This is a genomic window from Colwellia sp. BRX10-3 (assembly GCF_014077505.1).
Classification (GTDB): domain Bacteria; phylum Pseudomonadota; class Gammaproteobacteria; order Enterobacterales; family Alteromonadaceae; genus Cognaticolwellia.
Genome location: NZ_JACGWA010000003.1, coordinates 115,344 through 173,014, shown reverse-complemented (window position 1 = coordinate 173,014; position 57,671 = coordinate 115,344). Strand labels below are relative to the sequence as shown.

At 37.9% G+C, this 57,671-nt stretch carries 44 protein-coding genes and 5 tRNA genes (1 of these 49 only partly in view); 30 read left to right on the top strand and 19 right to left on the bottom strand.

What is annotated here, in order from left to right; all coding sequences use genetic code 11:
• Positions 1–1,559, bottom strand: the 5' portion of a protein-coding gene (locus H4J38_RS07575; RefSeq protein WP_182131050.1) for an acyl-CoA synthetase. Its footprint begins 295 nt before the window's first position; 1,559 of the gene's 1,854 nt are visible here — the first part of the coding sequence; the start codon lies at positions 1,557–1,559; its stop codon lies off the left edge, out of view.
• A gap of 474 nt (positions 1,560–2,033) precedes the next feature.
• Between H4J38_RS07575 and H4J38_RS07570 the strand changes: the two genes are divergently transcribed.
• Positions 2,034–3,476: a hypothetical protein gene (locus H4J38_RS07570; protein WP_259365438.1), complete on the top strand. Its 1,443-nt coding sequence runs from the start codon at positions 2,034–2,036 to the stop codon at positions 3,474–3,476.
• A gap of 299 nt (positions 3,477–3,775) precedes the next feature.
• On the top strand, positions 3,776–4,771 hold the full coding sequence (locus H4J38_RS07565) for a catalase family peroxidase (RefSeq protein ID WP_182131048.1): 996 nt from the start codon (positions 3,776–3,778) through the stop codon (positions 4,769–4,771).
• A gap of 163 nt (positions 4,772–4,934) precedes the next feature.
• Here the strand turns inward: H4J38_RS07565 and H4J38_RS07560 are convergent, their stop codons facing one another.
• The 5 genes from H4J38_RS07560 to H4J38_RS07540 form a co-directional block, all read right to left on the bottom strand.
• A complete protein-coding gene (locus tag H4J38_RS07560; protein ID WP_182131046.1) occupies positions 4,935–6,344 on the bottom strand; it encodes an aldehyde dehydrogenase family protein in 1,410 nt (469 codons plus the stop codon).
• 59 nt (positions 6,345–6,403) lie between these two features.
• Positions 6,404–8,044, bottom strand: coding sequence for an acetolactate synthase large subunit (locus tag H4J38_RS07555; RefSeq protein ID WP_404842601.1), 1,641 nt, complete (start codon positions 8,042–8,044; stop codon positions 6,404–6,406).
• A gap of 275 nt (positions 8,045–8,319) precedes the next feature.
• Positions 8,320–8,922 carry a flavin reductase family protein gene (locus H4J38_RS07550; RefSeq protein WP_182131042.1) on the bottom strand — a complete coding sequence of 201 codons (603 nt, stop codon included), beginning with the start codon at positions 8,920–8,922 and terminating at the stop codon, positions 8,320–8,322.
• Between the two features lie 154 nt (positions 8,923–9,076).
• Positions 9,077–9,634, bottom strand: coding sequence for a YbhB/YbcL family Raf kinase inhibitor-like protein (locus H4J38_RS07545; RefSeq protein ID WP_182131040.1), 558 nt, complete (start codon positions 9,632–9,634; stop codon positions 9,077–9,079).
• A 216-nt stretch (positions 9,635–9,850) separates the two neighbouring features.
• Complete coding sequence (locus tag H4J38_RS07540; RefSeq protein WP_182131038.1) at positions 9,851–12,664, bottom strand: TonB-dependent receptor domain-containing protein; 2,814 nt, start codon at positions 12,662–12,664, stop codon at positions 9,851–9,853.
• Positions 12,665–13,216: 552 nt separating this feature from the next.
• Here H4J38_RS07540 and H4J38_RS07535 point away from each other — a divergent pair.
• The 3 genes from H4J38_RS07535 to H4J38_RS07525 are packed head-to-tail and all read left to right on the top strand — an operon-like array spanning position 13,217 to position 16,736.
• Entirely contained in the window at positions 13,217–14,368 is a 1,152-nt protein-coding gene (locus H4J38_RS07535; protein WP_182131036.1) for an acyl-CoA dehydrogenase family protein, read from the top strand.
• 26 nt (positions 14,369–14,394) lie between these two features.
• Positions 14,395–15,594: an acyl-CoA dehydrogenase family protein gene (locus tag H4J38_RS07530; protein WP_182131034.1), complete on the top strand. Its 1,200-nt coding sequence runs from the start codon at positions 14,395–14,397 to the stop codon at positions 15,592–15,594.
• 20 nt (positions 15,595–15,614) lie between these two features.
• Positions 15,615–16,736: an acyl-CoA dehydrogenase family protein gene (locus H4J38_RS07525; RefSeq protein WP_182131033.1), complete on the top strand. Its 1,122-nt coding sequence runs from the start codon at positions 15,615–15,617 to the stop codon at positions 16,734–16,736.
• A 299-nt stretch (positions 16,737–17,035) separates the two neighbouring features.
• On the opposite strand, the gene H4J38_RS07520 is transcribed toward H4J38_RS07525, so the two are convergent.
• Positions 17,036–18,634: a cation:proton antiporter gene (locus H4J38_RS07520; RefSeq protein ID WP_182131032.1), complete on the bottom strand. Its 1,599-nt coding sequence runs from the start codon at positions 18,632–18,634 to the stop codon at positions 17,036–17,038.
• A 442-nt stretch (positions 18,635–19,076) separates the two neighbouring features.
• Between H4J38_RS07520 and H4J38_RS07515 the strand changes: the two genes are divergently transcribed.
• Positions 19,077–20,012, top strand: coding sequence for a nuclease-related domain-containing protein (locus H4J38_RS07515; protein WP_182131031.1), 936 nt, complete (start codon positions 19,077–19,079; stop codon positions 20,010–20,012).
• Positions 20,013–20,088: 76 nt separating this feature from the next.
• Complete coding sequence (locus tag H4J38_RS07510) at positions 20,089–23,298, top strand: DUF3427 domain-containing protein (RefSeq protein WP_182131030.1); 3,210 nt, start codon at positions 20,089–20,091, stop codon at positions 23,296–23,298.
• Between the two features lie 46 nt (positions 23,299–23,344).
• Here the strand turns inward: H4J38_RS07510 and H4J38_RS07505 are convergent, their stop codons facing one another.
• The gene (locus H4J38_RS07505) at positions 23,345–25,252 is read right to left on the bottom strand and encodes a methyltransferase domain-containing protein (RefSeq protein ID WP_182131029.1); all 1,908 of its coding nucleotides are present in this window, start codon (positions 25,250–25,252) and stop codon (positions 23,345–23,347) included.
• A 227-nt stretch (positions 25,253–25,479) separates the two neighbouring features.
• Between H4J38_RS07505 and H4J38_RS07500 the strand changes: the two genes are divergently transcribed.
• The 5 genes from H4J38_RS07500 to H4J38_RS07480 all read left to right on the top strand — a co-directional run bounded on the left by H4J38_RS07500 (position 25,480) and on the right by H4J38_RS07480 (position 29,901).
• A complete protein-coding gene (locus H4J38_RS07500; protein ID WP_182131028.1) occupies positions 25,480–25,782 on the top strand; it encodes a hypothetical protein in 303 nt (100 codons plus the stop codon).
• A 183-nt stretch (positions 25,783–25,965) separates the two neighbouring features.
• Complete coding sequence (locus H4J38_RS07495) at positions 25,966–26,526, top strand: excalibur calcium-binding domain-containing protein (protein WP_182131027.1); 561 nt, start codon at positions 25,966–25,968, stop codon at positions 26,524–26,526.
• Positions 26,527–26,653: 127 nt separating this feature from the next.
• On the top strand, positions 26,654–28,129 hold the full coding sequence (gene sbcB / locus H4J38_RS07490) for an exodeoxyribonuclease I (protein WP_404842599.1): 1,476 nt from the start codon (positions 26,654–26,656) through the stop codon (positions 28,127–28,129).
• Positions 28,130–28,302: 173 nt separating this feature from the next.
• Positions 28,303–29,163 (top strand): NAD(P)-dependent oxidoreductase, encoded by an 861-nt coding sequence (locus H4J38_RS07485; protein WP_182131025.1) that lies wholly within the window; start codon positions 28,303–28,305, stop codon positions 29,161–29,163.
• Between the two features lie 255 nt (positions 29,164–29,418).
• Entirely contained in the window at positions 29,419–29,901 is a 483-nt protein-coding gene (locus H4J38_RS07480) for a glutathione peroxidase (RefSeq protein ID WP_182131023.1), read from the top strand.
• Positions 29,902–30,029: 128 nt separating this feature from the next.
• Here H4J38_RS07480 and uvrB read toward each other — a convergent pair whose 3' ends face one another.
• Together uvrB and H4J38_RS07470 are read right to left on the bottom strand one after the other, a co-directional pair.
• Positions 30,030–32,030, bottom strand: a complete 2,001-nt coding sequence (uvrB, locus tag H4J38_RS07475; protein ID WP_404842598.1) for an excinuclease ABC subunit UvrB — start codon at positions 32,028–32,030, stop codon at positions 30,030–30,032.
• Positions 32,030–33,403, bottom strand: a complete 1,374-nt coding sequence (locus tag H4J38_RS07470; protein WP_182131019.1) for an MATE family efflux transporter — start codon at positions 33,401–33,403, stop codon at positions 32,030–32,032. Before H4J38_RS07470 ends, uvrB begins: the two co-directional genes overlap by 1 nt.
• A gap of 558 nt (positions 33,404–33,961) precedes the next feature.
• On the opposite strand from H4J38_RS07470, the gene H4J38_RS07465 reads away from it, so the two are divergent.
• The 5 genes from H4J38_RS07465 (at position 33,962) to H4J38_RS07445 (ending at position 34,612) form a co-directional block, all read left to right on the top strand.
• A tRNA-Asn gene (locus H4J38_RS07465) sits at positions 33,962–34,037 on the top strand.
• A 58-nt stretch (positions 34,038–34,095) separates the two neighbouring features.
• Positions 34,096–34,171, top strand: a tRNA-Asn gene (locus tag H4J38_RS07460).
• 70 nt (positions 34,172–34,241) lie between these two features.
• Positions 34,242–34,317 (top strand) — tRNA-Asn (locus tag H4J38_RS07455).
• Between the two features lie 61 nt (positions 34,318–34,378).
• Positions 34,379–34,465, top strand: a tRNA-OTHER gene (locus tag H4J38_RS07450).
• A gap of 60 nt (positions 34,466–34,525) precedes the next feature.
• A tRNA-OTHER gene (locus tag H4J38_RS07445) sits at positions 34,526–34,612 on the top strand.
• 202 nt (positions 34,613–34,814) lie between these two features.
• Here H4J38_RS07445 and H4J38_RS07440 read toward each other — a convergent pair.
• Entirely contained in the window at positions 34,815–36,464 is a 1,650-nt protein-coding gene (locus H4J38_RS07440; RefSeq protein WP_182131017.1) for a M28 family metallopeptidase, read from the bottom strand.
• A 228-nt stretch (positions 36,465–36,692) separates the two neighbouring features.
• Between H4J38_RS07440 and H4J38_RS07435 the strand changes: the two genes are divergently transcribed.
• Positions 36,693–37,814 carry a DUF3083 family protein gene (locus H4J38_RS07435; protein WP_182131015.1) on the top strand — a complete coding sequence of 374 codons (1,122 nt, stop codon included), beginning with the start codon at positions 36,693–36,695 and terminating at the stop codon, positions 37,812–37,814.
• A gap of 98 nt (positions 37,815–37,912) precedes the next feature.
• On the opposite strand, the gene H4J38_RS07430 is transcribed toward H4J38_RS07435, so the two are convergent.
• From H4J38_RS07430 to H4J38_RS07420, 3 genes are all read right to left on the bottom strand, one after another.
• Positions 37,913–38,815, bottom strand: a complete 903-nt coding sequence (locus H4J38_RS07430; RefSeq protein WP_259365437.1) for an FAD:protein FMN transferase — start codon at positions 38,813–38,815, stop codon at positions 37,913–37,915.
• 66 nt (positions 38,816–38,881) lie between these two features.
• On the bottom strand, positions 38,882–40,225 hold the full coding sequence (locus H4J38_RS07425; RefSeq protein ID WP_182131013.1) for a DUF3570 domain-containing protein: 1,344 nt from the start codon (positions 40,223–40,225) through the stop codon (positions 38,882–38,884).
• Positions 40,216–40,485, bottom strand: a complete 270-nt coding sequence (locus H4J38_RS07420; protein WP_182131011.1) for a DUF4266 domain-containing protein — start codon at positions 40,483–40,485, stop codon at positions 40,216–40,218. Before H4J38_RS07420 ends, H4J38_RS07425 begins: the two co-directional genes overlap by 10 nt.
• Before the next feature lie 266 nt (positions 40,486–40,751).
• Between H4J38_RS07420 and H4J38_RS07415 the strand changes: the two genes are divergently transcribed.
• Positions 40,752–41,372, top strand: coding sequence for a LysE family translocator (locus H4J38_RS07415; protein ID WP_182131010.1), 621 nt, complete (start codon positions 40,752–40,754; stop codon positions 41,370–41,372).
• A 127-nt stretch (positions 41,373–41,499) separates the two neighbouring features.
• On the opposite strand, the gene H4J38_RS07410 is transcribed toward H4J38_RS07415, so the two are convergent.
• On the bottom strand, positions 41,500–42,105 hold the full coding sequence (locus tag H4J38_RS07410; RefSeq protein WP_182131009.1) for a hypothetical protein: 606 nt from the start codon (positions 42,103–42,105) through the stop codon (positions 41,500–41,502).
• A 764-nt stretch (positions 42,106–42,869) separates the two neighbouring features.
• On the opposite strand from H4J38_RS07410, the gene ccoN reads away from it, so the two are divergent.
• From ccoN to H4J38_RS07355, 11 genes are all read left to right on the top strand, one after another.
• Positions 42,870–44,291 (top strand): cytochrome-c oxidase, cbb3-type subunit I, encoded by a 1,422-nt coding sequence (gene ccoN, locus H4J38_RS07405; RefSeq protein ID WP_182131008.1) that lies wholly within the window; start codon positions 42,870–42,872, stop codon positions 44,289–44,291.
• A gap of 9 nt (positions 44,292–44,300) precedes the next feature.
• Positions 44,301–44,945, top strand: coding sequence for a cytochrome-c oxidase, cbb3-type subunit II (gene ccoO / locus H4J38_RS07400; RefSeq protein ID WP_182131007.1), 645 nt, complete (start codon positions 44,301–44,303; stop codon positions 44,943–44,945).
• A gap of 2 nt (positions 44,946–44,947) precedes the next feature.
• On the top strand, positions 44,948–45,148 hold the full coding sequence (locus H4J38_RS07395; RefSeq protein WP_404842597.1) for a cbb3-type cytochrome oxidase subunit 3: 201 nt from the start codon (positions 44,948–44,950) through the stop codon (positions 45,146–45,148).
• On the top strand, positions 45,141–46,124 hold the full coding sequence (ccoP, locus tag H4J38_RS07390; protein WP_182131006.1) for a cytochrome-c oxidase, cbb3-type subunit III: 984 nt from the start codon (positions 45,141–45,143) through the stop codon (positions 46,122–46,124). The genes H4J38_RS07395 and ccoP overlap by 8 nt, the downstream gene beginning before the upstream one ends.
• A 177-nt stretch (positions 46,125–46,301) precedes the next feature.
• Positions 46,302–46,802, top strand: coding sequence for a FixH family protein (locus tag H4J38_RS07385; protein WP_182131005.1), 501 nt, complete (start codon positions 46,302–46,304; stop codon positions 46,800–46,802).
• 42 nt (positions 46,803–46,844) lie between these two features.
• Positions 46,845–49,244, top strand: a complete 2,400-nt coding sequence (locus H4J38_RS07380; RefSeq protein WP_182131003.1) for a heavy metal translocating P-type ATPase — start codon at positions 46,845–46,847, stop codon at positions 49,242–49,244.
• Positions 49,241–49,516, top strand: coding sequence for a cbb3-type cytochrome oxidase assembly protein CcoS (gene ccoS, locus H4J38_RS17160; RefSeq protein WP_259365436.1), 276 nt, complete (start codon positions 49,241–49,243; stop codon positions 49,514–49,516). The genes H4J38_RS07380 and ccoS overlap by 4 nt, the downstream gene beginning before the upstream one ends.
• Positions 49,517–49,520: 4 nt before the next feature.
• Positions 49,521–50,183: a sulfite exporter TauE/SafE family protein gene (locus H4J38_RS07370; protein WP_182131001.1), complete on the top strand. Its 663-nt coding sequence runs from the start codon at positions 49,521–49,523 to the stop codon at positions 50,181–50,183.
• Positions 50,184–50,227: 44 nt separating this feature from the next.
• Entirely contained in the window at positions 50,228–50,947 is a 720-nt protein-coding gene (gene fnr / locus H4J38_RS07365; RefSeq protein WP_182130999.1) for a fumarate/nitrate reduction transcriptional regulator Fnr, read from the top strand.
• 171 nt (positions 50,948–51,118) lie between these two features.
• Entirely contained in the window at positions 51,119–52,051 is a 933-nt protein-coding gene (uspE, locus tag H4J38_RS07360; RefSeq protein ID WP_182130997.1) for a universal stress protein UspE, read from the top strand.
• Between the two features lie 546 nt (positions 52,052–52,597).
• Complete coding sequence (locus tag H4J38_RS07355; protein ID WP_182130995.1) at positions 52,598–53,470, top strand: carboxylate/amino acid/amine transporter; 873 nt, start codon at positions 52,598–52,600, stop codon at positions 53,468–53,470.
• A 395-nt stretch (positions 53,471–53,865) separates the two neighbouring features.
• Here the strand turns inward: H4J38_RS07355 and H4J38_RS07350 are convergent, their stop codons facing one another.
• The 4 genes from H4J38_RS07350 to H4J38_RS07335 all read right to left on the bottom strand — a co-directional run bounded on the left by H4J38_RS07350 (position 53,866) and on the right by H4J38_RS07335 (position 57,181).
• Entirely contained in the window at positions 53,866–54,258 is a 393-nt protein-coding gene (locus H4J38_RS07350) for a hypothetical protein (protein WP_182130993.1), read from the bottom strand.
• A gap of 475 nt (positions 54,259–54,733) precedes the next feature.
• Positions 54,734–55,594 (bottom strand): GGDEF domain-containing protein, encoded by an 861-nt coding sequence (locus H4J38_RS07345; protein ID WP_182130991.1) that lies wholly within the window; start codon positions 55,592–55,594, stop codon positions 54,734–54,736.
• A gap of 47 nt (positions 55,595–55,641) precedes the next feature.
• Positions 55,642–56,448 carry an alpha/beta fold hydrolase gene (locus H4J38_RS07340; RefSeq protein ID WP_182130989.1) on the bottom strand — a complete coding sequence of 269 codons (807 nt, stop codon included), beginning with the start codon at positions 56,446–56,448 and terminating at the stop codon, positions 55,642–55,644.
• A gap of 259 nt (positions 56,449–56,707) precedes the next feature.
• Positions 56,708–57,181 (bottom strand): DUF6174 domain-containing protein, encoded by a 474-nt coding sequence (locus tag H4J38_RS07335; RefSeq protein ID WP_182130987.1) that lies wholly within the window; start codon positions 57,179–57,181, stop codon positions 56,708–56,710.
• Positions 57,182–57,671 lie beyond the last annotated feature (490 nt).

Below are 57,671 nucleotides of genomic sequence, written 5' to 3'. Positions count from 1 at the left end.
TGGCAATGTAGTAATAATTCATCGGCAGTTTTTTGCTGTTTGTCTTTTACCACTACATAGGCAACAGGTATTTCACCTGAATGAGCATCAGGTTGACCAATAGCAACTGATTGAATTACATTTGCATGGGCTAATAATGCGTCTTCAATAATTTGAGGATCAATATTATGACCACCACGAATAATCAAATCTTTTGCTCGACCCGTCAGCTGAATATGTCCTAACGCATTAATCACACCTAAATCACCGGTATTAAACCAATCACCTTCTACCCAGGCACCATCATTATCACTTTCGTTCAAATAGCCTTGAAAAATATTAGGCCCTTTCACCAAAATAATGCCTGGTTCATTAGCTGCACAAATGCGACTGATTTTATTATCAATTATTTCGGCAGCAATCACTCGGCTATAAGGTATGCCATTTCCTACGGCAACTCCTTCAACATCGTAGCCAGGGAGGGTTCTAGCAACAACACAAGAAGATTCGGTCATGCCGTAGCCGTTGGTAACATTGCAATTAAATCTTTTCTGAAATGATAATTTTAATTCAAGAGGTAAAGGTGATGAACCACAGGCTGCATGTTCAAAGCATTTCAGGTCAATTTTTTCATCCGGTTGCTGTAGCAGAACAGAAATGATCGTGGGCACAGTAGGAAACCAACACACTTGATACTTATTAACAAAATACCACCAGTTTTTCACTGTATTTGGGTTTCTAAAACCTTCTGGGGTCATAATAACAACGGTACGGCCCACAAAGAACATAGCTAAACTAGCGGCAATAACACCAAAGACATGAAATAATGGTAATGCATTTAAAACCGCAGATTTCCCATGATAAGCATTAAATCCTGCATAAACTTGCACAACAAAACTGATATTGTCATGAGATAGTTTTGCTATTTTAGGACGGCCAGTTGTTCCCCCAGTATGAAAGTACATCGCAATATCATCACCTTTAGGTTGTGAACTTTGCGACAATCGTGCACTGGATTGAGTAGATATCCCCTGATTAAAATCAGTGATGGTGAGCTTTTCATGACTGATTTCACCATGGTTATTATCGAGTACAAGAATATGTTCAAGCGAAGGCACGCGTGCAATAATTTCATGCACTTTTTTTCCTAATTCTGTTCCTTCATCAAGTGAAACAGTAACTAATACCTTAGTTTTTACTTCATTTAGTATTTCTATAATGTGATCAACTTGCAGAAGATAGTTAATCGGATTGGCAATTCCCACCGCTTGTGCTGCCCACATACTAAGATGAGTTTCTGTCAAATTTGGCAGTAAAATTGAGACAACATCTGTACGCTCAACGCCGAATTTTTTATAGAGGTTTGCTGTTTGATTAAGTTTATTTGCTAAAGTAGTAAACGTTATTTCTTTGGCAACTTCATCTCGAGCTGCAGTAATATGCTCAGCTAATGCTATATCAGCCGGATATTCATCTGCTGCATGGCAAAAAACATCGTAAGTTGTTTTACAATGATATCGGTCTTGGTAACTTATTTTTTCTAAATCAGCAAGTAACTCTAATTCTGTTGGTTTGGACATTAAGCGCTCACTCTAATACAATTTTTATTTATTATTACTACAAGACTAATTACGCAGCAAAACAGTACCAACATTCTGCAATGCGGAACTGTATTTTGCAAGTGTTTTTAAAGAGCTATTCAATGTACTTTATAAAGTCATTAAATAATACCCATTTGGTTTAAGAATTATGAAGCAAATAATTACTAATATCTTGTTTGAACTCATAACATTAATATAAACAGATAAACCTTAGGGTGTAAAATAGAATTCCGCCAAGCGGTATCGTGTGGTATTATTTATTAAATGCAAATGTCTGAAAATTTAATGCCACACAAAATATAATCATAAATGAATAAAATTAAATATATCTAGCAAGCGTAAGCGTTAATTTAAACAATAATTATTGCTGAGGGTATAAAATAGCGCAGTCTTTAAATGAAAGCTTAGCAATACTGCTTTTAGCCTCAACCATTCATGTAAAAGAAAACACTGATGAATAAAACTGATGACATGAAGAGAAATGGCAACATAAATAACGTTTATCCTTGGCTATCGCCATTATGCCTAGTGGTTATTTTTTTCGCGACCTTGATAACAGAATGGACCGGATACCAACCAACGGCACTTTTGGCTGTATTCGTATTGATAATATTTATTCTTGTTGAGTGGCGAGATTTAGACTTATCAACAAAAATCATCGCATTGGTTGCTATTGGCTTAACGCTTTCATTATTATTGTTGTCTCAAATATCATTGCATCAGTTAGGCATATTAAGTCGCAGCGTAGTTTTTTTTGCATTCTTTTTAATTGCCCTTGGTCTATTAAAAGAAGCAGCTTTAAGCTCAAATTCAGTTAATCTCACCGGCCATGTGCTTTTACAGCAACACCCTGTCAGACGTTATGCGCTGCTCAGTTTTGCCAGCCATATTTTGGGTATATTAATGAGTGTTGGCGCTATTAATTTATTAGGCACCATGATCCAGAGAAGTTTACATGAAAACAAAGACACCGTTGACGCACGAATCAACAGTGCAAGGCAGCGCCGTATGATGTTAGCGGTGTTGCGAGGATTTTGCAGCATACCACTGTGGGCACCTACCTCAATCACAATTACGCTTTTAGTAACCACCATCCCAGATCTACAGTGGATAGATATTATTCCCTATGGCTTATACCTAACCCTAGCGCTACTTTTATTTGGCATTTGGCTAGATCATATTCAGGCGCCCAAACATCTTAGACATCTTGTGCCAACAATTTCCAACAATTTATCAGACTTGAAGGTGAGTTACCCCATTATTATGGTTGTCATCACGTTAGCATTAATATCAGGGTTACTAATACTTACCACTCCATTACGACCGATTTCTGCCGTGTTAGTCAGTGCGCCGATAGTTAGCATAGTTTGGATATATTCGCAGTATCGTCGTTCATTTAATCAACTCAGCGCAGTAAGGTTAACGGTTAAACGTTTTGGAACCGACATATTTTTTAGATTACCGTTACAACGCTCAGAAATCGTTTTTTTTGCAGGGTCGGTTCTCATTGGCCGTTTGTTATTGGCGGTGTTAGATCTTGACTGGTTTGCACAACAATTAGCCCATTTGAATATATCTGCTGCGCTGATATTAATTGCGGCTTCATGGTTAATATATTTAGCCGCACTTTTATTTGTCAGTCCGATGATTACTGTCACTTTGATGGCAGGCGCCTTGTCTCAATTACCCAGTGTTGAACATATGCCTGTTACCATAGCGCTAGTAATGATGATGACTTGGGCTGTAGTTGCAGGTAGTTCTCCGTCTACTACCTCTGTTCGTATTAGCGCTAGAATAACTGAAATTTCTCCCTTTGAAATGGGGGTAAAATGGAATGGTTTATATAGCATAATAGTGCTATTGGCCTTAGATGTTTTTCTTATTATATTTGTGTAATTAGCAAGGATATTAAAACCATTGCTCAACAATTAATACAGAAGTTTATTATGGTAGTTAACATTATTAATTCATGTTAACTACCTGAAATTAAATACATTAATCTCCAGTTAATCTAAGCAAAGTGCTGAAATGCTTATATACAATAATTTTACATATGAAGGAAAGTTCAGTCTAGTCGTTCTCTATAAGTAACCGATTCAATGGCTTTTGCTAGTTTTGTAAATAACCTTATGATCTTAGCAGCAAAAATTTTCGTAATTATAACTATCCATGTAACAATAATACTAAGGAATACAATGAAATATAACCTCATCACCTCAAGCATTACTGCTTTTTTTATAATGGCAGGTGCTGCTGCAACTTCCAATGCACTAGCAAATGAAAAAGAAATTCAAGCAAATGATTTAGTCGAAATGTTCGAAAAGCTCGGTGGAAAACACCCTGGTTATAGAAAGGCACATGCTAAAGGTTTATGTGCATCAGGCACTTTTGTGCCAGCGCCTAATAAGCACTTCACAGGAGCAGCCTTGTTATCGAATGGTGAGCTGCCAGTGTCTATGCGCTTTTCAGTAGGTGGTGCTAGCCCAAGTAGTGATGAGAAAGCCCCTGGTACTCGTGGTATGGGCATGCAAATTAAACTACCTAATGGCACTTTACATACTTTTACGGGTAACAACTTCCCCGTATTTGCTGGCAAAAATCCAGAAATTTTTCATGGATTTCTATCGACTTTACTGCCAGATGAAAATGGCAAATCTGACCCAGCTAAAACCATGGCATTTGTCCAGCAGAACCCTAGCTTACAAGCTCACGTTATGTGGAATCAAAACGCTAAAACAGCCGCGTCATTCGCCAATACTGAGTTTTTTGGTTTGCACACCTTTTATTTTGAACAATCGAATGGCCAGAAAACTAAGTTTCGCTGGAATATTGAACCAAGCTTAGGTGTAAAGACACTGGAAAAAGCAGAGGTTGCTAATATGCCAACTGAATTTTTAGCGGATACTTTTGCCCAACAACTTAAAGATGAAACGGTTAGTTTTACCATTATGGCGAGCTTAGGTGAAGCGATAGATAGCGATATTGACCCGTCACAACAGTGGCCGACTGAACGCCCTAAAGTAGCGCTTGGCACAGTAACAGTTAACACCAGCGGCGGCGATGCCTGTAACAATACTAACTTTGATCCTAACATAATGTCGGCAGGTTTTACCCCAAGTGCAGACCCAGTATTAAGAATGCGTTCACCCGCTTACGCTATCTCTTTTGGCAAAAGATTAAGCAATCAATAACTAACAATTTAATCGCAATAACTAGCCGAAAGATAAACTAATGGCTTAATTAATAATAGTGCAAATAAAAAGGAGTCTCTAGCAACTAGAGACTCCTTTATTTTTAAATGATAATTTCTATCAAACCTTACTAAAATTTAATAAAGCTTGGAGCTAATAAAGCTTATAGCTTAATAACCGCCATTTTATCTTGCGACATATCGTGCATAGTATAAGCGATACCTCCGGTATTATAACCCGAGTGTTTACGCCCAGCAAAAGGCATCCAATCAACGCGAAAAGCACTATGGTCATTAACCATAACCGCTGTAGCTTCTAATTCGCTTATTGCCTTCATTGCTATATCTAGATTTTTAGTAAATACCGACGCTTGAAAGGCAAATTCTAAAGCGTTAGCTTGAGCAATAGCTTGGTTAATATCGTCATAGCCATAAACACAAACAACAGGGCCAAAAATTTCCATGTTAGAAACTTTTGCATCTACTGGGGGCTCAAGCAGTACTGTTGGTGCATAAGTCGTTTCGCCTAATCGCTTACCTCCAGTTAGCAGTGTTGCGCCTGCTGATACGGCTTCATCAACCCACGCTTCAACACGATCAACTTCTTTAGGGCGAATAAGTGGCCCACACTCGGTCGATTCATCAATAGCATTGCCTACAATAAGTTTTGCTGCACCGTCAGCCAACATTTGTGCGATAGCCTTGGCTTTAGCTCTCGGCGCAAAAATACGTTGTACAGACACACAAACTTGTCCCGAATGATAAAAGCCACCTTTAAGTAAACTTGGGATCATCGCTGCAATATCGGCACTTTTTTCAATAATAACTGGGGCAACTCCGCCATGTTCTAATGCGCAACGTGTGCCAGGTGCTAATTTAGAGCGCAACATCCAACCTATTTTAGCCGAACCAATAAAACTGAAAAAAGCGACACGAGGATCCGTGATCATTCTTTCAGAGGTTGCAGTTTCACACATAACAAAACGGCACCACTGTGGTGGTAATCCCGCTTCATGCAAAATATCAACGAATACCTTACAAGATAATGGCGTATCTCCAGCAGGCTTAACAAGCACAGGACAACCCGCAGCAATGGCTGGAGCAACCTGATGTACAATCAAGTTTAATGGGTGATTAAACGCTGAAACAGCCACAACAACGCCGATAGGCTCCTTGGTGGTAAACGCAATTCTTCCAGCCCCTGCTTGGGTTAAATCCATTGGGATTTGCGTACCCTTTAAGTTGGCTATTTCTTTAGCGCACAACTCCACACCGTCAATCGCTCTAGTGACTTCTACTCGAGCATCAACCAGCGGTTTACCGCCTTCGCTTGCAATTAAAAGCGCTAATTCATCTGCTCTTTTGGAAATTAGTACCGCTGTTTTTTTGAGAATATTTATCCGCTCAAATGCTGGTAGCCATTGCTGACGGTCTTTAAATAATTGCTGAGAAGTAGTTAAATATTCGTCAATATCATCCCACATTACTGTCGACACAGAGCCTAAATAAGTTTGATCATAAGGGTTAAAAACATCAAGTTTTTCAGCTACCTTACTTTTGTCTAAATCGGCCATAATATGCTCTTTAATAAGTTAAAGTTCGCTTGTAAACAAGCAATATTGAAATAACAGGTTTATATCAAACAAACTTTCGCTGCCAATTCATCAATTAATACTTTTTGATTTTCAGAATAATCAACGGGCAATTCAACAAGATGAACTCCACCAGCTGAAAATGCTTTTTCATAAGTTGCAATAATATCTTCAGCAGACGTAATTCTATGTCCTGTCGCGCCATAGCTTTGAGCATATTTAACAAAATCAGGATTGTTAAACTCTAAACCCCAATCAGCAAAACCAGAGCTAGATTGCTTCCAACGGATCATCCCATAAGAATTGTCATTTAACACGGTAACCACTAAGTTTAAACCTAAACGAATCGCCGTTTCTAACTCTTGTGAATTCATCATAAAACCGCCATCACCACATATTGCCATTACGCGTCGTTCAGGATTTAACATGGCAACCATCATAGCCGATGGCAGGCCTGCCCCCATGGTGGCAAGCGCATTATCAAGTAATACTGTATTAGGTTGATAAGCTTTATAGTTACGCGCAAACCAAAGTTTATACATACCGTTATCTAAAGCGATGATGTCTTTTTCGCCCATAACTTTACGAATATCAGCAACGAAGCGTTGTGGAATAATAGGAAAACGATCGTCATCAGCTCCTTCTTCAATATGTTCATCAATCGCGAGTTTTATTTTATCAAAGTAGCTTCTATCGAACTTAACCTCTCCCGCTAATTTATCTTTTAATGCGTTCACTGAGGTCGCTAGATCGCCAACAATTTCTGATTGTGGAAAATAAACTTGATCAACTTGCGCAGACTTATAATTAACATGAATGACCTTCTTACCCCCTTCTTCCATAAAAAATGGCGGTTTTTCAATAACATCATGACCAATATTAATAATTACATCGGCACGTTCAATGGCACAATGTAAATAGTCACCTGATGATAACGCTGCGGTACCTAAAAACAGACTTGAGCGTTCATCAACAGCACCTTTGCCCATTTGCGTAACAAAAAACGGAATACGGGTTGAATCAACAAAGTCAGACAATGCCGATCGAACATTTTTACGGTTTGCGCCAGCTCCAATCAATATTAAGGGCATTTTAGCGGTTTTTATCAAAGCTACCGCCTCTTCTAACGCTACATCATTAGGGCTAGCATAATGACGTTTATGTGGTGTTATTATCCCTGCGGTACAATCTTCAGCCGCAATATCTTCAGGTAACTCAAGAAGCACGGCACCTGGGCGCTCTTCTTCACTAAGACGGAAAGCTTCGCGCACTAATGAGGGAATAGTATTACCGTGAACAATTTGTTTAGACATCTTACAAATAGGATCAAACAAACCAACCACATCAATAATTTGAAACTGGCCTTGCTTTGAGGTTTTAATTGGTTTTTGGCCCGTGATCATAATTAAGGGCATACCGCCTAAGTGAGCATAAGCTGCTGGTGTTGCTAAATTAGTTGCTCCAGGTCCCAAGGTGGCCATACAAACCCCAGCTTTACCGGTAAGGCGACCATAAGTTGCGGCCATAAATCCAGCACCTTGTTCATGGCGAGTTAACACGAGTTTAATTGATGACTTACGTAAGGATTCGACCATATCCAGGTTCTCTTCGCCTGGTACAGCAAAAATATGATCTACGCCTTCAGCTTCTAATGCTTGCACAAATAAATCAGACGCTTTTATTTTGTTATTCTCACTCATAATTTGTCCTTAATTAGTCATACATAATGGTTTTCGAAATAGTATTCACTCAGTTACTCTATCATTAAATAACCTTAAAATACTTTGCGGTAGGTTTAATAGCAGCAAAAATGTTGTCAACTATGTTTAACGAATAAAAGAAGATTTTTGATTAATTAGCCAATCATTACTTTGATAATAAAGGCTCTGTGACTTGGTTCAATGGCTTATAAGTTTTAACTCACAATGTGTAAACTTGCACTAAAGCATAGAAATTTTTAAGGGCGCTTAAGTTCCACATTTTTAGACGTGAAACTAAAATGGTCCCCGCCCATTTTCCCTACAGAATCTATTAAATTTTGGTTTATATTGCCGTCGTTGTACAAGTCATCTCGGACATAAACATACTTAACATCAAGAAGAATAACTGTGCCGCCTGTCGGTAAGTCACTCACAGGAATTATTTCTCTTAAAGTACACTCGTAACGAATGGGAGCGCCTTTGACTGAGCTAGGCAGCACTTTATAACTTGCACAGCTTTCAACGTCAGCGAAATCGAATTCACTTTCATCAATTTTCAGACTTGCACTGGTCAGATTCATTTTTTCGAGTAGTGCGGAATTAACGATATTGACAACACATTCACCGGTTTCAATTAAATTTTGCAAGGTGTCTTTATCAATGCCACTTCGTTGTGTTACTTGGGTATAAAGCAACACAGGAGGATTACAACTTGCCACGGTAAAAAATGAATAAGGCGCTAAATTATCAATATTATCGCGAGAACGGGTACTAATCCATGCGATCGGTCTTGGGGTTACACCGCCATTTAAGAGGCGATATTTTTCTTGGTTTTCTAATGTTGAAACATCAAAAATCATTTGCTTTTTATCTCATCATACTAAAGTTTGACTGCAACTGCGCCACGTGCGCTACTCACCTAGCGCTCTAGCATACTAAATATACTGAGTTATTAAAATATTTAGTAAATCTAAAACCAGCAAATTTACTGCAGTCACACTTTAAATATTCAGGCTAATCACGCTTATACAAAGACTCAATAGTGCTTGATTCTATGGTGTGACGGTTGATCATGTAACCTGCTAGTGCGCTAGAAGCGTTCTCTGGTAATTCAATTTTTTCGACAGACAGCGCATGAATTGTAAAACGATAATGATGCAAGCCACTGCCTTTAGGTGGGCAAGCGCCACTAAAAGCAGCAATACTAAAATCATTTTCTATTTGAGTACTCCCGATTGGTGTACTATTATTTTTTTTACTCCCCGCTCCGGTTGGTATTTCCATCACGGTTATGGGTATGTTAATTATCTGCCAATGCCACCAACCACTGCCTGAAGTGGTATCGGGATCATAAGCTGTAATTGCATAGCTTTTAGTGCCTTCGGGTGCGTCAGACCATTTAAGGTGGGGCGACAAATCGCCTCCTGAACAGTCATAACCAATTAATTCATGTCTTTTAGACATAAATTCGCCTTGTGTAATATCCTGACTTGTTAATGTTAACGGTGCTGAAAATACCGATACCGAAACACTAAGTGATAAAACTAACAGTAGTTTTAGTTTAAACAGCATAATAACCCTTATTTATTTCTATTTAATTTGATCAACACCACTAAAAGGTACTGGCCAATATTACACACCCCTGTGTGTCACATATACTGTACTTCCTGTACATAAAAAATCCGATGGTTTTTGCCATCGGATTTTGATCTCATTAATCTACAAACTCAGCATTAACACCTTATCTGCATTAGCGTATGGCTTAAGCTTTTTGTTTCATTTTTGTGATTATTCAGCAAATTTATGAACAACACTTATTTTAAATGTACGACCTAAAGGATTATGGGTAAATGGGTCATAATTTAAATCTAAACGAGCAAAAGGAGGCTCTTCATCAGTTAAATTACTCACCGTTAAGTTCACCTTAGTTCGGTCATTATTAAAGAGATAGTTATAACTTAAATCAAGCTGTATCTGGCTATCAATGACTTGACCTCTAGTGTTAGTCGTAAATAACGAATCTCGCTCATCTTTATAATCACTAACATAATAAGCAGATAAACTAACATTGTGATTGTCGAAGTCGAAGCTATTTATCATCGTAGCTTTATACTTGGGTATTGGACGATTAGAGTTGGTATTATTTAGGAAACCAGCCGCATCAAAAGCGTCTGATAAATCATCGCCAGCCACTTTATATTCAGCGGTATACGTTCCATTCATATCCAAGGTCCAATAATCGGTAACATTTAAGCGTAATTGAACATCAATACCACTTGTTTTGACATCAGCGCCATTGATTATTTTAGTTTCAATACGTTCAACTGTGTTTGCGTTACCAGGCTCTGTCCATTGCACTTGATCAACATAAGGTTGTTTACCGGCAACTGCAGCCGATAATACCGCATTATAGTTTTCAACAATGATTGGATCACTTAGATCAAATGACCAAAAATCAACGGTTGCAAATAAACGATCACCCCAAAACTCACCAATAACACCAAAGTTTAGTGCAACGGCAGATTCAGGTGCTAAGGCAGCATTACCTTGAGTATCAACAGCTTTAAAGGCGGCAGGAGCCCCAACATAAGAAAGAGTTGTATTACTACCTTCTAGTTGATTGAGTGTAGGTCCTCTAAAAGTAGTACTTGCTGAGCCTCTTAATGAGAAGTTGTCATTAATGGTATATTGCGCTGATACTTTTGGATCTAAAGTATCGCCTACTTCTCCGCCATAATCTTCATAACGCAAAGCAACCTTCATTTTTAAATCGTCTGATACCGGTAACGCTACTTCACTGAATAAAGCATAAATACTTTGCGATGAATCTTGATTCAGCTCACCGCTACGAAAATGAAAAACACCAGTAGGGTTTGCACAATCTGTTTCGCCAAGCTCTGGACATGGGTTTATCGCTAAATTTCCAAGGTCATTAACTTCATTTGAGAAAGACTCATAACGATACTGAACGCCTACAGCAAGTTCAACAACACCACCATCTAATTCAATATCTAAGTCACCTGAAACTAAGCCATCAAACACAAATAATTCAGTTTCTTTTTGTGATGTTCTTGTTCCCGAAACGTAATCTAACACCTCTTGAGAGTTGGCTAATGCCGGATTGTAGTTCGGGTTAGTCGCGCCATTAGAAGCCGATGTTTCAATGCCATTAGAAAACGGGTTAAAGAATAAACAGCCATTAGCACCTGGCACACCCGCATCCATATCACAATTGTCGCCACCATAACCTAATAAGGCATTCTTCAATGGCACGATTAAGGTATCTGGGTTACTAACATAATCAAGTTTTGAATTTGAATAAGCGAAGCCGGTTTCCCAGTTATAGCCATTATCAAATTTACCCTCTAGTTCTGCTGCAACACGGTAAGTTTTATAGTCTAAACCACCTTCGCTAGAAGGCCCAGCAACACCTACTGTTCGACCAATATAAGCAACACGGTTTAACGAGGGATGAGGCGCACTGGCAAATTCAGGATTGCTCGCCACTAAGGCTTGCCATGCAGGATGATAAGTTGGTACATAGCGGTCTGAAAAATCGACTAATTTTTGTGGTGGATACGAAGGTGAGCCATAAGTGGTTGGTACCTCAGTCTGTGAATACAACACTTCAACATGCAGATTAATATCATTTTTAAAATCATGGTTTAATTCACTAAAAACTTTTAAGTGGGTATCACCATCATTTAACGCTGAGAATGGCGTATATTGGAATCTACATAAACCCGCTTTCGTTCCGCCTAATACTTCACAACCCGGGTCTAATAAATATTTAGGATTTGAGTTATCACCCAACCAAGCCGCATTAAATATCGACGGCGGATTACCTATTGATGACCAACCACCTTGTGGGTTAGTCGCATAATCCTGTACCGCCCAATCTTTGTCTGCTGTGCTGATGGTATTAGTTTTATCATAGCTAACAGAAGTTACCCAATGAGTATCATCATTGCCTAGCCCAAATATGAGGCCTAAGCCGTAGTCGCCATCACTATCTTGTAAATTTTTATAGTCAGCTTTTACTTCTAAGCCTTCAAAATCACTTCTTGTTGAAAAATTAACTACACCTGCGATTGCATCAGAGCCATATATCGCCGCTGCACCTTCTTTTAACATGTCGACACGTTTAACCGCCATCGAAGGAATGTCTTGGGTGTTAACATAAAGCATTTGTTGGTCAACAATAGCGTAAGGATTGAATGTGTGTCTTTTACCATTAATTAACACTAATGTACGACCTGCCCCTAGTCCTCTCAAATTGATATTGGAAGTACCTTCGGTGCCATTAGAGCCGTATTGATTTGAATTACCTTGAATACCAGAACTGATTGACAATTTTTGTGTCATTTCAACAATAGAAGGAGAACCTATTTTTTCTAAATCTGCTCGGCTAATCGTTTGCACAGGCGCTGAGGTTTCAAGTGCTGAACCTTTTAAATGAGAACCAATAATTTGGATTTTCTCAATATCTTTTTCGTCAGTGTCTTTTACTTCTTCAGCATATAAAGCACTACTGCCCATTAACCCAAGCACCGCGCTAATGGCGATTGTTATGGCGTTTCGTTTTAATCTGGTATTTTTCATCTGTTTCCCCTGTTATTCACTTGGTTTTATTATGGTTATAATATTTTCAATTAACGGCTATTTGATAACACCCAATAGCAAAATTAATTATTCTGTTAACTGCGATAAATCTCTGCCAACGTTTTGGTTGCATAGTAATAATAATTCGCACATAAAATATTTATAAAGACCCAGCCAAACAGCACATGCTTTATTGAATCTAGACGCATCTAGAACATATTCCACGTAAAAAAATCACCTATTAATTCAACCGTAACAAGGCTAATACCTCAGTCGATCAAATTAAAAACACAAGAAGAAACCAACACATTAAGAAATAAATTTAACTGATACTAATTCTGCGTAGCGGAATATGCAAGTACTTTATTTAACCAATCATTCCACTGTATTTCATTTAACTTTACATTAACAAAATTTTATATAGTAAAAAATAAATCTAATATTATTAATTTTATAAAGAATATAGTGGTATTAGTCACAATTACATCTTGATATTATTTTACTCTTGTGTTCCACTGTGCGGAATATAAAAGTTTTATGCAGGGGTTGTCCATGATTCGAGATAAAGAAATGTTGGATCAATTTCTCGACAGTATTTCAAAATTCGTTAGAGAACGTTTAGTTCCTGCGGAAAATGAAGTGGCAGAAAATGATGCTATTCCTGATGATATTGTGCAAGAAATGAAAGCTATGGGCTTGTTTGGTATGACAATCCCTGAAGAGTATGATGGCTTAGGCCTGACAATGGAGGAAGAAGCGCTAGTCGCCATTGAGTTAGGTAGAACATCACCTGCTTTTCGCTCCCTCATTGGTACTAACAATGGAATTGGCTCTGCCGCTATTGTATTTGACGGAACAGACGAACAAAAACAAACCTACTTACCTAAATATGCCTCAGGTGAGCTTATTGGAGCTTTTTGTTTAACAGAGCCAGACGTTGGCTCTGACGCCTCAGCAGTAAAAACTACTGCAATAAAACAAGGCAATGAGTATATTATTAATGGCACCAAGCGTTTTATAACTAATGCACCACGAGCCGGCACATTTACCGTGATGGCTCGAACTGATAAATCGATTAAAGGCGCTAAGGGAATATCTGCCTTTATAGTAGATGCATCTTCGCCTGGTATTACACTTGGGCCTAAAGATAAAAAAATGGGACAACAAGGCTCACATACCTGTGACGTTATTTTTGAGAATTGTCATGTCCCTGCCCAAAACATCATTGGTGGTGTTGAAGGTAAAGGCTTTATAACCTCAATGAAAGTATTAGACAGAGGCCGACTGCATATTTCAGCCTTAAGTGTTGGCATTGCCGAACGTTTAATTGACGACGCATTAAGGTACGCAATAAACAGAACACAATTTGGTAAACCCATTGCCGAGCACCAAATGATTCAAGTGATGTTAGCAGACAGTAAAGCTGAAGCTTACGCCGCTAAATGTATGGTACTTGATGCGGCAAGATTAAAAGATTTAGGCAAAAAAATAAGCACCGAAGCATCTTGTTGTAAGTTATTTGCCACAGAAATGGTTGGACGGGTCGCTGACAAAGCCGTTCAAATTCATGGTGGTGCTGGCTACATTTCAGAATACGCCGTAGAAAGACTTTATCGTGACGTTAGATTATTTAGGTTATACGAAGGAACGACACAGATTCAACAAATGATTATTGCCAAAAACATGATCCGAGACATTCAATAAATTATGACCAACGAAGGATTTGCACAATGAATTTAAACTTTACCGCTCAAGAAAAAGACTTTCAACAAGAAGTGCATCAATTTTTGCAAGAGAAGTTGCCAAAAAACATCGCTCAAAAAACTAAAAATTCAATACATCTATCAAAAAAAGAATGTATTGAATGGCAACAAATACTGCATAAACAAGGTTGGTCAGCAATTAATTGGCCAGTTGAGCACGGTGGAACCGGTTGGACACCAACGCAAAAATATATTTTTGCCAATGAATGCGCAAAAGCTGGCGGCCCAGATGTGATCCCTTTTGGTTTAAAAATGGTTGCACCTGTTATTTATACCTTCGGTAATGAAGAACAAAAACAACGTTTTTTACCTGATATATTAGCCAGTAATGTTTGGTGGTGTCAGGGTTATTCAGAACCTGGAGCAGGTTCTGATCTTGCATCGGTTAGAACAACAGCGGTAAAAGAAGGCGATGAATATGTGGTTAACGGCACCAAAACATGGACAACCTTAGGCCAACATGCCGATTGGATATTCTGTTTAGTCAGAACCGGTGAGCCTAGCGCGAAAAACCAAGAAGCGATCAGTTTCCTGTTAATTAACATGAACGACCCTAAAATCACCGTATCACCTATTATAACCATTGATGGTCGACATGAAGTTAATGAAGTTCATTTTGATAATGCGCGTGTACCTACAGAAAACCTTATCGGAGTCGAAGGCAAAGGCTGGACGTACGCTAAAGTACTATTAACACATGAACGAACGGGTATCGCTCGCGTTGCTATCTCTAAAGATCGCCTAGTACAATTAAAAGCATTGGCTCAAATATCTCCTGATGGAGATAACAAACTGATTGATGACGCTATTTTTGCGCAAAAAGTCGCACAAGTAGAAATAGACTTATTAGCCTTAGAATACACTGAATTACGCACACTTTCAGCTATCAGTACCGGCCAAGCTCCGGGGCCAGAATCTTCAATTTTAAAAATTGTTGGCACTCAAGTTATCCAAGCAATTGACGAGTTATATGTTGAAGCGGCTGGGTACTACTCAATGCCATTTGTTCCTGATCAATTCAATGATGACTTTGACGGACAAAGCATTGGTCCTGATATGGCAACGAATAGTTCATTACGATACTTTAATAACCGAAAAGCATCCATTTACGGTGGCAGTAACGAAATTCAAACTAACATCATCAGTAAAGCCGTTTTAGGCCTTTAAATTAGCATTAGGAGTTTACAATGGACTTTTCGTTAAATAACGAACAACAAATGATTCAAGATAGTGTATCGAAGTTTATTCTCAACGATTACGATTTTGAAACACGCAGAAAAATACTCGAATCAACCACAGGTTTTAGTCAAGAAAATTGGACCTTATTTGCTGAGCTTGGCTGGTTAATGCTGCCATTTACCGAAGAAGACGGTGGTTTAGGTGGTTCTATGGTCGACCTTATGCTGGTCATGGAAGAGTTTGGCAAAGGCATGGTAGTTGAACCATTTTTGGCAACTGCCGTTATGTCGGGTGGTTTAATTGCCTTGGCGGGTAATCAAACGCAAAAAGACGATTACTTACCAAGAATAATGGCAGGTGAACTGCAAATGGCTTTTGCCTATGCTGAACCACAAAGCCGTTATCATTTAAACAACGTGAAATGTATCGCAAGCGAAAAAAATGGTGAATTTGTTATTTCAGGTCATAAGTCTGTGGTGTTAAACGGTAATCATGCCGATACATTAATAGTTTCAGCGCGTACTTCAGGTACAACAAATGACAACAATGGCATCAGCTTATTTCTTGTTGATGCTAATCACCCAAGCGTTAAACGTGAAGGTTATGCCAATGTTGACGGACACCAAGCCGCTGACATTTGGTTTGATAACACCCCTACTCTAGAATTGTTAGGTGAGCAAGACAACGCCTTGCCAGCCATTAGTAATATTATCGACAAAGCTACGTTAGCAGTTTGCGCCGAAGCCGTTGGTGCCATGCAAATAGCTAATGAACGCACAGTAGAATATGCAAAAACACGTAAACAGTTTGGTCGCACTATTGGTACTTTCCAAGCACTACAACACCGGCTAGTAAATATGTTTATCGAGCATCAGCAAGCTAAATCTATACTGTTAATGGCCGTATTAAAAATGGATAGCAATAATGGCCATGATGCAAAAGCATTATCAGCGGCGAAAAGTCGAATTGGTAAAGCGGCAAACTTAGTGGGTCGTGAAGCAGTGCAATTGCATGGTGCTATAGGTATGACTGATGAACTTGATGTGGGTCATATCTTTAAACGTTTGACCACCATTCAATTTTTGTTTGGTAGTACTGATGCTCATACCAAACGTTTTGCATCTTTATAACGCGTTAATTACTGGTACCTCATAAAAAATGCCTTGAATTGATAAGTACAATTCGAGGCATTTTTATTTTCAATGTAAATTCAATATAAATATAGCCAAAGCATTATTCTATATCTTTCATCTCAATTCCTATGAAACAGAAAATACTGATCAAATAAAAATTAATGGCCAAAATTAGTTAACCAGTATAACTTCAACTATTTCACTAGCAGCGACAACCCACCTTTTCATTAAAATCAACTCAGCAAATTTAATATTAAAACCAAATAACAGATGTAAAAGTAATTTACCCTTTAAATTTAAGGCATGCTTTGTTTAACTAAAAGCGCTGCGGTTTCTTGCTGCGCATGAACAAAAGAGCTTATTTTAATATCGGCTAATGCAGTTTTTTCTTCCAAAGTGTTAACTTTTACGACTAATTTTGCACCCGGATAATAATTTAGTACGGCTTCACAAATAATTTGTTTATTCATTAAAGAATTAACCGTAACAATAATACTAGTGCTTTGGTCTACCCTTAATGCTTCTAACACCGGTGTTTTATCTAAGTGGCCAAAGTAAGCGTTATAGCCACGTTTTCTAGCCAGTATTACATGTTGTAAATTATCAGAAATAATTAAAAAGCTCACACCTTTATTAGTCAGTTCTTTTGCCACAATACGTCCTAAAATAGCAAAACCACAAACAATGGTGTGATCGCTTGCATTCACGGTTGTTATTTTGTCTGATTCAAAAAACTCAACAACAAAAAGCGCAGCGAGTTTATATATATTGCTCACCATAAATGGCGTTAATATCATAGATAACACGGTGATCAATATTAAAAAGCTGCCTAAACTTTCTGTTAGAAGGTTATGACTTATTGCCATAGCAAATATAGCAAAAGAAAACTCCCCTACTTGGCATAGCGCAACAGCAGATTTTATAGCTTCACTTTTGTTAGACTTCATTATCATTAATAAATAAATAATAATGGCCTTTATCAACATAACTAGCGCTAAAACACCCAGTACCCAATGCAGGTTGCTTATAAAGTATAAAACATCGATTTTTGTGCCAATAGCAAAGAAAAATGCTCCTAATAACAAATCTTTATATGAAGCTATGTCTGATTCTACTTTTATATGAAATTTAGTTTCGGCGATAATCATACCGGCAATAAATGCGCCTAAAGAATAAGTAAAACCCATTTCATGCGCGATCAGTGACGCGCCCAATACAATAGTAAAAACAGAACTTAGAAATAATTCTTCCATGCGCGCATTTGCCGAAAAATGCAGTAACCAAGCGATAATTTTTTTGCCGATAGTAAACATGAAAATAATAATTACGCCGGCATACAAAAAGGTTTTTAATAAAATATCTGTCATAGATAATTCATTATTAGATAAGAAGCCCATAAGTAACAAAATGGGGATAACAGCCAAGTCTTGAAAAAACAGTATTGCCACTGACTTTTTACCATAAGGCGTAACAATATCTTTTGATTTTTTCAGATACGGTAATACGATAGCCGTTGAAGACAGGCTAAATGAAAGTGCAATGATTAAAGACGGAATGGCTTCGACATTAAATAGATAAAATGCCATAACAAAAATTACTAAAGAACTAAACGCTACCTGTACAAAGCCATTAAAAAATATCAGCTCTTTCATTTTACCGAGTTTAGAAAAAGACATTTCTAAACCGATAGTAAACATTAGAAATACAATACCAAACTCGCCAATAAGCTCGAGTGAGTGCGGTGTGGTGCTGCCATTAAAATCGAAAAAATTACTGACGATAGTGCCGGTAATTATATAACCTATGATATGTGAAATTGAGAATTTGGTTAAAATTATATTTATTACGCTAGCAAGTGCTAACGATATAGCAATAATAACAAGTATGGAGTCCATTTGATCCCTTAAAACTAACCTGATATTTACATCAGTAATTAAAAATATACCTGGTTAATTACATGCATATTACAGACCACTAAAAGCGCAAATCAAGCCTTGTAAAAGTAAAATATAATATAATTAATTCAATAAGTTAAAAATAATAAATATAATTTTATTTTTAACCGTTTTACGTGATGCATAATATTGATGCGCCAGCACCGTTATGGTGCAACTGAATAACTTTTAGTATCGTAAAACAACTTAACATTAATCGTTATATTCACCTGAATCAAACGATTAATCACACTTAGATTTAGCAAAGTGATTAGCATGAGTGCCCACTGTTGTTTTCAGCATCCCTCAATTTATCAAAGATTAATGACAAAATACTTAACGTTATAATGGTGTTAGGTTAATATCATACGATTAGATTTATTTGACATGGAAGATCAGCAGTATGATTCTAAAAGACAAAACAATTATAAATGCGGTATCCCCAACCGCTAAAGCTGGACAAAAACAAGAGCAAGATGTTGCCTTTTTTTTAAGACGTGCTTTTAAAGATCATAAAAAAGTATTTGTCATTAACGACTTTAAATTTACCCACAATAATGAAACGGCTCAAATAGATCATCTGATTATTTATCCTTACGGCTTTGTATTAATTGAATCTAAAAGTATCAAAGGTAATGTAAAAGTTAATGATTTTGAAGAATGGTCTCGCAGCTTAGGTAGCCAATGGTCAGGTATGCCTTCACCTATTAAACAAGTCGAATTACAGCAAAAATTACTAAGAGAATTACTTTACGAAAATAGAGAAAGCATCCTCAGTAAGTTATTTGGTATTAAGCAACAATCATTTGGCATGCGTTGTTGGGATAGTGTTTGTGCAATATCAAGCAATGCTATTATTGACCGTGAAAACATGCCGAAAAGTGTTTCTAAATATCTAGTTAAAACAGAATTTTTAGTTGATAAGCTTAAAGAGGTTATGAAATTAAAAGATTCTATTGTGAAAAAGTTAAACCCATTCGAGACTAGGCCAGACTTTAGTGAAGATGAACTCTTATCAATCACGTCATTTTTAATGTCTCAGGTAAAACAAACAACCCCAACCCTTGAAAATATTACAGAACCTTTAAAGCCATATTTGCCAGTAGCTACTTCAGAGCAAACCTCAATAGAGTGTAAAAACTGTCATGAAAAATCAGATTACTTAGTGAAAAGTGGGCGTTATGGCTATTTTATAAAATGCAACAAATGCGACACTAATACGCCATTAAAAACACCATGTTTGAGCTGTACTAGTAAGAGCACTAAGGTTTCAAAAAAACAAACAACTTACACGCTACAATGCTGTGACTGCGAAAGTTCAACAGTATTAATCCAATAAAGATTTACGTTATGATGATTAGCTAAATAGTTATATGAATCGTTATATCAGGTGCTTAACACAATAAGGAATGTTGATGTCTCAAACAGGTATTTATGAGCAGCTAATAACACAGTTGGTAGAGCAAAATTTAGATCGCGATGCCTTCTATGTTGGCGAACGGTCATTGGAAGCTGGCGAGGCCGCAACGCTATTATCGCGATTCCTAACACGTATTATTGAAATTGCTATGGACTCTGTACCCAACGGTGATAGTAGAATTCATCAGCAAATAAAACTCGCCAATACTATCGTGCAATGGCTTAGCCAGCATATTCGCGATGAAGAACTGATCAGTGAAAATCTGTTAGACAGCCAAGGTAAAATACTTACCGCTCTTTTTGATAAATCCAATCCTATTGCAGCAGACTTGCCGAAGTACGTTGAATCAATAATGCCTATTACTGGGCTAAGTCAAAGTGAGCTATTTTGTGGCAGCAACGTCGGTATCTCGCTAGAGACTGAGATAAAAAGAGAGATCCAATCATCTGATAAAATTTATTGGTTAGTGTCATTTATCAAGTGGGCTGGCATTCGAATATTTAAAAACGAGTTAGAAGCTTTTACCCGAAGTGGCAAGCAGCTAAAAATAATCACCACGTCTTACATGGGCGCGACCGATGCCAAAGCCGTTGAGTTTTTAGCCTCACTGCCCAACACCGAAGTAAAACTCAGTTACAATACTAATCGTGAAAGGTTGCATGCTAAGTCTTATTTATTCATGCGAAATACAGGCTTCCACACTGGCTATATTGGCTCTTCTAATTTATCGCATTCAGCTTTAACAAGTGGTTTAGAGTGGAATTTAAAAATCACCTCACAAGAAATTCCACACATTATTGAAAAGTCGCTCAGCACGTTTGAAACGTATTGGGAATCACCAGACTTTGAACACTTTGATGGCAAAGCAGAGAGTAAAGAAAAGCTGCATAACGCCCTGCAAGAAGCGAAAGGCAGTTTTAACAATGCAGCGCCGAGCTTTTATTTCGATATAAAACCTCATTCTCATCAGCAAACTATATTAGAAAAACTACAGGTTGAGCGTGAACTGCATAATCGTTATCGCAACTTAGTTGTTGCCGCCACAGGCACAGGAAAAACCATTATTTCAGCTTTCGACTTTGCCCGTTTTTACGATAAAAACCCAGAAGCAAAGTTCTTATTTATTGCCCATAGAGAAGAGATTTTAAAGCAGGCACAAGGCGCATATCGTGGCGTATTAAAAAATAGTAATTTTGGCGAATTATGGGTCGGCAATAACAAACCAAACAAATATCACCATCTTTTTGCTTCTATTCAAAGTTTAAACTCACAAATGAGCAATCCAATTGACACTTTAGCGTTAAGTGAAGATTACTTTGATTATATTGTTATTGACGAAGTTCATCATATTGCAGCTAAAAGCTACCGAGAAGTATTGAAACACTTTAGTCCGAAAATTTTATTAGGGTTAACCGCGACACCAGAGCGACATGATGGTACTGATATTCTTAGCGACTTTTGTCATGTTATTGCCGCTGAAATACGCTTACCTGAAGCAATTAACCAACGTCATCTTTCTCCCTTTCAATATTTTGCCATAGATGACGATACTGATCTGACCCAAATAAAATGGTCTAAAGGCCGTTATGACATTGCTGAATTAACCAACCTTTATACTTATAACGACCAACGTGTTTTACGAATACTACAAAGCTTAGATGAAATTGTTACTGATATTTCTGAAATGCGCGCGCTGGCATTTTGTGTCAGTAAAGAACACGCAAACTTTATGGCAGCAAAGTTCACTCTGAAAAATATTGCCTGTGGCGTGCTAACTAGCGATAACAGTAAAGATCGTGAAGTCATGCAGCAACGACTTAAATCAAAACAAATAAACGTGCTGTTTGTGGTCGATATTTTTAATGAAGGTGTCGATATTCCAGAGCTAGATACTTTACTGTTTTTACGCCCGACAGAAAGCTTGACGATATTTTTACAACAATTAGGACGTGGACTGCGTTTAACCGATAACAAAGAGTGCTGCACAATATTGGATTTTGTCGGCAATTCGCGACCAGAATACGACTTTTCACATAAGTTTAGAGCATTAGTGGGTAAAACCAATCAAGCAATAGCAAAAGAAATTAAACAAGGTTTTCCTCATTTGCCTTTGGGTTGTCGTATTGAGTTACAAGAAAAAACTCAAACCATGATCTTAAAAAACATCAGCCAAGCAACACTTAATAAAACCCGATTAATTAACTTAATTATTAATTTCCCTCATGTTACTCATTTACCTTTAACATTAAAAAACTTTCTACATATCAACCCTAATATTACCTTGGAAGATATCTACAAAGTTAAAGTTGGTAAGTTTGGCGGTTGGCAAGCCCTACTGTCGATAAGTAAAAATAAAGCCATAGATGAAAGTAAACAGGCACTTTATGCGGCTTACTATCGTGCTATCAACAACCGATTAATGATCTGCACCTCAATATCTTATTTACGCTTTATTAAAGCCCTTTGTGGTAATAATTTTGCGTTGCCATTAACTAACTTTACAGACCAAACTGTAAACTCTGAGCAATTGTTTACCTTAATGTGCCATTACGACTTTTGGGACAAAGCCGGTAAACAAGCAGGCTTTAATAGCCTTGAAGACAGTATCGCAGCGCTTAAAGATAAAAACCTGCAAAATGAACTCAGCGAAGCTATCGAAATACTTATTGAACAACTAGAAGTAAGTGAATTTGCCATGCCAAAAATTGGCAATGCAAAGGTCGATTCTTCGCCATTACAAATGCATGTTCGTTACCCCAAAGAACATATTCTTGTTGCTTTTGGTGATAGTGACTTTACTAAAAAGTCACCGAGCCGAGAAGGTGTTTTAGATATTCCTGCTTCTAATACATCTTTACTTTTTGTCACCTTAAATAAAAATGAAAAACAGTTCTCAGCAACCACCATGTACCATGACTATGCGATGAGCCCAACATTATTTCACTGGCAAACGCAAAATAACTCTAAACCAGAGGCAGGCCGCGGTTTGGGCTATATCAAGCAAAAAGAAAACAACAAAACATTCATATTATTTGTTCGCGAGCAAGCCAAAGACGAAAATGATAAAACCATGGGGTTTGTCAATTTTGGCCCAGTCGATTTTGTAAAATATGAAGGCAGTCAGCCGATGAATATCACATGGAAACTTAAACACCCCATGCCAGCGTATTTGTGGCATGAGACGGCTAAGTTGGCGGTTGGTTAAAGAAAAAGTTAATAAATTGTTACGGTATAATTGACGGGCTATGTTTTCACCACTCTCTCAGCTGTTGCATTGCTTTCAATCGGCCACGTTGCATAACCAGCGCTTCAAACAAATCATCTATCGATGTGTTATCTGAACTTAACCCCGGCAAGGCGATATTGGCTTCAGCAAAAAATCGTTTACTTTGAGCTGACATACTTGCTGTTGTTTGCTCTAGCTTTGTGGATGTTTTAAAAGCCTGAACGTTTATTACATAGCCTGCTGGCATTTCATTAACTTCATGAACATCATTTACATGTGTTCCGCTGAATGTGCTGTTGCTGTCATTCAGCCAAGCGGTTTGCCACCAATGCTGAATTCTTTCTTTCGAGGCTTTTAATTTATGCTCTGTTGGCAAGCGATCACTTTTTTGATTGTTAATTTGACTATCAGTCGGCAACAAATTCCATAAATCGTTATTTGGCCAACGAGCAAATGGCATGCTGTGATCAATATCGTACTTTTTCTGTAATGATTTTGCTGACCACACACATTGAATTTGCTCACTTTTTGGTAACTGCTTTTTAAGCTGTTCAAAACGACTGCGCACTTCGGTTGTTGTTCGCTTAGGCTCTAACCAATTCAGTGCTTGGTATAAATGAAACTGCTTTTCAGGCGATGCATATTGAGCATTACCCGAATAGCTAGCCATGGTTTTAACCCATTCACTCACCAATACAGGCTCAATCCAGCAAGCGTAACGATTAAACGCTAGCCATGTTGATTCAGGTAATGAGAACTCGCCCCATTGCTCAAGCGTTTGCAAATCAAGAAATATACTGTCTTTGGCTTTAACGGTTTTACTGGCAACTTCAAATACCTTGGCACTACTATCAGCCTCTTGATTAGAGAAAGTAATATAACGACAAGGCATAGTTTTAATATTACTAACCGCCGCTGAAATAGTTTTATGCAGTGCTATGGCATCTTCACCCGTGAATAAATTACCAATACGGTAATCTGAAGCACTACGATGCGTTAACTTGTGCCAACCTTCAGGTTTCATAAAGCCCATGTTTGGACTTTTCTTAGGTGATTGAAATAACTGATGCGTATCGATTAAATCTTTGTATTGGTGACACCAATAAAGCGCGACTAAACCCGCTGGTAAAATAACGCGATCGCCAAATGGAGATGACTCTCTTCGCAGAACTGCACCTGGGTGACCATCGGCAATTCTTAGTAAAACTCTTAACAAAGCAATCTTGTGAGTTGCAGCCTTGCCATCATTAATCGCGACATGGCGAATGAACGGGAATGCGCCTGTGCCATCGTCTGGCATTTGCAGCACAAGGGTTTGCCAAAAAACATGGTTTCTGCCGAGTTTGTCTGCTTCTTTTTGTGTTTCTAACTTGGTACATAGGCCAACATCAGCCGCTAAACGTTTTAACTCATCAGCACATACGATATGCATTTTACGCTGTTTAAAATCGTCTTCAGTTTGGCCATGGCGAAGTGATATTACTAATTTTCCGCCGGGCTTTAATAGGTTGGCAAGTTTACGAATTGCGCGAGCGCGAGCACTTTGAGGAATATGCATCCAAACTGCACTTAATAAAATTAAGTCAAAGCTAACTTCTTGTTTAGTGATAACGCTTAATGAAGGTAAAGCATCGTTAAGCCATTTTACCTTTAAGTCTTTGGTGACTTCAGCGCCTAAATTGGCAAGCTCAGTTGCGGGTTCAACCGCATAAACTTGAATATTGTTATCGGTTTTATGCTGTTTTTCGGCTAGTTCGGCTATATGCTTTGCATCGCGACCAGCGCCTGCGCCTAAGTCAAGAATACGGGCATTAGGGTTTGCTATAACAACAGGTAAAAACTGTGACCAGGTTTGATGTACCTCTTCAAATGACTTTGAAAGGTACTGTTTGGCAAGCTCTTGCGCATTTTCATTATAAAACTGAGGTGTCACTGCATCATCCTAATTGCACATCGTCCGTAAACTCAAAATAATAATTTAAAGATATTAATACCAAACTAGGTATTATTAATAAAACACATTATGTAACAGAAAGATTGATTTAAATGCCATAAATTGTCAATTAATATCTTAGTTAAGTAATTAACTTAACTAAGATTAATCAATTTATTAACTTTGGTGTGTAACAATTTGTACGCATTGATAAAAGGGTCTAAACAATGAACAAACAAGAATATTTACAGAGCTGTTATCAACAATTAGTGCAGGTTTTCGAGCTTGCCACCCAGCACAAAAAAGATGATAAACAAAAATTTAGAACTGAGGGCTTTATGCATGCTGGTAAAGCCCTTGGTGTAATATCTCATGACGACGCGGTTGCTGTTATGGAGCAAGCGCATGTTGATGTTTTTGGTGAAACTATTGGCGATCGCCGTAGTAGAAAAGCGAGTTTAAAAGAAGCGATTGCGCGTGGTGATAACGACTTTATAAATATACCAGCTTATGAGCGTTCTAAAAGTTAGTTTATAACCCAAAACGCAAATTTCAGTTATGACAAATAATGCTTCAATAATAATTGTTAGCCCATTATTTTAGAAAACGTATGATAAATAATATTCAAACAAATATAGTTTAAGCCGCTGTTATTATTTAATATTACATAGGTGTAAAATATAGTTAACTATAACATCAACAATGGAGCGGCGATGCACAAGGGGCAATTAAAAAGCTGGTTTGATAATAAAGGATTTGGGTTTATTGAGTCACCCGAGCTGAAACAAGATACCTTTATTCATATTTCGGCCTTAAAAGAAATGAGCAGAAAACCAAAAATTGGTGACTTCATTTATTTTGAGGTAGAACAACAAAGTAATGGCAAAACTAGCGCTATTAACTGCCGCATTGAAGGTGTTGCTGCCAAGGCATTAAAGCAGCAAAAACACCGTGTTTATAAAAATTCATTTTCTCCAAAAAGTAAAACAGTTTTACTATTTGCGATAATCGTTGTTTGTGCTTTTGCGTATCAACGCTTGAACGTAAAGACTCCACATATCCCTGCAGAGCAATTCACAGCACCTAAGGTTAATTCATTTCCACCCCAGCCAGTAATCAATACCCAATCACAATTTTCATGTGATGGTCGCCAGCATTGCAGTGAAATGTCGTCTTATGAAGAAGCGAAGTATTTTCTTCAAAATTGTCCCAATACTAAAATGGATGGTGATGGAGACGGTATCCCCTGTGAAAGGCAATTTAACACCTTTTAACTACCACCCTTTTTGTAGGATTTTATCCCTTGCCTGTGCTAAAGTCAGAGCCATAAAGTGGCTTAGCCTTTTTAGCTTAGCAATAGCTTGAAATCTATAGCGATATTAAAACTACAAGTTGTTTTACATGGATAAAATGAAACCGAACTCTTCTGCTCCAAACACAGATCAGCCAACAATCCTCTGGCACGATTATGAGACCTGGGGAATATCACCAAAGTTCGACAAGCCCTCTCAGTTTGCTGGTATTCGTACCGATCTTGATTTAAATATTATTGGTGAGCCTGAGATGTTTTATTGCCAGCCGCCACAAGATTATTTGCCGCAACCTGAAGCTTGTTTAGTTACCGGTATTACGCCGCAAAAAGCGTTACGTGAAGGTTTAAGTGAAGCTGAGTTTGCTGATCGTATTCATGGGCTATTTTCACAACCTAATACGTGTGTTGCCGGCTATAACAGTATTCGCTTTGATGATGAGGTAACTCGCTACCTACTCTATCGTAACTTTTACGACCCTTATGCTCGCGAATGGCAACATGGTAATAGTCGTTGGGATATTATTGATATGGTGCGCGCTTGCTATGCTTTGCGCCCTGAAGGTATTGAATGGCCAACGGTTGAACGCGATGGTGAACAAGTGGTGAGTTTTCGCTTAGAACTGCTAACAAAAGCTAATGGCATTAGCCATGAAGCCGCGCATGATGCGATGAGTGATGTTTATGCCACTATCGCCATGGCAAAACTTATTAAAGAAAAACAGCCAAAGTTATATGACTTTATTTTTAATTTGAAGAATAAAAAGCAAGTGGCTGAGCTAATTGATGTTTACAACATGACACCTATTGTTCATACCACGAGTAAAGTGTCTTCTGCTCATGGTTGCACCAGTTGGTTTGCGCCAGTTTGTTATCATCCTATTAATAAAAATGCTGTTATTGCGGTCGATTTGGCGCGCGATCCTACGCCTCTATTTGAGCTTTCAAGTGAAGAGATAAAAGCGCGTTTATATACCCGTTATGATGAGCTAGCCGAAGACGAATTACCGATACCCATTAAGTTAATTCACTTAAACAAGTGCCCGATAGTAGCACCTGCAAAAACATTGTTACCTGAAAACGCCGAGCGTTTAGACATTCCTCGAGAGCTTTGCCTTGATAACTTGAAAAGGCTTAAGCAATATACTGAGCTTAGAGATAAATTAACTGATGTTTTTGCCACCAGTGACTTTGGTGATGAACCAGTAGAAGCTGAGTTTGCGCTATACGGCGGAAAGTTTTTCTCGCATAGCGATAAAGCTCAAATGGAAATATTACACCAACTATCGCCAGAGCAATTGGGTACGCATCCTTTTCAATTTCAAGATGAAAGATTAAATACGTTGTTGTTTAGTTATCGCGCGCGTAATTTCCCTTATACCCTTAACGATGGTGAACAACAAAAGTGGCAGGCTCATTGTCAAAATCGTATTCAGCATGGCACTAAAGGCTTATTGAGCGCTGATGAATACATGATGAAATTAGAAAACTTAGCTTTTGAATATGAAAATAACACCGAAAAAATGCAGTTATTAAAAGCGTTATTTGAATATATAAATAATAAATAGCGATTGAATTAATAACTTAAAGGTACCGAATTTAATTGGCATAAAGCCGCTCTTAAAGATGAATTACAAATGTTTTTTTGAGTGGATAGCGGCTAGTGGCTTCAGGTTTTCTAACGCTAACGTATGCCAAAATTAACAAATTTAACAAATTTAAATGTAGTAGGTTGAACAATATGCAAAAAGTAACTTTTATTGGTTTAGGTGTTATGGGTTTTCCTATGGCGGGGCATTTGCAAAAAGCGGGTTACCAAGTAACGGTTTATAATCGCACCTCAACTAAAGCTCAAAGCTGGGTAGAACAATACGGTGGAGCCATGGCTAGCACACCGGCAAAAGCGGCGAAAGATAGCGATATAGTTTTTGTTTGTGTTGGTAATGATGATGACCTACGCCAAGTAGTTTTAGGGCCTAATGGCGCATTTGCAGGTATGAAATCTAAAGCTATTCTTGTTGACCATACTACAGCCTCGGCCAGTGTTGCGCGTGAATTAGCACAAAAAGCATCGGCTATTGATTTAGCGTTTCTAGATGCGCCTGTTTCTGGTGGTGAGGCGGGTGCCGTTAATGGCCAATTATCAATTATGGTAGGTGGTGAACAAGCTAAATACGCAGCTGTTGAAACCGCGATGCAGTCATATGCCAAATTCAGTAAATTACTTGGCGCTGTGGGTAGCGGCCAATTAGCCAAAATGATGAACCAAATTTGTATCGCTGGTGTTATACAAGGTTTAGCTGAAGCGTTACATTTTGGACAAAACGCTGGCTTAGACTGCGAACAGGTTATTGAAGTTATAAGTCAAGGTGCTGCGGGGTCTTGGCAAATGGATAACCGTCATAAAAGCATGATAAAAGGCGAATATGATTTCGGATTTGCGGTTGATTGGATGCGAAAAGATCTTGATATCGCGCTTACTGAAGCCAAAAATAATGGCTCTACTTTGCCGTTAACCGCGTTAGTCGATCAATTTTACGCCGATGTGCAAAAAAATGGCGGTAAGCGTTGGGACACCTCGAGCTTACTTACCCGTTTATAACAGCTCAACTCAACGTATTTAAACACTCAGACGGAACTTTTCGCACTAGTTCGTCTGTTTGTTTTAGCTTTATTTTTATTTTTATTTTTATACTCAAAATTTTATAATCAATTAAACGCCAGCGATAACTAGCCTGAAGATATTTCTAGCCTGCAAATACTTTCTCCTCCAAATTAGTATGTAGCGCGTAAATCTTGTTAATCTCAACCATTTAACTTATTCTACTTTTATCATTGATCCGACCAGTTAAATATTATGACACAAGCTATTTACACCTTTGGTGCTAATAATTATAAAAATGAAGCCGTTGATTTTACTAAATATCAAGGCAAAACCCTGCTAATCGTTAACACGGCTAGTGCCTGTGGTTTTACCCCACAATACGCAGGTTTAGAAAATTTGTACCAAGAATATAAAGATAAAGGTTTAGAAGTGTTAGCGTTTCCATGTAATCAATTTGGTAAACAAGAGAAAGGTGATAACAGTGAAATTAAAAAATTTTGTGATCTTAACTTTAATATTTCATTCGAGCTTTTTAGTAAAATAGAAGTTAATGGCGAAAGCACTCACCCTTTATATCAGCATTTGAAAAACGAAGCGCCAGGTATTTTAGGCAGTAAAAGCATCAAGTGGAATTTCACAAAATTCTTGGTTAATAACCAAGGAAAAGTAATAAAACGTTATAGTCCAAGTACTAAGCCCGCCGATATTGCCAGTGATATTGCAGCAATACTCTAATGAGTTATTTTGTTTGTAATTAACCGCTAGCTTTACACTTATTAGCACTTATATTTTACTTATATATCATTTATATATCCTTTATAAGTAATAGCCGTGCTAATAAGTGTTCTTGTTTTATTTCTCGTCTAAGTTACCAGCTGTAAATCGCGTAAATGTTTAATTTTATCTCGCACTGACGCGGCTAATTCAAATTCTAAGTTTTGCGCATGATTAAACATCATATTTTCCAACTCTTGTACTTTCACGTCAATTTGTTTGGTGGTTAATGTTTCATATTCTGAAGCAGGCTCTGCCGCTTTTAATGCTGCTGCCGCGCGAGTTTTACCACCATCAAGATCCATAACATCTGAAATATTACGCCTAACACCACGCGGGGTAATATTGTTATCAAGATTATATTGATGTTGTTTTTCGCGACGCCTGTCGGTTTCGTCAATCGCTTTACGCATTGAGCCAGTAATGCGCCCAGCATAAAGAATTGCTCGACCATTAATATTACGTGCTGCTCGGCCAATAGTTTGAATAAGTGAGCGTTCTGAGCGTAAAAAGCCCTCTTTATCAGCATCAAGAATCGCTACAAGCGATACTTCTGGCATGTCTAAACCTTCTCGCAGCAAGTTAATGCCTACTAGCACGTCAAACTTTCCTAAACGAAAATCTCGAATAATTTCTACGCGTTCAACGGTATCTACATCGGAATGCAAGTAACGCGCTTTAACTTGATGTTCGTCTAAATAATCGGTTAAATCTTCCGCCATGCGTTTGGTTAGAGTTGTGGCTAATACTCTCTCATCAATTTTTACACGTTTACGTATTTCAGAAAGTAGATCATCAACTTGCGTTTCAACAGGACGCACTTCTATTTGTGGATCAAGTAATCCGGTTGGGCGAACTACTTGTTCAGCAATTTCCCCAGCGGATTTTTCAAGTTCATAATTACTTGGCGTTGCTGATACATAAATAGTTTGCGGCGATAAGGCTTCAAATTCTTCAAACTTCATAGGTCGATTATCAAGTGCAGAAGGTAATCTAAAGCCATATTCAACAAGGTTTTCTTTACGTGAACGGTCACCTTTGTACATAGCGCCAATTTGCGGCACGGTGACGTGTGATTCATCAATAATTAACAAGCCATCGCTAGGTAAATAATCAAATAAAGTTGGAGGCGCTTCTCCTGGCCCACGGCCTGATAAGTAGCGAGAATAGTTTTCTATACCTGAGCAATAACCAAGCTCTGTCATCATTTCAATATCAAATTGTGTACGTTGCACAATTCGTTGCTCTTCCACGAGTTTATTGTTTTCTTTTAGCTGTGCTGCTCGGTCTTTTAATTCAATTTTGATTTTATCTACGGCAGCCAATATTTTTTCACGAGGGGTCGCGTAATGCGTTTTAGGATAAACGGTTACGCGAGCAACTGTGCGTTCAACCGCCCCGGTAAGTGGGTCAAATACGCTAATGCGTTCAATTTCTTCATCAAATAATTCAATGCGCAGAGCCATGCGGTCTGATTCCGCAGGAAATACATCAATTACATCACCGCGCACGCGATAAGTAGCACGTTGAAATGCCACGTCATTTCTGGTGTATTGCAACTCAGCTAGGCGTCTTAAAATATCGCGCTGATTAATAATATCGCCCACACTAATGTGCAACATCATTTTTAAATAAGAGTCGGGGTCACCCAAGCCATAAATAGCCGACACAGAAGCGATTATAATGACGTCTTTACGCTCCAACAGTGACTTGGTAGCCGATAGCCGCATTTGTTCAATGTGCTCATTTATAGAGGCATCTTTCTCGATAAAAGTATCTGTAGTTGGTACATAAGCTTCTGGTTGATAGTAATCGTAATAAGAAACAAAATACTCAACGGCATTATCAGGAAAAAAATCTTTCATTTCACCGTATAGTTGCGCTGCTAAGGTTTTATTTGGCGCTATTATCATGGTAGGACGATTAAGATTTTCAATCACATTAGCGATGGTGTAAGTTTTACCTGAGCCAGTTACTCCTAACAAGGTTTGATGTGCTAAGCCTGATTCAATACCATCAAGCAATTTCGCGATTGCGGTGGGTTGATCACCACTGGGAATATAATCTGAATGTATTTTTAACGCTTTCATCAAGCAATAACCTCTGCCGTGACACGATCTTTTTCACATTGCTTACTAAACAAGTTATATGAAATAGCTGCCATCACTACATTGCCAAGTAAAGCTCCGATAAAAAAGCCTTCTAAACCAAACCATAAGCTGCCCATATAAGATAAAGGCACATAGCAAATAAATAATCGAATAACACTTAACACCAATGCAACCATAGGTTTATGCAGCGCGTTAAATGATGAATTAGTTAGAATTATCACACCTTGTAGACCATAACCTAAAGGTAAAATCCAAATAAAGAGTTTAATAATATCGGCTACAGCTTGCTCTTTAGAAAATATATCAGCAATAAACGGGGCGGCTAATACCAGCACGACATAAATAAATACCTGCCACGCTAAAACAAATTTTATTGAGGTTTTATAACCCTCTTCAACACGCTTCATGTTACCAGCACCAAAGTTTTGGCTAATAAATGGCGGTAAGGTCATTGAAAGTGCTAATACTACTAAACAAGCAATAGATTCAATTCTTGAACCTACCCCAAATGCGGCCACAGCTGACACGCCATATTCAGCAACAATGGCGGTTAATATCGCCGAAGAAACTGGGGTTAACATATTAGCGCCAGCAGCGGGTAAGCCAATATGTAAAATATCGCGTGACGAGCAAATAAAGTCTTTAATTGACATTAAATGGGTATGAATTAAGCCACGCTTAGCCGCTAAAATGTAGAGAACATAGCCTAAACCAAATACCCAAGATACTAATGTCGCTATTGCTGCACCTTGAATGCCCATCGCAGGTACTGGGCCAAAGCCGAAGATAAAAATAGGATCTAATATGGCGTTTATTAAGCCTGCGCTGCCCATAATTATGCTGGGTGTTTTGGTGTCACCATCTGCACGTAAAATTGCGTTGCCGATCATAGGACCAATTAACAAAATACAACCTAAAAACCAAAGATCCATATATTGATGAATTAAGGGGAGCAATGCCTCGCTAGCGCCTAATAGCAAAAAGGTTTCGTCGATAAGCAAGTAACCGATAACCGCAAGAATACCTACTATGATTGCCGCTAAATATAATGAGCTTGTGGCTAAATTCTTTGCCGATGCTTTGTCACCTTTACCCAGCGCTTTTGCAATAACTGCTGACGTTCCTATGCCTAAGCCGATGGTTAAACTGATCACGGTGAAGGTAATAGGAAAAGTAAAACTAATAGCGGCTAAAGGTTGGGTGCCTAACAAACCGACAAAGAAAGTATCCACTAAGTTAAAAGTCATCAACAAAATCATGCCGTAAATCATCGGAATGGTCATAGTTTTTAACGTCGGTGCTACGGGATCTTTAAGTAGGTTTATTTGGTGAATATTTTTAGTTTTTGTCATTAATTTTTTCAAAATAAGTGATAAATCGAATGCATCTGCCATTGTAAAAGATAGTGATAGGACTCGCTACGTATATATTTTATTTCATATAATAAACTACTAATTTGAATAAAAAATAATATAGCTGTCTTAAATTAGCCTACCCTGCTCTTCGTAGAAATACACAGTAAATGTACGAAATATCACGCTTGCACAAAAAACACACGAGCATGAACAAAAACTCAACATATAAACAATAACCAATTGTTATTAAAGAACATTAATGAACAAATCAATAAAAGTCCATTTTACTACAAGCCGCATTCTACCGTTCACTTTACGTAAACTTACACTTTAACTCACATAGTTATCCACAGAATAAGTGGATAACTATGTTAATTAATTACCCAAACTTGTATTGAGTGTTTATTCATCAAAAAGTGAAGAAATGCTGTTAACAATGCCTGCTATTTGAGCAAACGACCAATAAATTGATTTTTTTCTAACTTTTGTGTTGACAGTCTGACATGCGGCCTTTAATATTCGGCCCCGTTAGCCAATAGCGGCTTTCAAAACAATTCCTCAATAGCTCAGTTGGTAGAGCAACGGACTGTTAATCCGTTTGTCCCTGGTTCAAGTCCAGGTTGAGGAGCCAAATTATTAAGTAATGGCTGTCAATTTTATTGCTAGCGGTTATATTAGAAAAGAACAATTCCTCAATAGCTCAGTTGGTAGAGCAACGGACTGTTAATCCGTTTGTCCCTGGTTCAAGTCCAGGTTGAGGAGCCACATTAAGATGTGATGGTTTTTATATTAAAGTAAAAACGGTTACAGTAGTCACAATAGTGAAAAGAACAATTCCTCAATAGCTCAGTTGGTAGAGCAACGGACTGTTAATCCGTTTGTCCCTGGTTCAAGTCCAGGTTGAGGAGCCACATTAAAGAAACCTGCTTATTTAGCAGGTTTTTTTTCGTCTGAAATATGGTGAGGAACAATTCCTCAATAGCTCAGCAGATAGAGCAACGGACTGTGCTGTTATTAAATATGCGTTTGTCCCTGGTTCAAGTCCAGGTTGAGGAGCCACTTTAAGAGACCTGCTTGTTAAGCAGGTTTTTTTTCGTCTAAAATATGGTGAGGAACAATTCCTCAATAACTCAGCAGATAGAGCAACGGACTGTGCTGTTATTAAATATGCGTTTGCCCCTGGTTCAAGTCCAGGTTGATGAGCCAAATTAAGAAACCTGCTTATTTAGCAGGTTTTTTTTCGTCTGAAGTTTGATAAACAAAGACAAGCCTAGAAATCTCAATAGCTCAGTTGGTAGATCAACGGACTGTGCTGTTATTAAATATGCGTTTGTCATCGAAATTTTCGCATAAAAAAAAGGGCTAGATTTTCATCTAGCCCTGTCTTGATATTTTATATCTTAATAACTTACTTCATCATGGCATCGCGTGTAACTTTAAATTCACTACCTTCATGCCAGTTTGGCCAGTCTTTGGTGTTACTTAACATAAAGCCGGTTTCAAAGAAAACTTGTAGCTCAGCCACCATGCCCTGCCAACCCCAGTTTTCGTTATATTCGTCACAGGTTTGGTGATAACACTTAGCCACTAACGCAGACACTTGTTCACCAATGGCTTTTTGTTCAGCATTAAGCCACACAGAGCCACCACCAGCACTTAATGCCGGTACGCCTTTCTTTGCTAAGCTAAAGTGGTCAGAACGATAGTAATAACCACGTTCTGGCGTTTGCTCTGGTGTTAATGTTCGATCTTGGCGTTTAGCGGCTTTTGCTAAGTAGTCTTCCAATTCAGATTTACCAAAACCCACTACGGTTAAGTCTTTTTTCAAGCCAGAAATATCTAGGCTGTCCATGTTAATCAAACCCACTATTTTATTTAACGGCATGGTTGGGTGGTTTGCAAAATAACGAGAGCCTAAACGGCCTTGTTCTTCTGCTGTTGCAGCCATAAAGGTTATTGAACGTTCAGGGGGTTTATCTAATACTTTATAGGCTTTGGCAATATGCATTAAACCTGCGGTACCTGTCGCGTTGTCATGTGCGCCGTTAAAGAAAACTTTCTTGCCGTCAATAACGGTAGAGCCTAAGTGATCCCAATGCCCCATGTAGATAACATGCTCATCAGGGCTAATGCGGCCAGGAATGGTGGCGACTACATTATTAGATACTGAATCTGTGATGCTATTTTTAACTTTGATATCAGCGGTAAGCTTAAGTGGCACGGCTTTAAAGTTTTTCGATAACGCTTGTGCTTTTAAGGTATTAAAATTTAAACCCGCTTTCGCCATTAACTCATGGGCTTTTTCGGTGCTGATCCACATTTCAACATCAACAACTGGCTCATTTACTTCTTTTGCTGGTAAATGATATTGTGCGCCGGTCCAGCTACTTTCAATAACATTCCAGCCGTAACTTGCCGGTTTAGTTTCATGCACTATAATAGCGCCTGCTGCGCCTTGGCGAGCCGCTTCTTCGTATTTATAAGTCCAACGGCCATAATACGTCATAGTATTACCATCGAATAATGCTGGGTCTTGCGAGGCGTAACCTGGGTCATTAACTAGCACGACAACAGTTTTACCTTTTACATCAATATTTTTATAGTCATTCCATTGATACTCAGGGGCGTTGATACCGTAACCGACAAAAACTAACTCAGAATTTTCCAGGCTAATTTGTTCACGAGTTTGGCGCGAGCTGGCAACATAGTTTTTAGGGAAATCAAAGGCTATATCAGCAATTTTCAAGGTACCAACTGGCTCACTTACTATGCTATTCATCGGCACAGCTTGAAGGTAGCTATCACCATTACCAGGCGCTAAACCTAGCTTTTTAAATTGCGAAATTAACATATTGGTTGTTAATGTTTCACCTTCAGTTGATGGTTCACGGCCAGCAAATTTATCTGAAGATAAGGTTTTAACATCAGCTTTTATCGCGTCAATATCAAACGACTGATAAGCTTCAATAAAATTATCATGAGCACAAGCACTCATCGAAAGTAGTAATGCGCCAGCACCAGAAAGTATTTGCTGACGTTTTTCACGAATATAACTCAACTTAATTCTCCTAAAGTTTATTCACCAAATTAATTATTTTTTGGTGAATTTAGACCTCCGTAGATTAACGGTATTAGTGATAAAACGCTAGATATATGGCTTTATCACTTTGTTAGTAATTATTTATGAGTTGCTAAGTAAAGATCATTTAATCTTTGATATAAATCATCTTTGCATATGATTATTACTGCTACTGTACGGACGTTTTTAATCCATAGGTTAATTGTTATGCAAATTTCTCGTACAAGAAGCGTTCAACACAAAGTTTACATTCCATCGTCAGCACGTGAAAACCAATATTTACTTGCTAAATTTAATATTACCGAGAAATTGATAGAAAAAATTTCCGGTCCGATTGATCATAGTAATGAACAACCTTTTTTAGCCTTTTATAAAAAGCTTTCGACACTATTTTTTAACATTAATGACGAGCTTGATATTGAAAGTGGTCAGTTTGTCGCTAATGATAAATTTGCCCGTATCCGCTTTAGTCCTGAAAAACTTACCGCTCAAACAGAGCAACAAATTCTATTTTTATATAACTCTCGTTACCATTACAGCCAAAATGCTTATTTTGATGCTAAGAAGCAAGCCAGTAAGATACATTTAGTATTTTTATCAAATGGTGATGATGTAAGACACAACTCGGCAAAATTTCACCAAAAAGTCGTCCAAGCAATTAGTAAGTTTATCGAACAAACCGGTATGTCGGCGCAAGACGTTCGCATCAGTGATCATCAGCACTTAACTTATGATTTGTTTGCTAAAGATAAAGGGGTCGAGGGTAATCAAGTTCATAAGTTAAGAAGTATCTCTAATCGCTATGCGACTGACGATATATCATTGCCCAAAAATACTGATGAATTAACTTACGCGATTGTTGATATGCCCATTAACCGCCGTTTGCGTAAACTTGTAGAGCTAGATCATAGTGAAGGTGAAAACTACAGTCCGCTTTATAATTATATTGCTGATGCCTTTATTAGTGCAGCTAAAAAACATCATTTAAATAATGGCGCCTTTATTGCCAATGGTCTCGTACCTATTGTCCGCTGTGGTGACGATGAAAATACGATTACCAATGGTGAATTGATCATGTTGAGTTATAACCCGAAAAATACCAGTGGCAGCGGCAGTTACACTAGCAAATGGGCAGAAGATCAATTAGTTGACAATGTGCAGTTTGTTTTTGTTGCTAGTGAGCAAGATAAAACCAGTCATGGCTTTGGTAAATTTTTAATTCAAATAGAGCATACCTTGTATAGCATTGCTCAAAAGCTCGAATATATTAACGACCAAGAAGAGCTAACCGTGCGTTTTCATCAACACATTGGTTTTTATCAAGAATAAGATTTAGTAACTGAGTTTTTTACTTTGATAAAGCGTGCTTAACAGCACGTTTTATCTTGATAGCGCTTGAAAAATCAAGGATAAGACTTGAGCGCATATTAACGAATAGCCCAAAACTTGATTTCTTGCTCTGTCAAAAAGCTTTCAGCTTGTGCGCCCTGCATTAATGCTAATGTCGCTAATATACCTGCTTGAATGCATTGCGGTGCCACAACGGTAATTGAACGTGGGGCCTGAACAATCGGCCAACCAGTTTTAGCATTTAAAATATGACTATAACGAACATTATCTTTGAGCAAGAATCGCTTGGCGTCACCACTGGTAGCTAGTGCGCCTTGTAATAAACTGACCACCATAGGTTTTCGTTCTATGAAGCCTGGATGCTCAATGCCCACTTGCCAAGGCACGTTGACTTTACGCGGCTTATTCGCGGCTAAATCTCCACCTAAATTAACTAATACGGGTAACTCGGTAAATTCATTGGCGATAATCATCGCTCTATCAACCGCATATTCTTTGCCAATACCGCCAAAATCTACTTCCATGTTTTCTGGCATGATTATGTACTGTTCATCAAAGCTAACGTTGAGCCAACCGATATTTTCTAAACTCTTTTTTACCTCAGCAGCACAAGGAATATTACTGCTACCATCGAATTGCCAAATTTTTTGCAACACGCCTGACGTTATATCGAACACCCCCTCGCTGAGTTGATAACAAGTATCAGCAAAGTTTAATAACAAGTAGGTTTCTTGATCTATAGGGATTGATTTTCCACGACTATTGTTGATTGCTGAACAAACACTTGTCGGTTGATAGCGAGAATATTTATCTTCGATACGCCAAACTTCATCAGCGATAAGCCTGCCTAAGGTCAATGCCAGCTTGCTATCATTGCTAGCGACTAGTACTTCACAAGGACTGGCCATTGCATCAAAACAAATACTATGGCCATCATCAGTTACTGTTACTTCAATATTTCTTACCGACCTTTTATTCAAGTAACATCCTCATTGCTTAAAGCCTTTTCAAGCATTTATTAACGGGTATTGGTGCAGACATGCCATTTAAAATGAATAGCTAACTTGAGCGATTATCGCGTCAACGCTTTCATATAAATCAACATTAGCTAACGCATCTGGCGCTAAATGGCCGGAATTTTTAGGGTCTTGTCGGTAATATTCCAACCTAAAAGACAAGTCGTTACCGTCGCTAAGTTTCATGCCGTATTTCAGTCCTACCGTGTATGCACTCATTTCACCTATACGATAATCAGCACTGGCAAATTCAGGCATTGAATTCGCTTGCGCTAAGAATGGTTGATAAAACTCGGCTGCACTTTGTTGATAAAAGCGCAAATGAGGTTCGATATAGCTGCTACTAGACAATGGGATCCGCAACCTTGTATCAATAGTATGAGAGCTAATTTCCCAGTCGTCCCACATATAGCGATAAGAAACATCAATTACGTTTTGCTCAAAATGATATTTAGTTTGTGCAAATAAGCTCTGTTTTACTCGAGTGTCAGGTCGATTTTCATAAAGATAGTCTTGCGTAATTCCTTCGCTATTAACCAAACTTAAGACCTTAAACGGGTCATTTAAGTAACCATCAACTTTTGAATAAGAGTAATTAAACTGCATGACCATTCTACGATTTATAACTTGCGTGAAGCCAAGCATAATATCGGCTGTTGTTTTATCGTCACTGTCGGTTCTGCGCGTTGCATCAAAGCCAGCTTTATTAACGCTATTGTCTGTATCACTGTCGTTTCCATAAGCCAAAGGCATAGATGCAAAGGCTAAGGGAATACCACCTTCAGGCTTGAAAGAGTCTTGAAAATAGCTTAGCCCTACTGAAAATGTTGAATTTTTTTGATTAAAGTCATACGCAAGGTTACCGTTAATACCAAGTGACAGGTAATCATATTCTTTTGAAATATGTACGCCAGCACTACCAGTATAGTTTGCCGCTAATGGCTGAGTCCACTGAGCGTTTAGTTGTACGCGCGTATCTTTAAATGTGTCATCTAACGGGGTTTCACCCGCTTTGGTTTGATAACTTCCTTTACCTGAAGGTCTGGTAAAGGTTTGCACATTGGGCTGTGCTGCTGCGCCATTAGCTGAGGCACCTGTTAGTGAATCTATCGTCAGTTTGAGGTTCAGTACTTCGTCATTTGCAAAAGTTTTGCGTGCGCTAATAATAGCTTCAGCTGCTGATACCCGATCGCCTTCACTGTAATACAAAAATGCGCTTTCAAAATCCCAAGCAGACTCTAGCTGTGCTTTGGTAACTGTGGTTGAGTCGTTAGCAGCATTCGCGATAGCCGGTACTGTGCCCAACAAAGCCGAGGTAGCAATAGTTAATGCCGCCTTAATATTTATTGCCGGCTTTTTCTGATTTAATTGCATCCGCAGCCTCCGCCACCAAAGCTTTTACCGCCACTTGACGCTTCTTTACTAAAATATATATGGTCATCGAGTGCTGAATCTATAGGTGAAGATGTTAGTGCCATTTCTTCTTTTGCTAATAAATCACGTTCCCATGGCTGTACGCCTAGTGATGAACAACCACTTACTAAAATAATTACTGCTGAAAACAACGAACACTTAACCGTTCGTGAAGCTAAATTAGCACTAAAGCTATTGCGGTTAAAACTATTGATTTTCATAGTAATACTCCTGACTACATTAATTGAAAACTTGCTGCCTTTGTCGATAAGAATCGTTTTGCTAACACTGGGTACGAGTTAATTGATGATTGAAAATTTTGGTACTTTCTGTGAAATTTCATGGATTATTTGTTCACAGCACTTGGTATTATGCGCTTTATATTACAAAAACCTAATATTTAATAAAAAAGCTTAAATTTAAATGTTATTAATAAGCCAAGTTAAGTTATTATCTTCGAATTATTCACTATTTTGGATACCCAACCTTGATTGATTTCACCCTGCTTAGCCTTTTTATTCCAACATTTTTTATTGTTAGTTTGACACCAGGCATGTGTATGACATTAGCCATGAGTTTAGGTATTACTATTGGGGTGAGAAAAACATTTTGGATGATGTATGGTGAGCTCTTAGGTGTGGCAACCGTAGCCATTGCTTCTGTACTCGGGGTTGCTACAATAATGGCTAAGCTTCCGCAGCTGTTTCAAGGCTTTAAAATACTTGGCGCGATGTATTTATTATACGTGGGCGTTAACATGTGGCGAACTAAGGGCAAACTGGCTACCGACTCAACTCAATGCCAGCAGTCGATTAAAAAACGTAGTTTATTTCAGCAAGGTTTTTTTACCGCGATAGCCAACCCCAAAGGTTGGGCGTTTATGATCTCGCTATTGCCCCCTTTTATTAGCCAAACATTGCCACTGGCGCCACAGTTAAGCATTTTAGTTGCTGTGATATTAGTATCAGAATTTATCTGCATGACCATTTATGCCACCGGAGGAAAAACTATCGGCAAGGTTTTAACCAAAAGAAACAATGTTCAATTATTGAATAAAATATCAGGAAGTTTAATGATATTAGTCGCAATTTGGTTAGCCACTAGCTGACAGATATATACTGGCTCAACTGTTTTATCGGTGTAACTATTTTTCTGACATGGTTATTTTACTAGCGCGAAAATAGTGTTGAATACTTAACGCTTTGAGCTTTGAGCTTAGAGCTTAGTTCAGTGTGTTAGCTACGATAACTCATCACGGTTAACATTTTAGTAAATGTGTCATTTTTACTGGTAGTAAAGGTTAACCAAATACGCCATGTCATTTGCTGTGCAGAACAACTACCCACTAACACTTCTGCTTGAAATACTTGTTTAACACCATCTTTAATATCTTGTTTTATAACGGGTGTTAAATGATTTGAGTTATTTATTGGCTGCTTTACATTCACTGATATTTGGTCATTTGTCGAATTTTCTGTCATCTGCGCTTCAATAAATAATGGGATTTTTCCCATATACATGTCAACACCTTCAAGATAACCGCTAATGCTAGTAAGTTTTTGATCGCCAAAATAATTCACCACCATAGTGAATGACTGCTCAGCAACTATTTTTTCAACATCGAATAACACTTGAATTTGCCCTGATGCTGATGCTAAGTCGAATTGACATTGGCTTTGCTCGGCAATGCACTGCGCAGTGCGTGGGATATTATCACTCACTGTTGTGCTAGCTTTATCTTGGGGACCACAGGCTATTAGCAGTATTGCTAACAGTGATAATACTGTGCAAGAGAAAATGAAAGAGAAAGTGCGTGGCAATAATTTTTTGTCAATATTCATTGGCTGATTTAAAAGCGAGATACTTGCTAGACATGATACACAAACCTCATTGATGTTTATTACTTTTTTCTCATGAAGTTTAGCGATAAAACAAAGTTTGTTTAGTTCAGTGCCGTTATATTTTACGCTCTGCTGATACTACGGTGCTAATAACGCGGTGTTAATCCTGATGTGTTTAAAGATATAGTGAGAGTAAGTAATAAAATGACAACATTATTACGCCTTATTGAAGAGAATAAAGAAGCCAACTTGGTTTCCGTCCTAATATACTCAGTGTGATGTTTATTAATTGATCACAAACGCTTGCATATAATTCATATTGACGTTATCGATATTTCAACTTTAAATCGCTTGAGACATCGAATATAAATAGCGCTGCGCTGTTTTTTGCCAACATCAAGGAAGCTCGCTTTACAATATCTAACATTTATTTTTAAATTTATTGTGTAAAATTCAGCCACAAGTTAACTCGCTGTTTTAACTAAATTAGCCTACTTTTAATGGTAACCTTTTAAAGGCACAACAATTATTTGAAATTGGGTAATTAACTTATTTAACAATATTGCTGCCACAGCAATATTTTTGTTGATTTAAATCAAGCTTTACGGTTGATTTATAGTATGTGCGAAAGGTAAAATCATACAGATTCTGAAAAAACTCGTATTCGGGTGTAACATTTATCATGGCTTCTCAGCATTTTTCATTAAAAAGTATCTTTTTTATACAAAATTGCAAAATCTAACCTAGTAAACGGAACAAAAAAAATGACAACAACGCTTGATCATCCGTCTTATAACTTCAATGTGGTGCGTCAATTCACCGTAATGACAGTTATTTGGGGGATCGTTGGTACTCTTGTAGGTGTTCTTATTGCGGCGCAATTAATTTGGCCAGCACTAAATTTTGATACACCTTGGTTAACCTATTCTCGTCTTCGTCCACTTCATACCAATGCGGTAATTTTTGCTTTTGGTACCAGTGCACTGTTTGCTACTTCTTATTATGTAGTGCAGCGTACATGTAAAGCGACGCTCTTTGGTGGAAAACTAGCCGCTTTTACCTTTTGGGGCTGGCAAGCCGTTATTGTGCTTGCAGTAATAACGTTACCCATGGGTTATACATCAAGCAAAGAGTACGCTGAGTTAGAATGGCCAATTGATATTTTAATTGCCGTTGTTTGGATTAGCTACGCTATTGTATTTTTTGGTACTTTGGTCAACCGTAAAACCTCTCATATTTATGTTGCCAACTGGTTTTTTGGTGGTTTTATTCTCACCGTTGCGGTATTGCATATTGGCAACAGTATGGTTATTCCTGTTTCTATGATGAAGTCATACTCAATATATTCTGGCGCTATCGATGCCATGATGCAGTGGTGGTATGGTCATAACGCCGTTGGCTTTTTATTAACAGCTGGTTTCTTAGGTATTATGTATTATTTCGTACCTAAACAAGCTGAACGTCCTGTTTACTCTTACCGCTTATCTATTGTTCATTTTTGGGCATTGGTTTCTTTGTACATTTGGGCCGGTCCTCATCATTTACATTACACTGCACTACCTGATTGGGCTCAGTCAGTTGGTATGGTTATGTCAATCGTATTATTCTTGCCATCTTGGGGTGGTATGATTAACGGTATTATGACGCTGTCTGGCGCATGGCATAAACTTCGCTATGATCCGATCCTCCGCTTCTTAATTGTTTCATTATCTTTCTACGGTATGTCTACGTTTGAAGGCCCTATGATGGCAATTAAATCTGTAAATGCACTTTCACATTACACTGACTGGACTATTGGTCACGTGCATTCAGGTGCCCTAGGTTGGGTTGCTATGGTATCAATTGGTGCCATGTACCACTTAATTCCTGTGTTATTTAATCAGGGTCGCATGTATAGCATTCGTTTGATCAACGTACATTTTTGGCTGCACACAGCGGGTATTATTTTATATATCGTCGCTATGTGGATTTCAGGTGTAATGCAAGGGTTAATGTGGAGAGCTGTTAACACTGATGGCACATTAACTTACAGCTTCGTTGAAAGCTTAATCGCCTCGAAACCATTCTACTTCATGCGTTTTGTTGGTGGTGTATTGGTTGTTGTTGGCTTCTTGATTATGGCTTACAACATGTTCAAAACAATTTATGCTAAAGACAATAGTCTTAAGCCAGTTGAAATAACTTAGGAGGCAACAATGAAAAATAAACATGAAAAATTTGAAAAGAATGTTGGCTTGTTTGCTATTTTTACTATTCTTGCGATCAGCATCGGTGGTTTAGTTGAAATTACGCCGTTGTTCTTCCAAAAAGCAACCACCACACCGGTTGATAACTTACGCCCTTATACCGCGCTAGAAATGGAAGGTCGTGATATTTATATTCGCGAAAGCTGTAATGTGTGTCATAGCCAAATGATCCGTCCTTTTCGTGCGGAAACTGAACGCTACGGCCATTATTCAGTTGCCGGAGAGCATGTTTGGGAACATCCATTTTTATGGGGTTCAAAACGCACAGGTCCTGATTTAGCCCGTGTTGGTGGTCGTTATAGTGACGATTGGCATCTTGCGCATTTACTTGACCCACGTTCAGTTGTACCTGAGTCTAATATGCCTTCGTTTAAGTGGTTAGCTGAAAATACCCTTGATGGCGAATTAACCGCTAAAAAGTTATCAACATTTAACTTTTTAACGCGTAATCGTAGCCACAAAGACGAGCAAGGTAATGCTATTCCACTTTATTCTGAATCTGAAATTGCGGGTGCAAAAAAAGCCGTTAAAGGTAAAACAGAAATGGATGCATTAATTGCATATTTACAGTCTCTTGGTCATGCGTTGAAATAATTATGATGGATTACGGCACGCTTAGAGGGTTAATTGCCCTATTAATATTGGCATTATTTATTGTTATTGTGATTTGGTCATATTCAAAAAAACGTAAATCGGCGTTTGATGAAGCGGCAAATTCAATTTTTGAAGAAAAAATTGAAACTGAAATAAAACACACTGACAAAAATAACAAACAGGAGACTAATAATAATGTCTAGCTTCTGGAGTATTTGGATTACCGTTCTTACCTTAGGTACATTAGTAGGTTGTTATTTACTGTTGCGCTATTGCTTAAAGAACTTTGTTGGCGTTGAAGAAGGTGAGCCTACAGGCCACGTTTTTGACGGTATTGAAGAATTAAATAACCCACTACCAAAATGGTGGAGTACTTTCTTCTTATTAACTATTATTTGGGGTTTTGGTTATTTACTACTTTACCCTGGTTTAGGTAATTTTGAAGGCCTACTAGGTTGGAAAAGCTCGAATCAAGGTATCTTGAATTTATCAGAATCAAAAGTGAGTGTTATAGACGCGAAAGAAGCTGGCATGTTAGTACAGTACGATCGTGAAATTTCTGCTGCTGATAAAAGATATGGTCCTATTTTTGAAGCCTATGCCAAACGTGAAATTATTGATTTAGCAACCGCTAATGATGATGAAGCAATTTCGGCACGTAAAGTTGGCCAACGGTTATTTTTACAAAACTGCTCACAATGTCATGGTTCTGACGCAGGCGGCGCAACTGGCTTTCCTAGCTTAACTGACCAAGACTGGTTATACGGTGGTTCACCTGAAATGATCAAAGCTACGCTCATCCATGGTCGCAAGGCAAATGGCATGATAGCTTGGAGTGCGGCATTAGGTGGCGAACAAGGTGTTAAGGAAGTAGCAGCGTTTGTACTGAGCTTAAGTGGTCGTGAAGTTGATGCTAAAGCAGCAGAAGCTGGTAAAGTTAAATTTGCCATGTGTGCGGCTTGTCACGGCAGTGAAGGTAAAGGTAGTGTAGAAATGGGCATCGCATTAGGTGCGCCTAACTTAACTGATAACATCTGGTTGTATGGTGGTTCGCAGCGAGCTGTTGAATCATCAATTGCTAATGGCCGTGCTGGTATTATGCCAGCGTGGGATAAAATCCTAGGTGAACAAAAAATTCATGTGATCAGTGCTTATGTTTATAGCTTATCTCAAGAGTAAAAGTTAACGCCTTATGAGTTAACTTAGTCTTAAAAATAACAAAACCTTGGTGCTTAATTTACCGAGGTTTTTTTTGGTTTAAGCTAAAGTTAAAGTTTATTAAATTACAGTTTTTTAATAGTTCCTGTATTAGAAAAGCCGTATAATATGCACTCTTTCAGCAAAGAAGAAATTTTCATGAAAACAGCTTGGTATAAAGAGCCTTGGGCATGGTTTGTATTTATATTGCCTTTTACAGCGGTAGTTGCCGGTATCGCCACTTTCATTATTGCCAATACTAATCCTGACACACTTGTGGTCGGAGATTATTATAAAAAAGGTAAAGCCATTAACCTTGAGTTGGGTAAAATTAAACAAGCTCAAAAACTAGGCATGCGCTTTGGTTTAAAGCTTGTTGATGATCAGCTTACTATTCGTCCAACGGGTATTGAAAAAGAATTCCCATTATTAAATGTCAATTTTTATCATCCTACTTTAGCTGATAGAGATTTCTATTTAGCATTAACCGCTGATGGCAATGGTAATTTTACTCATCTATTTGAACCCGGCCAAGATGTATCAGGTAAATGGCAATTAACCATTAGTCCTTTTGAAAATCATTGGAAAATTCAAGCAGTCATCACCCTACCTCAATCCGACTTTATTGCGATAACACCGAATACAGCTGAAGCAAATTAATGCGTCTTTTTTTAATGACAATAGATTGATGAGAATAGCGTAATGAGCATAGATTGCTTTCATTGTGGCGAGCCTGTGCCCAATGGCATTGATTTAATAACCAATATTAGAAGCATAAACCAACCTATGTGCTGCATAGGTTGCCAAGCTGTAGCTCAAACTATTGTTGACAATAATTTAACTGATTATTACCGTTTTCGCAGTGCGCCAGCACAAAAAGGCGAAGTATTAGTACCTGAACAATTGCAGCGCAATGAAATTCTTGATGATGAAAGCCTACAAAATGAGTTTGCCTATTATCATGACGGTTTTAAAGAAACTATATTAACCATTGAGGGCATAAGTTGCTCAGCATGTGCTTGGTTAATAGAAATGCAAGTGAGTAAGCTCGATGGCATTAATAAAATTAATGTTAACGCCACTACACAAAGAGCAACCGTGCAATGGCAAGAGAGCCAAGTAAAACTTAGCGAAATACTCAGTTTAATCGATAAAATTGGTTATCACGGCCTACCATTTAAAGCCAGTACGGCTGAGAAAATAAACAAAAGACAAGCAAAAGATTTTATTAGGCGCTTAGGTATTTCTGGCATTTTAATGATGCAAGTGATGATGATCGCCTTTGGTTTGTACTTTGGTGCTTTTGCAGATATGGCTGAGCACAATGTCGTGTATTTACGCTGGGCAAGCTTATTTTTAACCATTCCTATTGTTACCTATGGCGCTTATCCTTTTTATAAAAGCGCTTTTTTTGCTCTAAAAGCTCGACAACTTTCAATGGATGTACCAGTTTCTATTGCTATTAGCCTCGCCTTTCTTGCTAGTACTTGGGCAACATTTAGCCAAAAAGGTGAAGTGTATTTCGAGTCTGTTTCCATGTTCACCTTTCTGTTACTTATCGGCAAATTTCTTGAGTTTAGAGCCCGCAGTCGCGCGGCTGACGTTTCGGCAAACTTATTAAAATTAATGCCGATGACCGCCACTAAAATTGAACAAGGCATTGAACGTTTTATCTCGGCAGCTCATTTAAAAACTGACGACATTATTTTAATAAAGCCGGGCGAAACAGTGCCTGCTGATAGCGAAATAGTTACTGGTAGTAGTCAAATCAATGAAGCTATGCTTTCTGGTGAGCAACTGCCGCTGAATAAAACAACGCTTGATAACATCTACGCTGGCACAATAAATGGCGATGGTAACTTAACCGCAAAAGTTAAACACAATAACCAAGAGTCATTTTTAAGCCAATTAATTCGCTTAAGTGAAAACGCCCAAAGTCATAAGCCTAAATTGGCGAAGTTGTCAGATAAAATTGCCCAATATTTTGTTGCGCTTATTCTCTTTGTTGCCACCGTTACGGCAATATATTGGGTACAGCATGAACCAACAGAAGCATTTTGGATCACCTTATCTGTTTTGGTGGTTACTTGCCCATGCGCTTTGTCATTAGCAACACCAACCGCATTAACTTGTGCAACTACCCGCCTTAATCGCGAAGGCATTTTGATTAAATCAGCACACGTGCTGGAAACTATGCCTGAAATTGATGCCGTGGCATTTGATAAAACAGGCACCTTAACTACCGGTGAATTTACCATTGCTGAGGTAAAAACTTATGGTGTTTTTGCCAAGGAAAATGCGCCAGAAGGACAACAACAAGTTTTAGCCATTGCAGCGGCATTAGAAGCGCATTCGGCTCACCCCTTGGCAAAGGCATTTACCCCATTTCGTGATTTTAGCCAAACTACAACTCAAGTTGTGGTTGCCCCTGGTGCTGGTATTTCTGGCGAAGTTAACAACCAACATTATCGCATTGGTAAAAGCTCATGGTTACTGAGCAATAACGATAACATTGCCGATAGTGCGCAATGTGTATTGATGCAAGGTGAAGACTTAGTTGCTGAATTTTATCTACATGATAGCTTGCGCGATGATGCTAAAGCATTGATTGAGTTTCTACATCTTCACGACATTAAAACCACTATGCTATCTGGCGATCACCTGCAAGGCTGTAATAAGTTACAAGCCTCATTGGAGCTCAATAATGTACAAGCTAATTTATCTGCTCAAGACAAAGTTAATGCTATAAAACTGCAACAAAATACACACACTGTCGCTATGATAGGCGATGGTGTAAACGACAGTCCTGTTATGGGCGCAGCACATTTATCGATTGCTATGAGCAGTGGTACCGATATTGCTAAAAACGGTGCTGATGTGATACTACTTAACAACAAGCTTAAAGGCGTGCAAACATTGCGGCAGGTATCGTTAAGTACCGCGCGAATTATAAAGCAAAATTATCTTTGGGCTTTCGGTTATAATGCGATTGTATTACCACTAGCGGTTACTGGGCATATTGCACCTTATATGGCGGTAATTGGTATGTCGGCAAGTTCAATTTTAGTGGTGAGCAATTCATTAAGGCTTTTGAAAAAATGAGTATAATTTACGTATTAATTCCCATTGCCATTTTACTTACCACTATCGGTATTTATCTATTTTTTTGGGCGGTAAAAACTGAGCAATTTGATGACTTAGAAAAGCAAGGTATGAGCATTTTATTTGATGATGAAAATGACATAAACGATCATAATAAAGTCAACAACGCTGCGCTAAAAGAAAGTCAGCCAAACGAAAATCAGATAGACAAAAGCCAAGTAAACCCTAGCAATGAGCCAAAAATTCAAGTAAGTAAACAGGTAGAAAAATAACCTCATGAATCTTGATTTTTTTTCCGCTTTTGTTATAGGGTTATTAGGCTCAGGCCATTGTGTAGTTATGTGTGGCGGTATCAGTACCATGTTAACCACCGCGATATCCGATACTTCACGTCATAAAAAATACGCCATTATATTTGCTTATAATTTCGGCCGTATTGCCTCATATAGTGTCATTGGCGCGCTAGTCGCATTAACCAGTTCAATGGCCGCAAAAAACATTGGCTTTCCCGTAGCTATATTAAAAACTATCGCGGGTATTTTTCTTATCTTATTAGGTTTGCATCTAGGTCAATGGTTAATGTGGTTAAGCCGCGTCGAGCATTTAGGCAAAAATATTTGGCGTCATATTTCACCACACACTAAAAAATTTATTCCTATTAAAAACATACGAAGTGCTTTCGCGTTAGGGGCATTATGGGGCTGGCTACCTTGTGGTTTAGTCTATTCTACGCTCACTTGGGCGTTGGCGAGTGCCGATGTATTTAATGGTGCTTTAATCATGTTTTTCTTTGGTCTTGGCACCTTACCTGCCTTACTTTCAGTATCATTAGGCACTATAAGTATTAAATCATTATTAAGCCATGCCCTCTTTAGAAAGCTGGCTGCCCTTTTAATAATTTCATACGGCATTTATACTATACTGATTGCATTTAAATAAAGTATCTAATATGGTGAATATCATTCAACGTTCTAAAGGTTATTATGAGTAATAAATCGCGCGCAGATCAGCAACTTATTCACTGTCAAAACTGCAGTATTAGTGAGTTATGCTTACCATTTTCTCTTAATGACAAAGAGCTAGAAACCTTAGATAATATTATCGATCGTAAGCTCCCTATTCAAAAAGGTGAGCAAATATTTAACGATGGTCAGCCAATGCAGGCACTTTACGCCATCCGCTCAGGCACGTTTAAAACCTATACCATTAATAAACAAGGCGAAGAACAAATTACCGGTTTTCATTTAGCAGGTGATTTACTTGGCTTTGATGCTATCGCTAATGCTGAACACCCAAGCTTTGCCAAAGCGCTAGAAACCTCGATGGTGTGTGAGATCCCTTATAATACGCTCGATAATTTATCAAACAGCATGCCAAAATTAAAAAAACAAATTTTGCGTATGATGAGCACTGAAATTCGTGAAGATCATGAAATGCTAACACTACTTAACCGTAAAAATGCAGAGCAACGCCTAGCAACATTTATCAGTACCTTAAGTATTCGTTATCACGCTCGCGGCTTATCCGCCTCTGAATTTCGTTTATCGATGACCCGAAGTGATATTGGTAACTATATTGGTTTAACCGTTGAAACAATAAGCCGCTTGCTTAATCGCTTTCATAAAAATGGTTTAATTGAAGTTGATGGTAAATTAATTACTATTCTAAATATCGAAAAATTAAACCAGTGCGCAGCACTTTAACCCAACTCTTTTTACCTGTTTTTCTAAACTTCCTTCTTCGACTATTTCACGCTATGCTTAGTATTGAATGACTTTATGTTTAAAGTGATAATAATTTGATTTAAAACAATTATTATTGCTTCAAAGTAGGCTATTGTTATACATAACAGACAATTGATAAAGGAATTAGCTATGGAAAAGTATCAAAAAATACTCGCTGTTATTGACCCAACAACAGAAGATCAAAAAGCGTTAAAGCGCGCATTAGAATTAGCACGTAAAACTGGCGCTAGCATTACGGCATTTTTGACCATATATGATTTTTCTTATGAAATGACCACCATGCTATCAAGCGACGAGCGCGAAGCTATGTGCCAATCTGTTATTAATGATCGTAAACAGTGGCTAGAATCAATACTCGCTGAACTTGATATAACTAACATATCTATCGATTGTAAGGTTATTTGGCATAACCGTCCCTTTGAACAAATTATTGCTCAAGTACTTGAACACGGTTATGACATTGTCATAAAAGGTACTCATCAGCATGACAAATTTAAATCAGTAATATTTACCCCTACCGATTGGCATATTCTTCGTAAATGTCCTTGTCCTGTTTTACTGGTGAAAGAACATTTATGGCCTGAAAATGGCAATATTATTGCGGCGTTAAATATTGGCAGTGAAGAAGAAGAACACAAAGCGCTTAATGATAAAATTACCGCCGAAGCTAAACAGCTAGCCAAAGTAATGAAAGCAAATCTCCACCTAGTCAATTCATTCCCTGGAACACCGGTAAATATAGCGATAGAAATACCAGAGTTTAATGCCAGCGATTACAATAACGCTATGTTAAAGCATCATAAAAAAGCGATGTTAGAACATGCAACTGCCTTTAATATTACTGAGGAGTGCACTCATATTAAAGAGGGTTTACCTGAAGATATTATTCAAAGCATTGCTGCTGAATTAGATGCGGAATTAGTTATTCTTGGTACTGTTGGTCGCACAGGATTATCCGCAGCACTGATTGGCAACACCGCAGAGCATGTTATTGATAGACTCAATTGTGATGTATTAGCATTAAAGCCCGATGGTTACGTTTCACCGCTCGATGTTGAATAAAGTGCAGGGAGCTTAATAAGTAAACAAAAGTACGTCACCAAATGAGAAAGCTTAACATTCTGGTGACGCTTTATGTTCTTTATGTCGGTTCCTGATGTTTGGTATACAGCACCTAGTACAATCACTACGACCATAAAACTGTCGTTTTTTGTTGTTCAAATCACCAAGCTAATATATCACTTAGATACCAAAGCTAGCTTTAACCTCTATTTATCTAATGGCAGCTAAAATGTGATCTTATCCCATAAATATGGACACTAATTAAAAATATTACCACTAAAAACCAAGGCCAAAATGTCTGTTTTAAATGCTCATTTACAGATTAAATTGAGGCGTTACTTACGCTGCCCCTCACTAATAATACACTCCGATTGAGTAGACTTATTCGAACGTTAAGTAATAACATGGATGTCGTACTAAATTTTTAATGCATAGGTAGTGACGAATTAATTTGCCGATAAAGTCATTCTTATAAAAGCCCATTGGAGAGATTTTATTTCTTATAAGAGATAGACTGTCGCCATTAATTAATTAACGATGATATTTATGGGCTATTTATTTGCAGTGACCCTGCTTTGGGCATTTTCATTTAGTTTAATTGGGGTTTATTTAGCAGGCCAAGTTGATGCGTGGTTTAGCGTTTTGATGCGCATTGCGCTGGCGACTTTAGTTTTTTTACCGTTTTTAAAGTTTAAAAAAACACCAAAGCCCTTAGCTATAAAACTCATGCTCATAGGCGCGATTCAACTTGGCGCCATGTATAGTTTTTACTATCACTCCTTTTTATATTTATCTGTGCCCGAAGTATTATTATTTACGGTAATGACCCCCATTTATATCACCCTACTAAACGATGCGCTGGAAAAGCATTTTAACCCTCGTTTTTTTGTTATAGCCATTATTGCCGTGTGTGGTGCGTTAGCTATTCGCTATGAAAGTATTAATAGTAACTTTTTGATGGGCTTGTTATTAGTGCAAGCCGCCAATATGTGCTTTGCTACAGGGCAAGTTACTTACAAACACTTAATGACCAACAGTAAGCTGGATCATAAAACTGTATTTGGCTGGTTTTTTATTGGCGCATTAATAGTCGCTACTGTGTGTTATGTTTTATTTGGCAATACAGATAAGTTACCAAGTACACCAACTCAATGGGGAGTGCTCATCTACTTAGGCGTCGTTGCTTCTGGCTTAGGCTATTTTGGGTGGAATAAAGGCGCGACTTTAGTCAATGTAGGTGCGTTAGCAGCAATGAATAATTTACTCATTCCAGCAGGTATTGTTGTTAACGTACTGATATGGAACACAGAGGCCGATATAATGAGGTTAAGCATTGGCGGTGGGATTATTTTGGCCGCTTTATTACTTAATCAGATAAACACTTCACCTTCGACGGACAAAGTCTCGCCTGCTGACTAGTCATAAAATATTAAAGGATGACAAAAACAAAGTTTCTGTTGGCAACTTTGACCAGACAGCCAACATAAGACAATAAAAGGGGTCAGAGCAATTGATTTCAGCTAGTGATATTTAATTGCCGATAGGTATTTTAGTACTTTGAAGTCATGATGTTGAATTTAAATGATTTCAAAGTGCCAATTTCTACCCTCAGAAATTTTTGAAGTTCAGCAATAAAGATGGATGTCTGTTTATATTTCAAATCAATGATGTTGCAATTCGGCATCAATAAGAGCAATAGTTTTTAAGGCTTCCGTGTTTTGATCATCAAAATTAGATGGGACTGTCACTAAATCGCTTACCCAAGCTGTCAAATGACGTTTAATATCTGGTTAGCTAAGAATAGTTTTAAGTACTTAAGAAGCAAGTTCTTTAGTTATTCCCTCTGGACAGTTTTGTAAATAAGTTTCAACACCACCTGTATAAGTATAACAATTATTCCAATAAAACTTTTGGACTGCGAATGGTATCAATTGTCTGATTCGGTTACGGTAAACAGGTTTGTCATCAAAAATTACAGCGTTCCCTTCATTCTGTGCAAGAACGAGTTCAAAACTGTCAATAATTGTTCGGCTGTGCGGTAAGCCAAGTTTGCGCATTTCATCATATATTGAGCGACTTATTCTGATATCCTGCCATTGTGAGGCATCACCCTTCGATGTAGTGGCATCAATACCCATTTTAATTTCACGTTTTAGCTCAATCAGTAGCTTTGCTTCTTTGTCGTTTAATGCTGAGATTCGTTCCAATTTGCTACCTAAATACCAATAAACACACCCACCACGACAATAAGAAAATCCACAAAAACCGCAAACCAGTTTTGCTCTTTAGCATGCTTTGTTACACTGCTTTAAATCATATCTCCCCCCATATATACGATAGTATTCATTATAAATGGCGCAATTGGCAATGACCTTCGGTCATAGTGCTTTTGAATCTGACCCTATTTATATTTATTTATCACGAACGATAAAAAAAAACAGCTCTATGCTGACATTAAGCTTGTCAAAGAGGTAGGTCAACTATGTCATTTAAGTAAGTCGGCTGAAAAAGCATATAACACCAAATTCTATGCCTGAAAGCTAGCGGTGGTATACGAAATACCAATGTTAGCTATGATCTTGCAGGAAGCATAGCAGATTGAAAGTTGCTGTGAATGGCTCCTGCGCCATGTGAGTTCAATCGACCATTTATAATTTTATTAGAGGGTACAGTAGGTTATATCTAATTGGAGTTTATATCGTCAAAAAATTCAGTTCTGTTGCGACCATTATCTTTCGCCTCATATAATGCTATGTCAGCTTCCTTGACAGATTTCTCAATGACATTAGAACAAGTTAAATTATCGATTTTTAAAGCAGTCACCCCGACACTAATAGATAATTTGTTATCTCCGGCAAGCTTAATGCTATTAATTTCTCTATGCAGTCGCTCACTGAATATTCGAGTATTTTCGAGGTTTGAATTGTACAAGATCACTAAAAACTCTTCGCCTCCCCAACGTGCCACAATATCACTAGTGCGAGTCACTTTTTTCAAGATAGAAGAAAGCTCGATTAAAATTTCATCACCTCGGCCATGCCCGTAGGTATCATTAATTTTTTTAAACCAATCTATGTCAATTAGCGCCAATGAGACGGGCACAAAGTTACGATGTAGTAGATTAAAGATTTTGGTGAAATCATCAATTGCAGCTCTACGATTAAGTAATCTTGTTAACGGGTCAATTCTTGATAACAAGGTTAATTCTTCAGTTTTGTTTTCTAAATCTCCTCTTGCATCTAAAAGCTCTTGATATAGTTTGTCACGAGCAACAGCTAAGTATATAGACCAGAATATTTTTGACTCAACTAGCTTAACATTAGCAACAGCGGCGACTTTTTCGTTGGGATTCAACATTAACGATATTTGTATTTCTTGGCATGATCCTGAGCTAACAATGGTAGGTAGAATATAACTTTCGAAGAATATAGAACTAGCCTTAGAAATAATGTCAAACAAGCTATATTCAGTTGTTTTATTTGAATCTAGACCCAATACATCCAACGCGTATTTATTGCAATATTCAAGTTTATTGGTCTGCATATCCGTTATTATCAAAATACACGGAAAGGAGTCCAGAGTTGGTGTTATCACCCTAAAAATTGCTCAATGGCTTGAAGTACAGAATCAGGCGCTGTCATATGTAAACAATGTCCTTGAGAATCAATAACTTTTAGAACCGAATTAGGTATTTTTTTATGTATGTATTCACCTACCTCAACCGATGCTAAATTGTCGTCACTACTCTGCAATATCATGGTTGGTAAGTGCAGTTTAGTTAAAGCTGCTCTGTCATCAGAAAAGAACGTAGCCTTGGCAAAAGGTTTGGCATAATTAGGATCTGTAGAACAAAAACTTTCTTCCAACTCTTTAATTAATTCGGTGTTATTGCTTTGCCCCATAACCAAAGGAGCTAGATAATTGGCCCAGCCGATATAGTTTTTGTCCATCAAAGTGATCAGTTCTTCTAAGTCATCCCTTTCAAAACCACCAAAATAATCCGGTGGTAAATTTAAAAAACAAGGGGAAGGACAAATCATCACTATTTTGGAAAAAATAGTTGGTGACTGAAGAGCAGCGAGCATTCCAATCATGCTACTAACAGAATGTCCGATAAATACAATATTTTGAAGCTTTAACTCTTCGCAAATTTCAATAACATCTTGAACATAGCCATCAAGAGTTTGGTAGCGTTTTTTATCAAACGCAGAGATATCTGATTGACCGCATCCAACATAATCAAATAGTACAACTTTATAATTAGACTCCAACGACGGAAGCATAAATCGCCACATATTTTGGTCACAGCCAAAACCATGGGCAAGCATAAGTGTTGTTTCACCATTGCCTGTTACTTTGACGTTATTTCGCTCTCGTACATTGATATTGAAAGGCATATTTAGATAAACTAGTCAAATATAGTATATCTTATAATGTTCAATTTAACTCCTTAATACAAGCGAAAAATAAACATCTTGAATTTGAACTCCACACTCGGCAATGTTGCTTAAACCTGCCTCACAAGCGAGCAGATAATCTTGGCTGATATTGCCCTAAAAATTATCACTCCTTCACACAATTTTAATGTCGGTTTTATAAGCGCATTAGCCCTTGAACTTTAAAATATTCGGTCGAATTCAATTCTCCAGAGTAACGTTAATAAAAGTCAGTTACTCTGATCAATGTAGCATCGCAATCTTTTGAGGATATATCTATATAGAACATTGATGGATAGCCTAAAGAATCATCGAAGCTAGGTAATGAGCTATCATTTTTTGATTTTCTAAACTTTATTGGCTTTGCGCTTAATGAATCAAGCATCGCACCAAAAATAGTATCAATCGTTGGGGCATTATCAAAATCAAGTATTTCACTTGTACCCGCATAGAATACAGATACAACTTCATTATCTTCCACTGTTATATCCATCGCAGGTAATTCATCTGCCGTAGGGCAATCCCCTAAATTTCGTTGATACGTATATGAATAGTCTGACAATGCACTTAGTTTCCATTTAGTATGATTAGCTTCTATGCTTGCTTTAACTTCATCCAAATTAAAGTCACCATTATTATCACCACCACAGGAAATCAAAAATGCGATAAAAATAATGCTTACAATGTGTTTCATATTAATTCCTTTTATTAACCACTTAAGTTCTGCTCGTCGATCAGGAAAGACATTAACCTTTTCATACTGTTAGTGTCAACTAAACACAAAAATTGATTGTTAATTCTAATGCCGACAACTACCGTTCAGTGCTCATTCATACCCCAGTAAATAGCCAATTATAAACACCTTAGTATTACTACTCGTTAAGGCAGCCAACAACAAAAACCTGAGTGTTAAATAAAAATTGTAGTCGTTGTATAATTTTACAAATTACCAGTTCAGCATATTCAAAACATTAGTCATATTTAACGTTGGTTAAACGCTCACATTAGTTAGTAGTAATATTACATGCATGCCTATATGTTTTCGCTCGTTTGAAATGCCTAAATACCCGCATCAACACTCATCATACAGTCAAGAATACGACTCGCGATAGACCCTCAAACCTGGACCGGTTTTTCGAATTATTTTGCAAGATTTATAGCTTAAATTTTCATTACTTTTGGGA

Bases quoted from the DNA above. Each gene is read 5' to 3' on its own strand.
- H4J38_RS07470 (WP_182131019.1), bottom strand. From the start codon at position 33,403: ATGACAAAAACTAAAAATATTCACCAAATAAACCTACTTAAAGATCCC.
- H4J38_RS07420 (WP_182131011.1), bottom strand. From the start codon at position 40,485: ATGAAAATCAATAGTTTTAACCGCAATAGCTTTAGTGCTAATTTAGCT.
- H4J38_RS07345 (WP_182130991.1), bottom strand. From the start codon at position 55,594: ATGCAGACCAATAAACTTGAATATTGCAATAAATACGCGTTGGATGTA.
- ccoO (WP_182131007.1), top strand. From the start codon at position 44,301: ATGAAAAATAAACATGAAAAATTTGAAAAGAATGTTGGCTTGTTTGCT.
- H4J38_RS07570 (WP_259365438.1), top strand. From the start codon at position 2,034: ATGAATAAAACTGATGACATGAAGAGAAATGGCAACATAAATAACGTT.
- ccoN (WP_182131008.1), top strand. From the start codon at position 42,870: ATGACAACAACGCTTGATCATCCGTCTTATAACTTCAATGTGGTGCGT.
- H4J38_RS07535 (WP_182131036.1), top strand. From the start codon at position 13,217: ATGATTCGAGATAAAGAAATGTTGGATCAATTTCTCGACAGTATTTCA.
- H4J38_RS07515 (WP_182131031.1), top strand. From the start codon at position 19,077: ATGATTCTAAAAGACAAAACAATTATAAATGCGGTATCCCCAACCGCT.
- H4J38_RS07435 (WP_182131015.1), top strand. From the start codon at position 36,693: ATGCAAATTTCTCGTACAAGAAGCGTTCAACACAAAGTTTACATTCCA.
- H4J38_RS07380 (WP_182131003.1), top strand. From the start codon at position 46,845: ATGAGCATAGATTGCTTTCATTGTGGCGAGCCTGTGCCCAATGGCATT.
- H4J38_RS07370 (WP_182131001.1), top strand. From the start codon at position 49,521: ATGAATCTTGATTTTTTTTCCGCTTTTGTTATAGGGTTATTAGGCTCA.
- H4J38_RS07355 (WP_182130995.1), top strand. From the start codon at position 52,598: ATGGGCTATTTATTTGCAGTGACCCTGCTTTGGGCATTTTCATTTAGT.
- H4J38_RS07395 (WP_404842597.1), top strand. From the start codon at position 44,948: ATGATGGATTACGGCACGCTTAGAGGGTTAATTGCCCTATTAATATTG.
- sbcB (WP_404842599.1), top strand. From the start codon at position 26,654: ATGGATAAAATGAAACCGAACTCTTCTGCTCCAAACACAGATCAGCCA.
- H4J38_RS07495 (WP_182131027.1), top strand. From the start codon at position 25,966: ATGCACAAGGGGCAATTAAAAAGCTGGTTTGATAATAAAGGATTTGGG.
- H4J38_RS07510 (WP_182131030.1), top strand. From the start codon at position 20,089: ATGTCTCAAACAGGTATTTATGAGCAGCTAATAACACAGTTGGTAGAG.
- uvrB (WP_404842598.1), bottom strand. From the start codon at position 32,030: ATGAAAGCGTTAAAAATACATTCAGATTATATTCCCAGTGGTGATCAA.
- H4J38_RS07425 (WP_182131013.1), bottom strand. From the start codon at position 40,225: ATGCAATTAAATCAGAAAAAGCCGGCAATAAATATTAAGGCGGCATTA.
- H4J38_RS07560 (WP_182131046.1), bottom strand. From the start codon at position 6,344: ATGGCCGATTTAGACAAAAGTAAGGTAGCTGAAAAACTTGATGTTTTT.
- ccoP (WP_182131006.1), top strand. From the start codon at position 45,141: ATGTCTAGCTTCTGGAGTATTTGGATTACCGTTCTTACCTTAGGTACA.
- H4J38_RS07525 (WP_182131033.1), top strand. From the start codon at position 15,615: ATGGACTTTTCGTTAAATAACGAACAACAAATGATTCAAGATAGTGTA.
- H4J38_RS07485 (WP_182131025.1), top strand. From the start codon at position 28,303: ATGCAAAAAGTAACTTTTATTGGTTTAGGTGTTATGGGTTTTCCTATG.
- ccoS (WP_259365436.1), top strand. From the start codon at position 49,241: ATGAGTATAATTTACGTATTAATTCCCATTGCCATTTTACTTACCACT.
- H4J38_RS07385 (WP_182131005.1), top strand. From the start codon at position 46,302: ATGAAAACAGCTTGGTATAAAGAGCCTTGGGCATGGTTTGTATTTATA.
- H4J38_RS07335 (WP_182130987.1), bottom strand. From the start codon at position 57,181: ATGAAACACATTGTAAGCATTATTTTTATCGCATTTTTGATTTCCTGT.
- H4J38_RS07545 (WP_182131040.1), bottom strand. From the start codon at position 9,634: ATGCTGTTTAAACTAAAACTACTGTTAGTTTTATCACTTAGTGTTTCG.
- H4J38_RS07540 (WP_182131038.1), bottom strand. From the start codon at position 12,664: ATGAAAAATACCAGATTAAAACGAAACGCCATAACAATCGCCATTAGC.
- H4J38_RS07500 (WP_182131028.1), top strand. From the start codon at position 25,480: ATGAACAAACAAGAATATTTACAGAGCTGTTATCAACAATTAGTGCAG.
- uspE (WP_182130997.1), top strand. From the start codon at position 51,119: ATGGAAAAGTATCAAAAAATACTCGCTGTTATTGACCCAACAACAGAA.
- H4J38_RS07520 (WP_182131032.1), bottom strand. From the start codon at position 18,634: ATGGACTCCATACTTGTTATTATTGCTATATCGTTAGCACTTGCTAGC.
- H4J38_RS07565 (WP_182131048.1), top strand. From the start codon at position 3,776: ATGAAATATAACCTCATCACCTCAAGCATTACTGCTTTTTTTATAATG.
- H4J38_RS07550 (WP_182131042.1), bottom strand. From the start codon at position 8,922: ATGATTTTTGATGTTTCAACATTAGAAAACCAAGAAAAATATCGCCTC.
- fnr (WP_182130999.1), top strand. From the start codon at position 50,228: ATGAGTAATAAATCGCGCGCAGATCAGCAACTTATTCACTGTCAAAAC.
- H4J38_RS07480 (WP_182131023.1), top strand. From the start codon at position 29,419: ATGACACAAGCTATTTACACCTTTGGTGCTAATAATTATAAAAATGAA.
- H4J38_RS07530 (WP_182131034.1), top strand. From the start codon at position 14,395: ATGAATTTAAACTTTACCGCTCAAGAAAAAGACTTTCAACAAGAAGTG.
- H4J38_RS07410 (WP_182131009.1), bottom strand. From the start codon at position 42,105: ATGAATATTGACAAAAAATTATTGCCACGCACTTTCTCTTTCATTTTC.
- H4J38_RS07340 (WP_182130989.1), bottom strand. From the start codon at position 56,448: ATGCCTTTCAATATCAATGTACGAGAGCGAAATAACGTCAAAGTAACA.